58 protein-coding genes and 1 riboswitch (1 of these 59 cut by a window edge) are annotated in these 53,855 nt (G+C 71.0%); of the genes, 29 read left to right on the plus strand and 29 right to left on the minus strand.

Translation table 11 applies throughout. The features are described from left to right. Window positions 1-684: 684 nt before the first annotated feature. Window positions 685-1,446: an SGNH/GDSL hydrolase family protein gene (locus tag ACZ3I4_RS35640; RefSeq protein WP_465386608.1), complete on the plus strand. Its 762-nt coding sequence runs from the start codon at window positions 685-687 to the stop codon at window positions 1,444-1,446. 150 nt (window positions 1,447-1,596) lie between these two features. Here the strand turns inward: ACZ3I4_RS35640 and ACZ3I4_RS35645 are convergent, their stop codons facing one another. Next, a complete protein-coding gene (locus tag ACZ3I4_RS35645; protein ID WP_465386490.1) occupies window positions 1,597-2,130 on the minus strand; it encodes a GNAT family N-acetyltransferase in 534 nt (177 codons plus the stop codon). Between the two features lie 26 nt (window positions 2,131-2,156). On the opposite strand from ACZ3I4_RS35645, the gene ACZ3I4_RS35650 reads away from it, so the two are divergent. Next, the gene (locus ACZ3I4_RS35650) at window positions 2,157-3,671 is read left to right on the plus strand and encodes a family 20 glycosylhydrolase (RefSeq protein WP_465386491.1); all 1,515 of its coding nucleotides are present in this window, start codon (window positions 2,157-2,159) and stop codon (window positions 3,669-3,671) included. A 7-nt stretch (window positions 3,672-3,678) separates the two neighbouring features. Here the strand turns inward: ACZ3I4_RS35650 and ACZ3I4_RS35655 are convergent, their stop codons facing one another. Continuing rightward, window positions 3,679-4,779, minus strand: coding sequence for a cytochrome P450 (locus ACZ3I4_RS35655; protein ID WP_465386492.1), 1,101 nt, complete (start codon window positions 4,777-4,779; stop codon window positions 3,679-3,681). A 260-nt stretch (window positions 4,780-5,039) separates the two neighbouring features. Here ACZ3I4_RS35655 and ACZ3I4_RS35660 point away from each other — a divergent pair, with 260 nt between their 5' ends. Continuing rightward, on the plus strand, window positions 5,040-6,914 hold the full coding sequence (locus ACZ3I4_RS35660; protein ID WP_465386493.1) for a peptidase: 1,875 nt from the start codon (window positions 5,040-5,042) through the stop codon (window positions 6,912-6,914). A 180-nt stretch (window positions 6,915-7,094) separates the two neighbouring features. Beyond that, window positions 7,095-7,580, plus strand: a complete 486-nt coding sequence (locus ACZ3I4_RS35665) for a hypothetical protein (protein ID WP_465386494.1) — start codon at window positions 7,095-7,097, stop codon at window positions 7,578-7,580. Here ACZ3I4_RS35665 and ACZ3I4_RS35670 read toward each other — a convergent pair. From ACZ3I4_RS35670 to ACZ3I4_RS35680, 3 genes are read right to left on the minus strand one after another with little or no spacing between them, the layout of a single operon-like run. Further along, window positions 7,565-8,542 (minus strand): helix-turn-helix transcriptional regulator, encoded by a 978-nt coding sequence (locus ACZ3I4_RS35670; protein WP_465386495.1) that lies wholly within the window; start codon window positions 8,540-8,542, stop codon window positions 7,565-7,567. The two genes, ACZ3I4_RS35665 and ACZ3I4_RS35670, sit on opposite strands and share 16 nt — an antisense overlap. Before the next feature lie 59 nt (window positions 8,543-8,601). Further along, entirely contained in the window at window positions 8,602-9,468 is an 867-nt protein-coding gene (locus ACZ3I4_RS35675; RefSeq protein WP_465386496.1) for a hypothetical protein, read from the minus strand. An 11-nt stretch (window positions 9,469-9,479) separates the two neighbouring features. Beyond that, the gene (locus tag ACZ3I4_RS35680) at window positions 9,480-10,148 is read right to left on the minus strand and encodes a hypothetical protein (RefSeq protein ID WP_465386497.1); all 669 of its coding nucleotides are present in this window, start codon (window positions 10,146-10,148) and stop codon (window positions 9,480-9,482) included. 255 nt (window positions 10,149-10,403) lie between these two features. Here ACZ3I4_RS35680 and ACZ3I4_RS35685 point away from each other — a divergent pair, with 255 nt between their 5' ends. From ACZ3I4_RS35685 to ACZ3I4_RS35710, 6 genes are all read left to right on the plus strand, one after another. Beyond that, window positions 10,404-13,448, plus strand: coding sequence for a nitrate- and nitrite sensing domain-containing protein (locus ACZ3I4_RS35685; RefSeq protein ID WP_465386498.1), 3,045 nt, complete (start codon window positions 10,404-10,406; stop codon window positions 13,446-13,448). Next, entirely contained in the window at window positions 13,449-13,868 is a 420-nt protein-coding gene (locus tag ACZ3I4_RS35690) for a roadblock/LC7 domain-containing protein (RefSeq protein WP_465386499.1), read from the plus strand. After that, entirely contained in the window at window positions 13,858-14,244 is a 387-nt protein-coding gene (locus tag ACZ3I4_RS35695; RefSeq protein ID WP_465386500.1) for a DUF742 domain-containing protein, read from the plus strand. The genes ACZ3I4_RS35690 and ACZ3I4_RS35695 overlap by 11 nt, the downstream gene beginning before the upstream one ends. After that, window positions 14,225-14,824, plus strand: coding sequence for a GTP-binding protein (locus ACZ3I4_RS35700; RefSeq protein WP_465386501.1), 600 nt, complete (start codon window positions 14,225-14,227; stop codon window positions 14,822-14,824). Before ACZ3I4_RS35695 ends, ACZ3I4_RS35700 begins: the two co-directional genes overlap by 20 nt. A 27-nt stretch (window positions 14,825-14,851) precedes the next feature. Beyond that, the gene (locus ACZ3I4_RS35705; RefSeq protein WP_465386502.1) at window positions 14,852-15,904 is read left to right on the plus strand and encodes a lactonase family protein; all 1,053 of its coding nucleotides are present in this window, start codon (window positions 14,852-14,854) and stop codon (window positions 15,902-15,904) included. A gap of 239 nt (window positions 15,905-16,143) precedes the next feature. Continuing rightward, entirely contained in the window at window positions 16,144-17,853 is a 1,710-nt protein-coding gene (locus ACZ3I4_RS35710) for a substrate-binding domain-containing protein (RefSeq protein ID WP_465386503.1), read from the plus strand. A 49-nt stretch (window positions 17,854-17,902) separates the two neighbouring features. On the opposite strand, the gene ACZ3I4_RS35715 is transcribed toward ACZ3I4_RS35710, so the two are convergent. Beyond that, window positions 17,903-19,036, minus strand: coding sequence for a PP2C family protein-serine/threonine phosphatase (locus ACZ3I4_RS35715; RefSeq protein ID WP_465386504.1), 1,134 nt, complete (start codon window positions 19,034-19,036; stop codon window positions 17,903-17,905). Between the two features lie 50 nt (window positions 19,037-19,086). Here ACZ3I4_RS35715 and ACZ3I4_RS35720 point away from each other — a divergent pair, with 50 nt between their 5' ends. Then, entirely contained in the window at window positions 19,087-19,566 is a 480-nt protein-coding gene (locus tag ACZ3I4_RS35720; protein ID WP_465386505.1) for a MarR family winged helix-turn-helix transcriptional regulator, read from the plus strand. Here the strand turns inward: ACZ3I4_RS35720 and ACZ3I4_RS35725 are convergent. Continuing rightward, entirely contained in the window at window positions 19,554-20,669 is a 1,116-nt protein-coding gene (locus tag ACZ3I4_RS35725) for an ROK family protein (RefSeq protein ID WP_465386609.1), read from the minus strand. The genes ACZ3I4_RS35720 and ACZ3I4_RS35725 overlap by 13 nt on opposite strands. A gap of 88 nt (window positions 20,670-20,757) precedes the next feature. Between ACZ3I4_RS35725 and xylA the strand changes: the two genes are divergently transcribed. From xylA to ACZ3I4_RS35740, 3 genes are read left to right on the plus strand one after another with little or no spacing between them, the layout of a single operon-like run. Further along, a complete protein-coding gene (xylA, locus tag ACZ3I4_RS35730) occupies window positions 20,758-21,945 on the plus strand; it encodes a xylose isomerase (RefSeq protein ID WP_465386506.1) in 1,188 nt (395 codons plus the stop codon). Window positions 21,946-21,966: 21 nt separating this feature from the next. After that, the gene (gene xylB, locus ACZ3I4_RS35735; protein ID WP_465386507.1) at window positions 21,967-23,367 is read left to right on the plus strand and encodes a xylulokinase; all 1,401 of its coding nucleotides are present in this window, start codon (window positions 21,967-21,969) and stop codon (window positions 23,365-23,367) included. A 9-nt stretch (window positions 23,368-23,376) separates the two neighbouring features. Next, window positions 23,377-24,843, plus strand: a complete 1,467-nt coding sequence (locus ACZ3I4_RS35740; RefSeq protein ID WP_465386508.1) for an MFS transporter — start codon at window positions 23,377-23,379, stop codon at window positions 24,841-24,843. Here the strand turns inward: ACZ3I4_RS35740 and ACZ3I4_RS35745 are convergent. The 7 genes from ACZ3I4_RS35745 to ACZ3I4_RS35775 form a co-directional block, all read right to left on the minus strand. Further along, the gene (locus ACZ3I4_RS35745) at window positions 24,751-26,376 is read right to left on the minus strand and encodes a glycoside hydrolase family 13 protein (protein ID WP_465386509.1); all 1,626 of its coding nucleotides are present in this window, start codon (window positions 26,374-26,376) and stop codon (window positions 24,751-24,753) included. The genes ACZ3I4_RS35740 and ACZ3I4_RS35745 overlap by 93 nt on opposite strands. A 27-nt stretch (window positions 26,377-26,403) precedes the next feature. Further along, window positions 26,404-27,120: an HD domain-containing protein gene (locus ACZ3I4_RS35750; RefSeq protein WP_465386510.1), complete on the minus strand. Its 717-nt coding sequence runs from the start codon at window positions 27,118-27,120 to the stop codon at window positions 26,404-26,406. A gap of 20 nt (window positions 27,121-27,140) precedes the next feature. Next, a complete protein-coding gene (locus ACZ3I4_RS35755) occupies window positions 27,141-28,022 on the minus strand; it encodes an MHYT domain-containing protein (protein ID WP_465386511.1) in 882 nt (293 codons plus the stop codon). A gap of 173 nt (window positions 28,023-28,195) precedes the next feature. Continuing rightward, window positions 28,196-28,339 carry a GPGG-motif small membrane protein gene (locus ACZ3I4_RS35760; RefSeq protein ID WP_465386512.1) on the minus strand — a complete coding sequence of 48 codons (144 nt, stop codon included), beginning with the start codon at window positions 28,337-28,339 and terminating at the stop codon, window positions 28,196-28,198. 27 nt (window positions 28,340-28,366) lie between these two features. Further along, window positions 28,367-29,125, minus strand: a complete 759-nt coding sequence (locus tag ACZ3I4_RS35765) for a metallophosphoesterase family protein (protein ID WP_465386513.1) — start codon at window positions 29,123-29,125, stop codon at window positions 28,367-28,369. Continuing rightward, window positions 29,122-29,370, minus strand: a complete 249-nt coding sequence (locus ACZ3I4_RS35770; protein WP_465386514.1) for a hypothetical protein — start codon at window positions 29,368-29,370, stop codon at window positions 29,122-29,124. Before ACZ3I4_RS35770 ends, ACZ3I4_RS35765 begins: the two co-directional genes overlap by 4 nt. A gap of 22 nt (window positions 29,371-29,392) precedes the next feature. Then, window positions 29,393-29,971 carry a nucleotidyltransferase gene (locus ACZ3I4_RS35775; protein WP_465386515.1) on the minus strand — a complete coding sequence of 193 codons (579 nt, stop codon included), beginning with the start codon at window positions 29,969-29,971 and terminating at the stop codon, window positions 29,393-29,395. A 169-nt stretch (window positions 29,972-30,140) separates the two neighbouring features. On the opposite strand from ACZ3I4_RS35775, the gene ACZ3I4_RS35780 reads away from it, so the two are divergent. Further along, on the plus strand, window positions 30,141-30,857 hold the full coding sequence (locus ACZ3I4_RS35780) for a dTMP kinase (RefSeq protein WP_465386516.1): 717 nt from the start codon (window positions 30,141-30,143) through the stop codon (window positions 30,855-30,857). 11 nt (window positions 30,858-30,868) lie between these two features. Here ACZ3I4_RS35780 and ACZ3I4_RS35785 read toward each other — a convergent pair whose 3' ends face one another. Then, window positions 30,869-31,564, minus strand: a complete 696-nt coding sequence (locus tag ACZ3I4_RS35785) for an SDR family NAD(P)-dependent oxidoreductase (protein ID WP_465386517.1) — start codon at window positions 31,562-31,564, stop codon at window positions 30,869-30,871. A 573-nt stretch (window positions 31,565-32,137) separates the two neighbouring features. On the opposite strand from ACZ3I4_RS35785, the gene ACZ3I4_RS35790 reads away from it, so the two are divergent. Beyond that, complete coding sequence (locus ACZ3I4_RS35790) at window positions 32,138-33,142, plus strand: sigma-70 family RNA polymerase sigma factor (RefSeq protein WP_465386518.1); 1,005 nt, start codon at window positions 32,138-32,140, stop codon at window positions 33,140-33,142. A gap of 80 nt (window positions 33,143-33,222) precedes the next feature. On the opposite strand, the gene ACZ3I4_RS35795 is transcribed toward ACZ3I4_RS35790, so the two are convergent. From ACZ3I4_RS35795 to ACZ3I4_RS35805, 3 genes are all read right to left on the minus strand, one after another. Next, window positions 33,223-34,140, minus strand: coding sequence for a C40 family peptidase (locus tag ACZ3I4_RS35795; protein WP_465386519.1), 918 nt, complete (start codon window positions 34,138-34,140; stop codon window positions 33,223-33,225). A gap of 57 nt (window positions 34,141-34,197) precedes the next feature. Then, a riboswitch (cyclic di-AMP (ydaO/yuaA leader) is annotated at window positions 34,198-34,327 on the minus strand. A gap of 166 nt (window positions 34,328-34,493) precedes the next feature. Further along, window positions 34,494-34,814, minus strand: coding sequence for a DUF3817 domain-containing protein (locus tag ACZ3I4_RS35800; RefSeq protein WP_465386520.1), 321 nt, complete (start codon window positions 34,812-34,814; stop codon window positions 34,494-34,496). A gap of 12 nt (window positions 34,815-34,826) precedes the next feature. Then, a complete protein-coding gene (locus ACZ3I4_RS35805) occupies window positions 34,827-35,222 on the minus strand; it encodes a hypothetical protein (protein WP_465386521.1) in 396 nt (131 codons plus the stop codon). Between the two features lie 119 nt (window positions 35,223-35,341). On the opposite strand from ACZ3I4_RS35805, the gene ACZ3I4_RS35810 reads away from it, so the two are divergent. Then, window positions 35,342-35,554: a DUF6158 family protein gene (locus tag ACZ3I4_RS35810; RefSeq protein WP_465386610.1), complete on the plus strand. Its 213-nt coding sequence runs from the start codon at window positions 35,342-35,344 to the stop codon at window positions 35,552-35,554. A gap of 11 nt (window positions 35,555-35,565) precedes the next feature. Beyond that, window positions 35,566-36,087, plus strand: coding sequence for a DUF1360 domain-containing protein (locus tag ACZ3I4_RS35815; RefSeq protein ID WP_465386522.1), 522 nt, complete (start codon window positions 35,566-35,568; stop codon window positions 36,085-36,087). A gap of 64 nt (window positions 36,088-36,151) precedes the next feature. Here the strand turns inward: ACZ3I4_RS35815 and ACZ3I4_RS35820 are convergent, their stop codons facing one another. Both ACZ3I4_RS35820 and ACZ3I4_RS35825 read right to left on the minus strand, forming a co-directional pair. Continuing rightward, complete coding sequence (locus tag ACZ3I4_RS35820; protein WP_465386523.1) at window positions 36,152-36,307, minus strand: hypothetical protein; 156 nt, start codon at window positions 36,305-36,307, stop codon at window positions 36,152-36,154. Between the two features lie 12 nt (window positions 36,308-36,319). Further along, window positions 36,320-36,520, minus strand: a complete 201-nt coding sequence (locus ACZ3I4_RS35825) for a hypothetical protein (RefSeq protein ID WP_465386524.1) — start codon at window positions 36,518-36,520, stop codon at window positions 36,320-36,322. Window positions 36,521-36,811: 291 nt separating this feature from the next. Here ACZ3I4_RS35825 and ACZ3I4_RS35830 point away from each other — a divergent pair, with 291 nt between their 5' ends. Beyond that, complete coding sequence (locus ACZ3I4_RS35830) at window positions 36,812-37,006, plus strand: hypothetical protein (RefSeq protein ID WP_465386525.1); 195 nt, start codon at window positions 36,812-36,814, stop codon at window positions 37,004-37,006. 48 nt (window positions 37,007-37,054) lie between these two features. After that, complete coding sequence (locus ACZ3I4_RS35835) at window positions 37,055-37,831, plus strand: GAF and ANTAR domain-containing protein (protein WP_465386526.1); 777 nt, start codon at window positions 37,055-37,057, stop codon at window positions 37,829-37,831. Window positions 37,832-37,981: 150 nt separating this feature from the next. Here the strand turns inward: ACZ3I4_RS35835 and ACZ3I4_RS35840 are convergent, their stop codons facing one another. From ACZ3I4_RS35840 to ACZ3I4_RS35860, 5 genes are all read right to left on the minus strand, one after another. Continuing rightward, complete coding sequence (locus ACZ3I4_RS35840) at window positions 37,982-38,299, minus strand: antibiotic biosynthesis monooxygenase family protein (protein WP_465386527.1); 318 nt, start codon at window positions 38,297-38,299, stop codon at window positions 37,982-37,984. A gap of 294 nt (window positions 38,300-38,593) precedes the next feature. Continuing rightward, window positions 38,594-40,327 (minus strand): MDR family MFS transporter, encoded by a 1,734-nt coding sequence (locus ACZ3I4_RS35845; protein WP_465386528.1) that lies wholly within the window; start codon window positions 40,325-40,327, stop codon window positions 38,594-38,596. Next, window positions 40,324-40,758 carry a MarR family winged helix-turn-helix transcriptional regulator gene (locus ACZ3I4_RS35850; RefSeq protein ID WP_465386529.1) on the minus strand — a complete coding sequence of 145 codons (435 nt, stop codon included), beginning with the start codon at window positions 40,756-40,758 and terminating at the stop codon, window positions 40,324-40,326. The genes ACZ3I4_RS35845 and ACZ3I4_RS35850 overlap by 4 nt, the downstream gene beginning before the upstream one ends. A gap of 100 nt (window positions 40,759-40,858) precedes the next feature. Beyond that, window positions 40,859-41,458: a class I SAM-dependent methyltransferase gene (locus tag ACZ3I4_RS35855; protein WP_465386530.1), complete on the minus strand. Its 600-nt coding sequence runs from the start codon at window positions 41,456-41,458 to the stop codon at window positions 40,859-40,861. A gap of 37 nt (window positions 41,459-41,495) precedes the next feature. Continuing rightward, window positions 41,496-41,972, minus strand: a complete 477-nt coding sequence (locus tag ACZ3I4_RS35860) for an AfsR/SARP family transcriptional regulator (protein ID WP_465386531.1) — start codon at window positions 41,970-41,972, stop codon at window positions 41,496-41,498. A 220-nt stretch (window positions 41,973-42,192) separates the two neighbouring features. Between ACZ3I4_RS35860 and ACZ3I4_RS35865 the strand changes: the two genes are divergently transcribed. Together ACZ3I4_RS35865 and ACZ3I4_RS35870 are read left to right on the plus strand one after the other, a co-directional pair. Further along, window positions 42,193-42,849, plus strand: a complete 657-nt coding sequence (locus tag ACZ3I4_RS35865; RefSeq protein WP_465386532.1) for a response regulator — start codon at window positions 42,193-42,195, stop codon at window positions 42,847-42,849. 305 nt (window positions 42,850-43,154) lie between these two features. Then, on the plus strand, window positions 43,155-44,561 hold the full coding sequence (locus ACZ3I4_RS35870) for a hypothetical protein (protein ID WP_465386533.1): 1,407 nt from the start codon (window positions 43,155-43,157) through the stop codon (window positions 44,559-44,561). A gap of 60 nt (window positions 44,562-44,621) precedes the next feature. Here ACZ3I4_RS35870 and serA read toward each other — a convergent pair whose 3' ends face one another. Both serA and ACZ3I4_RS35880 read right to left on the minus strand, forming a co-directional pair. Continuing rightward, the gene (gene serA / locus ACZ3I4_RS35875) at window positions 44,622-45,836 is read right to left on the minus strand and encodes a phosphoglycerate dehydrogenase (protein ID WP_465386534.1); all 1,215 of its coding nucleotides are present in this window, start codon (window positions 45,834-45,836) and stop codon (window positions 44,622-44,624) included. 219 nt (window positions 45,837-46,055) lie between these two features. Continuing rightward, on the minus strand, window positions 46,056-46,223 hold the full coding sequence (locus ACZ3I4_RS35880) for a hypothetical protein (RefSeq protein WP_465386535.1): 168 nt from the start codon (window positions 46,221-46,223) through the stop codon (window positions 46,056-46,058). Window positions 46,224-46,490: 267 nt separating this feature from the next. On the opposite strand from ACZ3I4_RS35880, the gene ACZ3I4_RS35885 reads away from it, so the two are divergent. Both ACZ3I4_RS35885 and ACZ3I4_RS35890 read left to right on the plus strand, forming a co-directional pair. Beyond that, window positions 46,491-46,685 carry a hypothetical protein gene (locus ACZ3I4_RS35885; RefSeq protein ID WP_465386536.1) on the plus strand — a complete coding sequence of 65 codons (195 nt, stop codon included), beginning with the start codon at window positions 46,491-46,493 and terminating at the stop codon, window positions 46,683-46,685. Window positions 46,686-46,727: 42 nt separating this feature from the next. Further along, entirely contained in the window at window positions 46,728-47,585 is an 858-nt protein-coding gene (locus ACZ3I4_RS35890; RefSeq protein WP_465386537.1) for a DMT family transporter, read from the plus strand. Here the strand turns inward: ACZ3I4_RS35890 and ACZ3I4_RS35895 are convergent. Then, window positions 47,580-48,683 carry a sensor histidine kinase gene (locus ACZ3I4_RS35895; protein ID WP_465386538.1) on the minus strand — a complete coding sequence of 368 codons (1,104 nt, stop codon included), beginning with the start codon at window positions 48,681-48,683 and terminating at the stop codon, window positions 47,580-47,582. The two genes, ACZ3I4_RS35890 and ACZ3I4_RS35895, sit on opposite strands and share 6 nt — an antisense overlap. After that, a complete protein-coding gene (locus ACZ3I4_RS35900; protein ID WP_465386539.1) occupies window positions 48,680-49,336 on the minus strand; it encodes a response regulator transcription factor in 657 nt (218 codons plus the stop codon). Before ACZ3I4_RS35900 ends, ACZ3I4_RS35895 begins: the two co-directional genes overlap by 4 nt. Before the next feature lie 160 nt (window positions 49,337-49,496). Between ACZ3I4_RS35900 and ACZ3I4_RS35905 the strand changes: the two genes are divergently transcribed. The 5 genes from ACZ3I4_RS35905 to ACZ3I4_RS35925 form a co-directional block, all read left to right on the plus strand. Continuing rightward, the gene (locus ACZ3I4_RS35905) at window positions 49,497-50,027 is read left to right on the plus strand and encodes a hypothetical protein (RefSeq protein WP_465386540.1); all 531 of its coding nucleotides are present in this window, start codon (window positions 49,497-49,499) and stop codon (window positions 50,025-50,027) included. Then, on the plus strand, window positions 50,024-51,079 hold the full coding sequence (locus ACZ3I4_RS35910; RefSeq protein WP_465386541.1) for a peptidoglycan-binding protein: 1,056 nt from the start codon (window positions 50,024-50,026) through the stop codon (window positions 51,077-51,079). The genes ACZ3I4_RS35905 and ACZ3I4_RS35910 overlap by 4 nt, the downstream gene beginning before the upstream one ends. A gap of 5 nt (window positions 51,080-51,084) precedes the next feature. Further along, the gene (locus ACZ3I4_RS35915; RefSeq protein WP_465386611.1) at window positions 51,085-51,735 is read left to right on the plus strand and encodes an ABC transporter ATP-binding protein; all 651 of its coding nucleotides are present in this window, start codon (window positions 51,085-51,087) and stop codon (window positions 51,733-51,735) included. A 1-nt stretch (window position 51,736) separates the two neighbouring features. Continuing rightward, complete coding sequence (locus ACZ3I4_RS35920; protein WP_465386542.1) at window positions 51,737-52,906, plus strand: ABC transporter permease; 1,170 nt, start codon at window positions 51,737-51,739, stop codon at window positions 52,904-52,906. Window positions 52,907-53,308: 402 nt separating this feature from the next. After that, window positions 53,309-53,855, plus strand: partial view of a DUF5753 domain-containing protein gene (locus ACZ3I4_RS35925; RefSeq protein ID WP_465386543.1) — the 5' portion only. It continues 38 nt past the right edge of the window; 547 of the gene's 585 nt are visible here — the first part of the coding sequence; it begins with the start codon at window positions 53,309-53,311; its stop codon lies beyond the right edge, outside the window.

Consider the following 53,855-nt stretch of genomic DNA (forward strand, 5'->3'; position numbering starts at 1 on the left):
ACACGGCAGCCCGCCTGCGGCTCACCGATCCGGCGACCGCGAGCGGCACGGCAGCCCGCCCACCGCTCACCGACCCGGCGACCGCGCGGGCCGTGGGTCGATGGGTGCACTGGCCGATGCGTGCGGGGGGTGGTTGCTGCGTGCGGGGTTGCCGCCCGGGGGTGAGTTGCTGTGTGGGCGGGCCGATGCGTGCGGCGGTGGTTGCTGCGCGCAGGCTGCTGCGTGCGGGGTTGCCGCCCGGCGGTGAGTTGCTGCGTGCGCGGGCCGCTGGGCGCGGCGGTAGTTGCTGCGCGCGGGCCGCTGCGTGCGGTGGTGAGTTGCTGGGCGCGGCGGTAGTTGCTGCGCGCGGGCCGCTGCGTGCGGTGGTGAGTTGCTGGGCGCGGCGGCGGGCCGCTGCGTGCGCGGGCCCTGCGTGCGGGGTTGCCGCCCGGCGGTGGGTTGCCGCGTGCGGCGGTGGGTTGCTGCGCGCGTGGGCTGCTGGCGCGCGGTGGGTTGCCGCGTTCGGCGGCGGGGCGCTGCGTGCGCGGATGTGTCACTGCTTCCGGGGTATGACGCTGGTCGCGAAGGCGGGTCCGGCACGAGGGTGTTCGATAGCCTCGGCCGGTGTGTCCCGGGACGGCGTGGCCGGGGCGGTGGCAGCGGAGCGGTTCGCGGGGGCGGGTCGCGGCGGGAGGTTTCGGCGTGATGCGGTACGTGGCGATCGGGGACAGTTTCACCGAGGGCGTGGGCGACGAGCTGCCCGACGGCTCGGTCCGGGGGTGGGCCGATCTCGTCGCCGCCGGGCTGGCCGCGGGCCGGGGTGAGACGGTGCAGTACGCGAACCTGGCGATCCGCGGCCGCCTGCTCGAGCCGATCGTGACCGAGCAGCTCGACGCCGCGCTGGCGCTCGATCCGCCACCCACGCTGCTGTCGCTCAACGGCGGCGGCAACGACATGTTGCGCGGCGGCGACATGCTGCGACTGGCCGAGCTGACCGACAAGGCCGTGCAGCGCTGCGTCGACGCCGGCGTGCGGGTCGTGCTGCTCAGTGGCGGGGACCCGTCCGACCGGCTGCCCCTGGGCGGAGTGATGCGCCGCCGCGGCGAGGCCCTGACCCAGGCGGTCATCGAGCTGGCCAAAAACTACGACATCACGTTCGTGGACGTCTTCCACGACCGCGAGATCCGCCGCGCCGGTTACTGGTCATCCGACCGCCTGCACCTCAACGCGGCCGGACATCGCCGGGTCGCCGGCCTGGTGCTCAACGCGCTGGGCTACGAGCAGGCGGCCCACGTGATCGACCCGGGCCCGGCCGAGAGCCGCCGGGTGCTGGCCGAGGCCCGGTATTACCGCGAGCACGTCCTGCCCTGGCTGAACCGCCGGCTGCGAGGCCAGTCCTCGGGCGACAGCCGGACGGGCAAGTTCGAGACGTGGGCCGACATCAGCCCCGAAATCAGCTCCGTCTGAGGCCCCGAAATTAGCTCCGCCTGAGGCCCCGAAATCAGTTCCGTCTGACCGAGCCCCGGGCGCGAGGTCGTGCTCGGCCCGAACCGGCGGCACTCTCACCGCTCGGGCTCGGACCGAGGCCAGGCCGCGGTCTCGCTGGACGGTGGGGTGTCAGGGCAGTGGGCGGCGGCGGATGTGGTCGTCGTGCCACTCGTGGCCGACCAGGAAGCGCTTCGTGCCGACGATCTCGAAGTTGTGCTTGGCGTAGAACTTGGCCGCCCGGATGTTCTGCTGGTTGACGCCCAGCCAGCAGAACGCGGCCCCCGTCTCGGCCGCCGCGGTCAGGGTGTCGGTCATGAGCGTGGCGGCGGCGCCCGAGCCGTGCCGCTCCGGCGTCAGGTAGAACTTGCTCAGCTCGATGCTGGTGCGTTCGTCGATCACCGCGGACACGTCCGGGTCCTTGATCGGGCCGCTGACCAGCATCGAATAGCCGACGGGCCGGTCGTCGTGCAGCACCAGCAGCAGAATGCGTCCGGGGTCGGCCAGATAGCCCGTGAAGGCGGCCACCGACAGGTGTGTGGCGATGAACGCGTCAATGTCCGCCTGGAGGGTGCCGGGCGGGCAGGCCAGGCCGAACGTCCGTTCGGCCAGATCGTGCAGCAGTTCCGTGTCGGCATCTCCGGCGCGACGGGTCGTGATCGACATGGAAAGACAGTTTATTGTTCGTCATCGTGAGCGCTCCCACGATGAGACAACTCGGTGACGTCATTCCGCTGCCGGCGTCGGTCCGGCCCGACGCGACCGCCGACTTCCGGGTCCCGTCCGACGTGGCGGTGAGTGCCGCCCCCGCGGTGGCCGCCGTCGCCGACGAACTGGCCCGGCTGTTGCGGCAGGTCACCGGCTTCGCCGTGCCCGTCAAGGAGGGTGCCGGCGTGGTCCGGCTACGCCTCGACGAGGCCGCGGACGAGGCCAAGTCACCGGAGTCGTACCGGCTCGACATCGCGGCCGACGGCGTGACCCTCAGCGCGCCCGCCGCGCCGGGCCTGTTCGCCGGGCTGCAGACGCTGCGCCAACTGCTTCCGGTGACGGGACGGCACGAGCCGGACAACGTACGGGATGAGTCCGCGGCCCAGCCGGCCGAGGTCGTGCTTCCCGGTGGGCGGATCGAGGACGAGCCCCGGTTCGCCTATCGCGGCACCATGCTCGACCTGGCCCGGCACTTCTACGGCCCGGCCGACATCCGGTCCTACATCGACACGATCGCCCAATTCAAGATCAATCACCTGCACCTGCACCTCACCGACGACCAGGGCTGGCGGCTCGAGATCGAGGGCCGGCCACGGCTCACCGAGGTCAGCGGGGGCGAGGGCACGGGCATCGACGGCCAGGGCCCGGGCTTCCTCACCGCGCGGGAATACGCGGACCTGGTGGCGTACGGGGAAACCCGGTTTGTCACGATCGTGCCGGAGATCGACCTGCCCGGTCACGTCAACGCGGCTCAGGTCGCCTATCCCGAGCTGACCTGCGACGGCGAGCCGGTGCAGCCGCGCACCGACGCCGAGGTGGGCTACTCCTCGCTGTGCGCGGGCAAGGAGGAGACGTACGCCTTCGTCGAGGACGTCATCCGGGTCGTGGCCGGTCTGACCCCGGGCCCGTTCCTGCACATCGGCGGCGACGAGGCGCTGAGCACGACGGCCGAGGACTACCGCACGTTCATGACGCGGGTGCTGCCGATGGCCGGCAAGTACGGGAAGCGGGCGATCGGCTGGCACGAGATGGCCGCCGTCGACCTGCCGCCCGGCGCGGTTCCGCAGTATTGGCGGATCGAGCCGGCCGACGACGGTGTCGCGCGGGCCGCTCGGGACGGGCACCAGGTGATCATGTCGCCGGCCGACCGTAGCTATCTCGACATGAAGTACGACGAGTCGAGCCCGCTCGGCCTGGACTGGGCCGGACTGGTCAACGTCGAGCGCTCGTACGACTGGGAGCCCGCCGACCGCCTGCCCGGCGTGGGGGAGGAGTCGCTGCTCGGCGTGGAGGCGCCGCTGTGGTCCGAGACGCTGCGCAGCCTGGCCGACGTCGAGTTCATGGCGTTCCCCCGCCTGGCCGCGATCGCCGAGATCGGCTGGACGCCCCGCGCCGACCGGGACTGGTCGTCGTTCCGCCGGCGGCTGGCCGAGTTCGGGCCCCGTTTCCAGGCGCAGGGCGTCAACTTCCACCGTTCGCCGGAGATCGACTGGAAGTAGTGACGCCCTAGGGCACGACGATCTTTATGCCGCTTCGGGGGCGGGCCGGCACGCGGCTCAGGTCGATGTCCGAGTTCTGCGGCGGCAAGTAGTAGTCGAGCCGGGCCAGCCGCTGCACCAGCGTGCCGAGCACGGCGATGGTGATCTTCTCGCCAGGGCAGCGGTGGCCCGTACGCGGATCGCCGCCGCCCTGCGGGATGAGCTCGAACTCGCCGATCGGCCGCCCGAGGAACCGTTCGGGCCGGAACTCGTACGGCTCCGGCCAGACCCGCGGATCGTGGTGCTGGCCATAGACGTCGAGCAGCACGAGCGCGCCCTTCGGAATGTCCGTGCGCTGGAACTGCAGGTCGCGGCGCGCGCGGGCGCCCAGGAACGGCGCGAACGGATAGAACCGCCGCACCTCGTGCACGAATGCCAGCGTGTAGTCGTCGTCGCCGGCGCGCAGGCGGGCCCGCGTTTCCGGCCGTCGGTCGAGCGCGTGGCCCGCGAACGCGACGAACCAGGCCACGGCGGTGGTCGGGCGGATGATGTTGATCAGTTCGACGGCGGCGCTGCGCGCGTCGAGCAGGTATCCGTTCTCGAGGTGGTGCGCGATTTTCGAAATCGGCTCGTCGGTGGGTTCGCGGCGGCGTGCGTCCTCGATCAGTTTGGACAGTTGCCGTTCGCGGCGTACCCGGGCCAGCCGGGCCCGCAGATGCCGCGGCCCCAGCGTCGCGAAGCCGTCGACCATGGCCACCAGGTCAGAGGCCAGACCGGGATCTTCCGGTACGCCGGTCCACCGCGTCACCGCGTCCGCCAGCACCCGGGTGCTCTCGTCGAACAGCGACACCGCCTTGCCGCCCCGCCACCCGTCGGCCGCCTCGTCGAAGATCTTGCCGGCCAGCGAGGCGAGCGTGTCGATGCCGTCCTGGTGCATCAGCAACGCCACGAACAGCGCCTTGCGGGCCCGGTGGGCTTCGCCGTCGAGCGTGTGCACGCCCCGGCCGAACAGCGTGTCGACCACGGGTGCGGGCAGCGCCGTGTGCCGTTCGAGGTGGCCCTGGTCGTAGAAGAAGCGGGCCGCGTCGGGCCCGCTGATCGCGACCGCGGGTTGCCCGCCGATTCGCATCGGGATCGGCCGGCCGTGACTACGGCGACGAAGATCCGGAAGCCAAGCGTACCCTTTTGTCCCGAACGCGAGGGTCTGGTCGAGAAGAGCCATGGCAGTCCGTATCCCCCTCGGTGACGGCGCGAAACCGGCTCGAAAATCTTCCTTATTTTTCCCTCCGCCGGACTGTTCGTCTGCGGTTTCCGTTTCCGGGCGGCCCTAGTCTTGGGCTCGTTCGACGAATGGGGGGCAAGGTGCGACCAGCCGTACGGTCCGCGACGATGCTGGCCGGTTTTCTGGCGCTGGCCTGGCTGCAGGTCGGAGTGGTCCTGCTGATCGTGCTGCTGGTGCTCGAGCCGCTGCCCGGCGAGCTGGCCCTGCAGGTGGCGGTGCCGCTGGTGATCGCCGTGGCCGGTCTGCTCTGGTGGGCGACCGTGCGGGCGCTGCGTCTGCGCCGCCCGGCTCCGGCCGGGGTGCCGGTGCTGCGTCAGCACGCCCCCGCGCTCTGGACGATGATCGACGACGCTTCGGCCGCGGCCGGGGTCAAGCCGCCGTCGGGCGTGACCATCGTGGCCGGGGCGAACGTCAGCGTCGTGCAGGCTCTGCGTCTGGGCGGTCTGGCCGGCGGTCCTCGTCACCTCTATCTGGGTCTTCCGCTGTTGCAGGCGTGGGACGAGTCCCGCGTACGCGCCGTGGTCGCCCACGAGCTGGCCCACGGCTCGCCGGCGCTGGGTGGCCGGTTCGCCCCGATGGCCCGGCGCGGCCGGCTGGCCCTGGGCCGCATCGTCCCGCGCATCCCGCGCCGCAGCCCGGCCGGTCCGCTGCTGAGGGCGTGGGCCCGGTGGTACCGGGCGGTCGACACGCCGTACAGCCACGCGCAGGAGCTGGCCGCCGACCGGGTCGCGGCCACCTTCGCCGGTCCGCACGCCGCGGCCGCCGTGCTGCGCGACGGCCCGGCCCTCGAGGCCATGCAGCAGCTGTTCCACGCCGAATATCTCAGCCCCGGCTGGCAGACCGGACTCGTGCCCGACGACGTGTTCGGCGGCTTCCTGCGGGTGCTGGCCGCCCGCGTCGACGACATGGCCGTGCTCCGAGCGCGCGAGCCGGAGCCGCCCGGCGAGTGGGATCCGCACCCGCCGCTCGCCGAGCGCCTGGCCGCCCTGGCCGAGATCACCCCCGAGGGGCCCGAACCGCCGGGCCGGCCGGCCGACGAGCTGGTGCCCGACCTGCCCGGCCTGGGCCGCGCCCTGCAGGCGGTCGCGTTCCCGGTCGGCGCCCGCGCGGTGGTGAGCTGGGACGAGTTCTTCGGGGTGGCCCGTCAGGCCGAGATGGAGCGCGAGGCCGACGCGTCGCTGCGGGCGCTGTCCCGCGCCGCCGGCACGCCGGTGACCGGGGCGGCCGAGGTGCTCGACCTGGCCGCCGACGGCCGCCTGCGCAAGATCGCCGAGACGGTCTTCGACGACCGGCCGGCCGACGAGGTGTCGGGCCGCGTCACCGAGCTGATCGCGCTGCTGCTCGCGCTGTCCGCCCTGCGCAGCGGTGTGGCCCGCTGGCGGCACAGCTGGGCGGGCACGGCCGAGCTGGTCGCGATGGACGGGTCCTATCTGGAGCTGCAGGCGCCGGCCGAGGCGGCCGGCGATCCGGCCACGGTGGGACAGGCTCGCGAGTGGCTGACCTCGCTCGGCGTCGACCTGACCGCGGCGGCGCCGGCCGCGCGGCACCACTCGGCCCGGGTCCCGGTGCTCGGCGGCGTGGTCGGCGTGCAGGTCGACGGCGCCCGCACCGACCTGCTGGTTCTCGAGACGGGCCTGGTTCTCGTGCCCGCCCTGCCGCGCACCCGTCACCACGAGGCCAAGCGCCGGCTGACTCGCCTGGCCGCCGACGGCGTCCTGACCGACGGCTCTCCGGCGCCCGAGCCGGCCGGTTCCGCCGCCACGGCCACGGCCACCCTGACGAAGACCGACACCACCACCCGGTTCGTGCCGTTCGCCGATGTCGCCACGGCCTCGGCCACGCGCAACGGCCGCCGGTCATGGGAGATCAGCCTGCGGGACGGCGGGTCCTTGACCGTACGCACCACTCTGGACTCCGAGGAGCTTCCCGGCGGCTGGGCCGCGCTCGACGACGCCGTCGATTTCTTGACCCGCACCCGCTGATCGATTTCGGCCGGGTTGAACTTCCGCCTCCCGGCCAGTCGTATAACCGACCATCGAGCGAACACCCCGTTACATCACGTAACAATAACCTCGCGGAACGTTCGCTTTATCGCTCCCGATATCGGGTAGAGAACTGCCTGGGTGCGGCGGATGATCGGCAGTGAGGCGGGGAGGCCAGACATGGACCGGGGACCTTTGGCGCTCTTCGGCGCGATCGTCGCGGTCGGACTGGGCCCGGCGCTGTGGATGGGTGTCCAGCTCGGTGCGGTCCAGCAGGACAGCCCGGTCCGTCCGCCCACGGTGAGCGAGCAGGGCACGGTCGAAAAGGCGGACCAGGATCTGCTCGGCGGCACCGGGGCGGGCGAAGAAACCGGCACCAGCCCCGCCACCGAGCCGCGTGCCAACGTCGTCCCGTTGACCACCTCGCCCTCGGCCTCGCCGTCGCCCAGTGTCAGCTCCGAGCCGGAACCGTCGGCCTCCAGCACGAGCCCGGCGGCCGAGCCGACGCCGACCACCGACGACCCGGACTATCCGCCCACCGAGTCCACGACGACGGCCCCGACGAGCGAGCCGTCCGAGACCACCGAGCCGCCCGTCGACGAAGAGACGGCGCCGCCGTCGCCGCCCGGTGACGAACCGGACGACGACGACTACAGCGGCAAGTAGGTCGCGGCCAGTCCCCGGGCCGTCGCGGCGAAGCATTCGCGCAGCTCGGGCGGCTCCAGCACCTCGGCCTCGGCGCCCAGCTTGAGCAGCTCGATGTGCCCGTGCCGGACCGACTCGATCGGCACGCGCGTGACCAGCCAGCCGCCCTCGTCCGGCGGCCCGGCCTCGGCCCGCGCGACCCGGGACATCTCGGGCGGGAAGACGTACGCCATCCGGGTCAGCGCCTGGGTCGTCATCCGTACGGTGGCCGTCGCGGTGTAGACGCCCTGCTCGTACTGCTCGGTCCACTCCCGCCAGAAGCCGGCCAGGTCGAAGCCGGCGGGACGCGACACGGGCTCGTCCAGCAGCTCGGCCTCCAGGATGTTCGACACCCGGTAGGCCGTCGTCCGGGAGCCGGCCGCCGCGACCAGATACCAGCGTCCGGCCTTGAGCACGACACCGAGCGGGTGCAGCGTACGGGTGACCTCGCGCGGCGCCTTCCAGCGGCGATAACGCACTTCGAGGACGCGTCCGCTCCACACCGCGTCGGCCACGGCCGACAGATGCGGGGTCGGCTCGTCCCCGCGGAACCATCCGGGCGCGTCGAGGTGGAACCTCTCCCGCACGCGGTCGGCCCGGTCGGCCAGCTCGCCCGGCAGCGACGCCCGCAGTTTGAGCTGCGCGGCGGCCAGCACCGAGCCGAGGCCCAGTTCCGCGGCCGGACCCGGCATTCCGGCCAGGAACAGCGTGCCCGCCTCGTCCGAGGTGAGCCCGGTGAGCCGCGTCCGATAGCCGTCGAGCAGCTGATAGCCGCCGGCCGGGCCACGGTCGGCGTAGACCGGCACGCCCGCCGAGCCGAGCGACTCGACGTCGCGGTAGACCGTGCGCACCGAGACCTCGAGCTCGTCGGCGAGATCCTGCGCCGTCATCCGCCCCCGGGTCTGCAACAGCAGCAGGAGCGAGAGCAGACGGTCGGCGCGCACCCCTGCACGCTAACGCCGAAGGGGGAGCCGGTGGCTCCCCCTTCGCCTCGATGGACCGCTCAGAGCGCGGTCAGGCGGTTGATGATGTCCCGGTACGCCCGCAGTTCGACCCGCAGCTTCTCGGTGTCGTCGGCGTTGCCGCCCAGGCTGTCCCGCTGTGCCTTGAGCGCGCTGGTCAGCTTGTCGACCGCCTCCTCGACCAGGTGGGCCGCCTCGGCGGTGGCCTCCTTGGGCTCGTCGACGAAGCGCAGCTGGATCTCCCGGAACCGCTCGGTGAACGAGTCACCGTCCGCGAGCAGCTTCTCCCCGGTCTTGGCGGCCGGCTTGTCGCCGTCGGCCGTCGTGGCGGCTGCGGCGGGGGCCGCGGTGACCGGCACGGCCGCGACCGCGGTGGCCGGGGAGGCGGTGGGCTGGTGCTCCTCGCCGTCGAGCGTGCCGCCGGTGGCCGGGTCGACGGCCTTGGGGCTGTCGAAGGTGCCGTCGTCCTTGATCGCGTCGGCGTCCACGGCCTGACCCTTGCCGTCGAGCGTGTCGCCGGTGGTCGGGTCGACGGCCTTGGGGCTGTCGAACGTCCCCTCGTCCTTGATCGCGTCGTCCTGCGGCGACCGGTCGGCGGGCTCGTCGGTCAGCGGCAGGTCGACCGGCGGGTCCTGCGGACGGTCGCCGTCCGCGTCGGTGTGCGTGGCCCGATAGGAGGTGTCCTCGACGACCGACCCGTCCGGGCCGTACGTCGTGGTCTTGGTCACCTGTTCCTCGGTGCCGTTGCCGTCCCGGCGCTCACTGTCGGCGAACTCGGCGTCGGCCGCGTTCTCCCGGGGGGCGTCGCTCCACGGCGATCCGGCCCGCTGCGGGGGCACGGCCACCGGCTGGGTGCGGTCGGGATCGGTCTGGGTCTCGTTCTCTTTCTCGTTCGAGAAGAACTTCATGGCGGTGGCTCCTAGCGGCGGGTGTCGCGGGCAGGGGAGTCGGAATCGTCGGCGGCCGTACGGGGGGCCGGGGCCGTGGTGTCGTCCGAAGTGGACGTCGAAGTAGTAGTACCAGCCGGAGCCGGGGAGGTGGTGCCGATCGAGGGGACCGGGTCGGTTCCGAGCAGGTCGGCGAAGAGCGCCCGGTAGTGCACCAGCGCCTGCCGCAGATCCTCGGTGTTCGCGTCGCCCGCGCTGTTGCGCCGGCTGATCTCGTGCGCCTTGCGGTAGTGCTCCAGCGTGCGGGCGTGCTCGACGGACAGGTTGGCCAGCCGGTCGTCGTACTCGCCGGTCGGGTAGCCCCGCTCGTCGATCAGCCGGGTGACCAGGTCATCGGCGGCGGTGACGGCCTCCGACGGGTTGTCCACGAACTGGATCTGGAGCTCTTCCCAGTTCGCCGCGTACTCGCTCTGCGCCTCGGGGGACAGCGGCTTCAGCTCGAACGAGGCGTGCCTCTTCTCGCGCTCGCGAAGTTCCTTCTCGGCCTCGGTGCGGCTGCCGGAGTCGGCGACCACCCGGTCGTATTCCGGTCCGAACGTGTTCTGCAGCTGCTTGCGCCGTACCACCTGGACGCCGTACACGACCGCGGCGATCACAACCAGGATGACGACGATCAGGATGATCGTGGCTGTGGTGGACATGGGGCCTCCTCTTATCCGTCCCCGGTATTCCCATCCAGCACCTCCCGTCAATCCCCTCAGCGAGGTCCGGTTTCGATCGATCCCGTCGCCCCTGAGTAACCGCCTGGTCACAGTGTCATAAGCACGACCGGCCAAGACATGCCAATCTCACCGGTTAAAAAGGACTTAAGCCCGTTTTTAGGTACGCCGCAGTGGTGGCTCGGTCCGAAGACATTACGTATTCTCCCGAGGGCGTACGCACAAGAGCGGAGCCTGATGAAGAAGCGTTACTGGTCGATCCGTTCGAAGATCATCGTGTTGGTGGCCGTCCCGTTGACGGCCCTGCTGGCGCTGTGGCTCTTCGCGACGGCGCTCACCGCCGGACCGGCGTTCAACCTGCTGTCCGCCCGTACGGTGCTGGACAACGTCGGCAACCCCGGCATCGAGCTGGTCGGTCAGCTGCAGCGCGAGCGCCTGTTCAGCGTGGAATATCTCTCCGCCACCGGGCCGGCCGGCCAGTCCCTGCTCGACCAGCGCAGCGCCACCGACAAGGCGATCGCCAACTTCCGCCGGCTCGCCGAGGGTGACGAGGCCCGGGGCGCCACGAACGCCGCCCTGCGCGCGCGGATCGACGCCTTCGGGGTCCAGCTCGACAGCCTGACCGGCAATCGGACCCACATCGACCGTCGATCGATGGACGAGATCGGCGCGCAAAACTTCTTCAACAGCGTGATCGCTTCCGGCTTCCAGACGTTCGCGGCCACGGCCACCTTCAACGACCAGCGGATCGACGGCGAACTGCGCGCGCTCACCACGGTCGGGCAGGGCCAGGAATATCTGAGCCGGGTCGACGCGCTGGTCGGTGGCGCGACCGCGGCCGGGCGGTTCACCCCCGAGGTCCGCGGCGAGCTCATCCAGGACGTCGGCACCGCCCGCTTCCTGCTGGCCCGCGGCGTCGAGGACATGGCCGAGAGCGACCGCGCGGCCTACAACAACGTCGAGGGCGGGGTCGCCTTCGACCGGCTGAACAGCCTGCTCGACCAGCTCGTGCAGCAGAGCCGCGACGGCGCCGCCACGCCGGTGAGCAGCGCCGAGTTCCGCCCGTCGTACGTCGCCGTGGCCCAGGAGCTGCGCGAGTTCGAGGTGTCGGCCACCGACGCGCTCACCGACCGGGCCCGGCCGGTCGCCGAGCGGGTGCTGCTGCGGCTCGGCCTGGCCGGCATCCTCGGCCTCGTCGCGCTGGCCTTCTCGCTCTACCTGTCCGTGCGGGTCGGCCGCTCGCTCGTCGGCCGGCTGCGCCGCCTGCACGGCGAGGCGCGCGAGATGGCCGCCGAGCGACTGCCCGCCGTGGTCCGGCGGCTGCAGCGCGGCGAGGGGGTGGACGTCGACGTCGAGACGCCGCCGCTGGAGTACGGGCACGACGAGATCGGTCAGCTCGGCCAGGCGTTCAACGAGGTGCAACGGACGGCCCTGCAGTCCGCGGTCGAAGAGGCCAACGTCCGGCGCGGCCTCAACGAGGTGTTCCTCAACATCGCCCGGCGCAGCCAGACCCTGCTGCACCGCCAGCTCGCGCTGCTCGACCGGATGGAGCGCCGCGAGACCGAGCCGCAGGAGCTGGAAGATCTCTACCGGGTCGACCACCTCGCCACCCGCATGCGGCGGCACGCCGAAGACCTGGTGATCCTGGCCGGCGCGGCGCCCGGCCGCGGCTGGCGCAACCCGGTCCCGGTGATCGACGTCGTGCGCGGCGCGATCAGTGAGGTCGAGGACTACAAGCGCATCGACATCCGCTCGGTCGAGTCGTCCGCGGTGCTGGGCCGCGCGGTCGGCGACGTCATCCACCTGCTGGCCGAGCTGCTGGAGAACGCGGCCTCGTTCTCCCCGCCGCACACCCGGGTGCAGGTCACCGGTCAGGTGCTGCCCAACGGGTACGGGATCGAGATCGAGGACCGCGGGCTCGGCATGACCCCCGAGGCGATCGGCGAGGCCAACCGCCGCCTGGCCGAGCCGCCCGACTTCGATCCGGCCGACAGCGCCCGCCTCGGCCTGTTCGTGGTGGCCCAGCTGGCGCACCGGCACGGCATCCGGGTCTCGCTGCGCGCGTCCGCGTACGCCGGGGTGACCGCGATCGTGCTGGTGCCGGCCGACCTGATGGTCGGGACGGGCCCGGTCGCCGCGCTACCCGCGGGCGGGTCCACGGGGGAGCGCCCGCTGGTCGGCTCGGGCCGGGACGATCCGTCCCGTTCGCTGGCCGCGCTGCAGTGGCAGGGCGGCGAACAGCTGCGGCAGGTCACCGCGGCCGGCCGCCCCATCATCAACGGCACCGCGCTGCCCGGCCCCGAGGCCCCCCGGCCGGTCCGCGGCACGGTCACCGGCGGCCAGCATCGGCCGCCCGCCCAGACCGGACCGTCGCCCAGCTCGGTCGCCGCCGGGCTGAACGAGGAGGGCCTGGTCCAGCGCCGGCGCGTGCCCCGCACGGCCGAACCCGATCCGGCCGCCTTCGATCAAGCGGCCCTCGATCCCGACGCCACCGTGCCCGTGGCCGACCTCGGCCCGCTGCGGGCGGGGCTCGAGGCCCTCAACGCGGCGGCGGAGGCGCCGCCGCTCGACGTCCGGCCCGGCGGCCCCCGCATCCCGGCCCAACGAGCCGTGCCGCGCAACTCGGCGCCCGTCATGCCGGCCTCGTCGCCACCGCGCTTCCCGGCCGCGATGCCGACCGGGGCGCCGCTGTTCCCGGCGCCGCCCGCACCCTCGCCGGCAGGCGGAGCAGGCGGAGCAGGCGGAGCAGGCGGAGCAGGCGGAGCGGGCGGGGCCGGATCGGCCGCGGACGGGCCGGCGCGGACCACTGAGGACGGTTTGCCACGCCGGGTCCGGCAGGCCAGCCTGGCACCGCAGCTGCGGCGCCCGGCCGGCGAGCCACCGGCCGAGCCCGAGGCTCAGCTGCGCTCGCCCGAGCAGGTGCGCAGCATCATGAGCGCCCTGCAGTCCGGCACGACCCGCGGACGCATCGACGCCAGTCGCTATCTCAAGGACGACCGAGATCTCACTCCGCGTAATGGCCCTGCCGCAACCGGCGAGCGGAATGCCGGTGTTGAACGTCATACAAGTGCCAGATCCTCAAATGAAGATCGGTCTAATGCGGATGACACGGGCATTGACGGTCCCGCGCGCACCGCTTCCTTTGCGGATGCGGCTACCGTCAGTTTCCCGGCGATCGTGAACCTTGCGCTCGCCCGGGACGACAAAGCAAGCGGGGATGCGGCCAATGGCGGGCCATCCACCGGAAGCGACGACGTGATCAGGCCGGAAAAGGACGCATAAGTGACACAGACGACGAACCAGCGCGCCCACCTCACCTGGCTCCTCGACGATCTGGTGGAGCGGGTGCCCACGGCGCAGCAGGCGGTCGTGCTCTCCGCCGACGGTCTCCTGATGGGAGCGTCGGCCGGCATGGGACGCGAGGACGCCGAGCACCTGTCGGCGATGGCGGCCGGCTTCCAGAGTCTGGCCAAGGGCGCGAGCCGGCATTTCCAGGCCGGTCCGGTGCGGCAGACCGTGGTCGAGATGGAGGAGGCCTTCCTCTTCGTCACGGCGGCCGGTCACGGCGCGTGCCTGGCCGTGCTCGCCTCGGCCGACGCCGACCTCGGCCTGATCGCGTACGAGATGGCCATGCTCGTCACCCGGGTGGGCCAGAACATGAGCGCACCCGAGCGCTCAGCCGTGATGCCCGATGCAGGCTGACCAGCCGCGCGCGGCGCACGACTGGCTCGACCACGACGCCGGCCCGGTCGTCCGTCCTTACGCGATGACCCAGGGCCGGGTGGCTCCCGAAGGCAGCGAGTTCGACCTGGTCGCGTTCGTGGTCGCCACGGCCGGTGAGGATCCGGAGGGCGCCGGGCTGCAGCCCGAGCACCACGCGATCGTGGCCGCGTCGTGGGAGCCGATCTCGGTCGTCGAGCTGGCCTCGGCTCTCGACCTGTCGATCGGAGTCGTGCGGGTTTTGCTGGGTGATCTACGCTCGGCAGGGCTCATCTCGCTGTACGAACCCCCGGCGGCCTCTCAGCCGCACGATGTCGACGTACTCAAGGCGGTTGTCAATGGACTCCGTGCGCTCTGACCGCAACGGCGCATCGTCGCGCATCCCGGTCGCGCTCAAGATCCTGATTGCCGGTGGATTCGGCGCCGGGAAGACCACGATGGTCGGCTCGGTGAGCGAGATCCGTCCGCTGCAGACCGAGGAGGTCCTGACCGGGGTCGAGGGCGCCGACGACACCGGCGGCGTGGAGGGCAAGACCACCACGACCGTGACGATGGACTTCGGCCGCATCACGATCACCGAGGACCTTCAGCTCTACCTGTTCGGCACGCCCGGGCAGGACAGGTTCTGGTTCCTCTGGGACGAGCTGTCGCAGGGCGCGCTGGGCGCCGTGGTGCTGGCCGACACCCGCCGGCTCGCCGACTGCTTTCCCTCGATCGACTATTTCGAGCAGCGCGGCACGCCGTTCGTCGTCGCGGTCAACTGCTTCGAGTCGGAGCAGCGGTTCGGGGCCGACGCCGTGGGCCGGGCGCTCGACCTCGACCCGGGCGTGCCGGTCGTGCTCTTCGACGCGCGCGAGCCCACCGGGGCCCGCAATGTCCTGATCGAGCTGGTCGAGTACGTCGCCCGCAAGCAGTTGGCCGCGGCCGCGTCCCGCTGACGATCCCGGTGTGATGGGATCACACCCATGGGTGCGAGCGATGAGTACGTCTTCGTCGGTGGCTACACGGCGGACAAGGGCGGTGACGGCGAGGGCATCACGCTGCTGCGGCGCGATCCTTCGGACGGCTCGCTGACCCGGCTGGCGGTGGTGGCGCGCACGCCGTCCCCGTCGTTCCTGGCGCAGCATCCGACCCTTCCCGTCCTGTACGCGGTGAACGAGCTCGACCCCGACGGCACGGTCAGCGCCTTCACGGTGGCCGGCGACGGCTCGCTCACCCCGCTGGCCGCCCGGCCGACCGGCGGCAGCGACCCGGCCCATCTCGCCGTGTCGGCCGACGGGCGGCACCTGCTCGTGGCCAACTTCGGCACCGGTTCGGTCGCCGTCTTCCCGCTCGACGCCGAGGGCGCCCCGGGCGAGCGTTCCGACCTCCTCGGCCTGCAGGGCAGTGGCCCGGTCGCCGACCGCCAGGCCGGCCCGCACGCGCACATGGTCTTCCCGCTGCGCGACGAGGTGCTGATCGCCGACCTCGGCTCGGACAAGGTGTGGCGCGCCCGGCTCGACCCGGTCTCGGGCCGCCTCACGCTGGTGGGGGCGGCGGTGTCGGCCAAGCCCGGCACCGGCCCGCGTCACGTGCGCTTCTCGCCCGACGGCGCGCTGTTCGTGGTGGGCGAGCTCTCCGGCGATCTGACCTGGGGGCGCCCGGGCGCCGGTGGCGCGCTCGAGCCGGCCGGTCAGGCGGCGACCACCACGGCCGCGGGCGAGAACTATCCGTCCGAGGTTCTCGTGCGTCCCGACGGCCGTTTCGTCTACGTCGCCAACCGGGGGGCCAACACGGTGGCAACCTTTGCGTGGGACGGCGAGACCGCGGCGCTGGTGGCGGAGACGCCTGTCGGGGGTGACTGGCCAAGGCACATGATCCTGGTCGGGGATCACCTCTACGTAACCAATCAGCGATCACAGAGCGTGACGACTTTCCGGATCGACCGCGAGACCGGCGTCCCGGCGGTTCAGGGCGAGCCCGCGGCCGAGCCCACACCGACATGCCTGCTGCGCTGGACGCCCGTCCAGGGCCGGTAACGCCCACAACGGGATAGATGGTGATCATCACGGTGGCGGGGACAATTCCGGCACAGGCCGCCACTGATCGAGATGACGCCACCACGCGCAGTCACGCATGATGCCAAGAATTCCAATCCGAGTAACTTTCGCCCGAACGTATATGGCATTCAGGTACGCAGGTGCGCACTATGGAGCGCGTGTCAGGCCGCCATCGTAGAAACTTCAATCTCAGAGGAGCGGGCATCGTCGGAGCTGCGATGGCAATAGTCGTCGTAGTGGCGGGGTCCTACTTCGGATATCAGCAGCTCTCGGATGATGGGTGCTCCGGTTCCATCCGGTTGACCGTCGCCGCGACGCCCGAGATCGCTCCCGCGATCGATCAGGTCGCTCAACGCTGGGTGCAGGACGGCGCCAACGTCGACGGCACCTGCGTCGCCGTCGCCGTCGAGGACGTCATCTCGGCCAACATGGCCGCGGCGGTGGCCGGCGAGCACAAGGTGCAGCTGGCCGGTGTCGGCACCGCGCCGCAGGCGGTCAAGGTGCCGGATCTCTGGATCCCCGACTCCTCGACCTGGATCCTGCGTCTCAAGTCCGAGGCGCCCGGCTTCGTGCCCTCCGACAGCAAGCCGATCGCGCAGAGCCCGGTCGTCGTGGCCATGCCCGAGCCCGTCGCCAAGACGATCGGCTGGCCCAACGGCAAGCTGGACTGGAACCGGCTGCTGCGGGAGATGCTGACCAACACGAGGCTGAACACCGGCATCACCAACCCGCAGCGCGATGCCGCCGGGCTGTCCGGCCTGCTCGCGCTGGGCCAGGCGGCCGGCACCGGCGACGCGGGCCAGGCCACCAAGGTCAAGGCGCTCGGGGCGCTCGCGACCGGCGCCTCCAACCTGCGCGACGAACTGATCGAGACGTTCCCGCGCTCGGCCGACCCGACCGACATCGGCCAGAGCCTCAGCGCGGCGCCGATCTCCGAGCAGAACGTCGTCGCCTTCAACGCCGCCAAGCCGCCGGTGCCGCTGGTCGGGCTCTATCTCGAGCCGAGCCCGATGCCGCTCGACTATCCGTTCGCGGTCATGCCCGAGACCGACCTGCCCAAGCAGCAGGCCGCCGCGGGCCTGCGGGCGCAGCTCTCCAGCACCACGTTCAAGAACGCCCTCGGCGCGGCCGGCCTGCGCTCGCCGGACGGCTCGTTCGGGTCGGGCTTCGCCCGTCCGCTCGGCGCTCCCGACGCGTCCCCGGCCGTCAACAACTCGGTCGGCGGCAACGGCGAGAACGGCGGCACCGCCGCGGCCGGCCTCGACGCCAGCGCGCTCAGCCAGGTGATCGGCAGCTGGACGGCCATCACGCAGCCGGGCCGGGTGCTCGCGGTCTTCGACGTCTCCGGTTCGATGAACACCAAGGTGCCGACGGCGAACAACCAGACCCGGGCCGCGGTGACGCGCAAGGCGGCAGCGGCCGGTCTGCAGATGTTCGGCCAGAAATGGGCCGTCGGCGTGTGGCTGTTCTCGACCGAGATGGTCGGCAAGCGGCCCTGGAAGCAGATCGTGCCGATCACCCCGCTCGCGTCGGGCCGCCCCGTGCTTCAGGATTCGATCAGCCAGATCGTGCCCAAGGAGGACGGCGACACCGGTCTCTACGACACCGTTCTCGCCGCCTACAAGGAGGTGAAGCGGACCTGGGAGCCCGGCAAGGTCAACTCCGTCATCCTCTTCACCGACGGCAAGGACGAAGGCAGCAGCATCAACATCGACCAGCTCAAGGCCGAGCTCAAGCGGCTCGACGATCCGAAGACGCCGGTGCGTCTGGTCATCATCGGCATCGGTGACCAGGTCGACGAGTCCGAGCTCAAGGAGGCCGTGAAGGAGACCCCTGCGGGTGGCGTCTTCATCGCCAAGGACCCGGCCAGGATGAGCCAGATCTTCGTCGAGGCCATCGGCCGCCGCACCGGCGCCACCGGCAGCTGAGTCCCGCACGCACGCGATCAGGGCCGTCACCGCGAGGTGGCGGCCCTGATCAGTTCGCCGGTCCGGTCCAATCGAGGCACACGGCGACGGCGTCGTCCTCCAGCTCGGCATCGCCCACGAACGCCCGCAGGTCACCCAGCAGCGAGCGCACGGCCTGCAACGGCACCAGCGGCCCGGTACGCCGGATGAACCGCGCCAGCGCCGCGTCCCCGTACCGTCCGGTCGCCGCCACCGCGTCGTAGACCCCGTCGCTGACCAGCATGAGCCGGTCGCCGGGCCGGAGCCGGAAGCGCTGCACGCGATAGTCCGTCTCCTCGAACATGCCGAGCGGGAACTCCTTGTCGAGCTTCTGCTCGTGCACCTGGCCGCCGCGCAGCACCAGCAGGCGGGGCGAACCCGCGTCGACGGCCTGCATCTCGCCGGTGACCAGGTCGAGTTCGAGCAGCAGGGCGGACACGTGCGTGGCGCCCCGGTGCTCGGCGAAGATCGCCTGATCGGCCAGCGCGGCCTGGTCTTCCAGCGGGATCCCGGCCCGGCGGGCGTTGCGCAGGGCGTTGGTCGCGAGCGAGGTCAGCAGCGCGGCCGACACGCCCTCGCCCATGCCGTTGAGCACGCTGAGCGACAGCCGGTCGTTCTGGTCGGCCCAGTCGAAGCTGTCACCGCGTACGTCGTAGGAGGGCTCGAGCTGCCCCGCCAGGCCGAACGACGCCCGGGTGCGGCTGCGCGCGGGCAGCAGGTCCCACTGCATCTCGGCGGCCAGCGTGAGCCTCTGCGTACGGGCGACGGCCTGATACCGGTCGGTGCCGGCGCCGGCGGACTGCAGCTCGTGGGCCAGCACGACGGCGATCTCGGCCAGTTCCGCCGTCTCGGCCGGGTCGTCCGGGACGGGCGCGCAGGCGAGAACCCCGATCCGCTCGCCGCGGGCCGACACCGGCAGGAAGATCACATTGTTCTCCCGCACCGCGGACTGGTGGTCGAAGCAGCGCCACGCCGGGTCCCCCGGACGGGTGCGACCGTCCTCGCCGAACACCGGCACGAGGGTGGCCAGACGGTAGTCCACCAGGTACAACTCGGTGTGGGAGACCGAGTACTCCTTGGCCAGTCCCTCGGCCAGGCGGTCCGGAACGGCGTCGGCGGCCGCGTCGGTGAGAACGCGCCGGACAGTCAGTAGCCTGTCGATCAATGAAGTCCTCCTCGAACAGACCGGCCCGTACGAGTAGTCTCTGCTGCACCATGGCCGTTCACCATGGGCCGGACGGGCCTGACCCCACGCATGTCGCGGCGATCGACGACGCCGCGAAAGCCTTGCTGCTCGCCTGGGACGTGGCCCGCGAGCAGGTGACCCCGCGCATGTCCTCGGTGCAGCTCAACGCCTTGCTCGCCGTCGAGCGGTCCGAGGGCCTCAACCTCGGTGGGCTCGCCGCCGAGCTGGGCATGCTGCTCTCCTCGGCCAGCCGGCTCTGCGACCGCCTAGTGGCCTCGGGCATGGTCGAGCGGGTGCCCGGCCGGGCCGACCGGCGCGAGATCGCCCTCTATCTCACTCCCGCGTCCCGCAACCTGCTGGCCGAGCTGCGTCTCATCCGCCGTCGCGCGCTCACGGGCGTACTGGAAAAGATGTCGGCCGGGGGTCGGGCCGCTCTGCTGCGGGGGCTCACCGAGTTCGCCGCGGCGGCCGAGGAAAACGGTGACTCCGCCTCGGCTCAGACAGCCTGAGCCCGCGCGAGCCAGCTCGCCGGGTCCTCCTGCACGCCCCGGATCACCGCGTCCGCGGCGCCGCGCATGGCCGCGTCGGCGCCCAGGGCGGCGGGCCGCAGCGTCACCGGGGCCAGGCCGGCCGTCAGCACCCGGCGGCGTAACTCCGTCTCGATGCCGTCGCGCAGCCGGTCGAACTCCGGCGCGTAGCCACCACCGAGCACGATCACCCCGACGTCGAGCAGGTTGACGACCGCGGCGAGCGCGATGCCGAGCGCGGAGGCGGCCAGGTCGGGATCGGTGGCGACGGCTTCCTGACCGGCGTACTGCTCGAGGCAGCCGTTCGCCCCGCAACGGCAGGGCCGTCCGCCGGGATAGACCGTGACGTGGCCGATCTCGCCGCTCCAGCCGCGGCCGCCGCGATAGAGGGCGCCGTCGAGCACGATGCCGGCGCCGATGCCGATCTCGCCGGAGACGTAGACGAAGCTGGGCCCGGCGCCGTCGGCCCGCAGTTCGCCCAGCGCGGCCAGGTTGGCCTCGTTGTCGACGGTGATCGGCAGGTCGGCCAGGGCCGGCAGCAGCGCCGGCACGTCCACGTCCGACCAGCCCAGGTTGGGCGCCACCCGCACCAGCCCGCCCGGCGCGACCAGGCCGGGCACGGCCAGCGCGGCCCCGGCCAGCCGCAGCCCGTCGGCCTCGGCCGCGGCCCGCGCCTGCAGGGCCAGCACACTCAGCTCGGCCAGGGCCGCGCCGGGCGCAAGCACCCGCTGGTCGCCGCGGGCGACGAGCCGGTGCCGCACGACGCCGGCCAGGTCGATCACACAGGCGGCCTGGTAGTCGACGTTGATCTCGAGTCCGAGCCCGGCCGGGCCGTCGGGGGAGAGCGCCAGCCCGGCGGCGGGGCGGCCGGCCCCCGTACGCGGAGCCGGGTCCATCTCGGTGAGCAGCCCGCCCGCGATCAGGTCGTCGACGAGCGCCGAGACCGTGGCCCGGGTCAGCCCGGTCGACCCCGATATCGCCGCTCGGGACGGGCGATTCGTGCTGTTTGCCACTGTCTGCAACACGAGCGCGAGATTGTGGGCTCGCACGCTCGATTGCCGGACGGGGGCCCGGGAAGAACTCATCAGGCGGCCGCTCACGTCTTGACAATGCCACATCGCCGCCAAATAATTCAACCAATAAACAAATCGAAGCTGTTTCGTGGAGGTAACCGTGACGGTCCAACCGACCCGTGAAGACAAGTTCTCCTTCGGCCTGTGGACGATCGGGTGGCCGGCCCAGGACGCGTTCGGTTCGGCCACGCGTCCGGCGCTCGACCCGATCGAGGCGGTGCACAAGCTGGCCGAGATCGGCGCGTACGGCCTGACGTTCCACGACGACGACCTGGTCCCGTTCGGTTCCGACGCGCAGACCCGCGACGGCATCCTCGCCGGCTTCAAGAAGGCGCTCGAGGAAACCGGCCTCGTCGTCCCGATGGTCACCACCAACACCTTCAGCCACCCGGTGTTCAAGGACGGCGCGTTCACCAGCAACGACCGCTCGGTCCGGCGTTACGCGCTGCGCAAGGTGCTGCGCCAGGTCGACCTGGCCGCCGAGCTGGGCGCCCAGACCTTCGTGCTGTGGGGCGGCCGCGAGGGTGCCGAGTACGACGCGGCCAAGGACATCAACGCCGCGCTCGACCGCTACCGCGAGGGCCTCAACCTGGTCGCGCAGTACTCCGAGGACAAGGGCTACGGGCTGCGCTTCGCCATCGAGCCCAAGCCGAACGAGCCCCGCGGCGACATCCTGCTGCCGACCCTGGGCCACGCCATCGCCTTCACCTACGAGCTGGAGCGGCCCGAGCTGTTCGGCATCAACCCCGAGGTCGGCCACGAGCAGATGTCCAACCTCAACTTCACCCAGGGCATCGCCCAGGCGCTGTGGCAGAAGAAGCTCTTCCACATCGACCTCAACGGCCAGCACAGCGTGAAGTTCGACCAGGACCTGGTCTTCGGCCACGGCGACCTGCTCAACGCGTTCTCCCTGGTCGACCTGCTCGAGAACGGCCCGATCGGCGGCGGCCCCAAGTACGACGGCCCCCGTCACTTCGACTACAAGCCGTCCCGCACCGAGAACATCGACGGCGTCTGGGAGTCGGCCAAGGCCAACATGCGGATGTACCTGCTGCTCAAGGAGCGCGCGCAGGAGTTCCGGGCCGACCCGGTGGTGCAGGAGGCGCTGCGCGCCAGCAAGGTGCTCGAGCTCGAGACCCCCACGCTCAACCCCGGCGAGACCTACCAGGACCTGCTCAACGACAAGAGCGCCTGGGAGGACTACGACGTCGACGCGGCCGGTGCTCAGGGCTACGGTTTCGTCAAGCTGCACCAGCTCATGATCGACCACGTTCTGCGCGCCAACTAAGCGCCGAGCCAAAGGGACAAAATGACTCTCGTAGCCGGGATCGACAGCTCCACCCAGTCCTGCAAGGTGGTCATCCGCGACGCGGAGACCGGCAAGCTGGTCCGGCAGGGCCGCGCCGCGCATCCGGACGGCACCGAGGTGCATCCGGACGCGTGGTGGGCCGCGCTGCAACAGGCGATCGACGAGGCCGGCGGCCTCGACGACGTGGCCGCCGCCTCGGTGGCCGGCCAGCAGCACGGCATGGTGGTGCTCGACGAGAACGGCGAAGTGGTCCGCCCGGCGCTGCTGTGGAACGACACCCGCAGCGCCGGCGCGGCCGCCGACCTGATCCAGGAACTCGGCGGCGGCGACAAGTGGGCCGACGCGGTCGGCATCGTGCCGGTCGCCAGCTTCACCCTGACCAAGCTGCGCTGGCTCGCCCGCAACGAGCCGTCCAACGCCGCGCGAACGGCGGCGGTCTGCCTCCCGCACGACTGGCTGACCTGGAAGCTCTCCGGGTCGACCGACATCGCCACGATCAAGACCGACCGCAGCGACGCCAGCGGCACGCTCTACTGGTCGGCCAAGACCAACGAATACCGCCCCGACCTGCTCGAGCTCGGCTTCGGCCGGGTCATCGGGGTGCCCGAGGTGCTCGGTCCGACCGGCATCGCGGGCCGGCTGCCCAACGGCGCCCCGCTCGGCCCGGGCGCCGGTGACAACGCGGCCGCCGCCTTCGGGACGGGCGCCGGCACGGGCGACGTCATCGTCTCGATCGGCACGTCGGGTACGGTCTTCGTCTCGTCCGACGTCTCGCCCAACGACCCGACCGGCACGGTGGCCGGGTTCGCCGACACCACCGGCCGCTTCCTGCCGATCGTGGTCACGCTGAACGCGGCCCGCGTGCTCGACGCCGCCACCAAGCTGCTCGGCGTCGACCACAACCGGCTGTCCGAGCTCGCTCTGAGCGCCCCGGCCGGCGCTGACGGGCTGGTCCTGATCCCCTATCTCGAGGGCGAGCGCACGCCGAACCGGCCGAACGCCACCGGGGCGATCCACGGCCTCACGCTCAAGACCTCCGACCCGGCGCACCTGGGCCGGGCCGCGGTCGAGGGCATGCTCTGCGCGCTCGCCGACGGGCTGGACGCGCTGGTCGTCAACGGCGCCACGGCCAACCGCATCGTGCTGGTCGGCGGGGGCGCCCGCAGCGAGGCGGTCCGGCGCATCGCCCCCGAGCTCTTCGGGCTGCCGGTGCTGGTTCCGCCGCCGGGCGAATACGTCGCGGACGGCGCCGCCCGCCAGGCCGCGTGGGTCGCGCTCGGCGGCGAGGAGCCGCCGGTGTGGTCGGCCGAGCAGCCGGAGACGTACGAGGCCCAGCCGGTTCCGCTGATCCGCGAGCAGTACGCCGCCGCCCAGGACGCAGTCGTCGATAGGTCCCGCTAACCTTTCGTGGTGACCAGGGGAGGGAGCGCCCATCGCGCGTACAGCGTGGTGGTGTTCGTGGTCCTCGCCTCGCTCGACAACGTCGCGATCGGACTGGTGCCGCCGCTCTACGGCAGCATCGGTGACGCGTTCGGGGTGGGCGAGGGCCATATCGCCCTCTCCACCACGATCATGTTCCTGACCAGCGCGATCGCGGCCATCGGTTTCGCGTACGCCGGTGATCGCACCGACCGCAAGCCGGTGCTCGTCGCCGGCACGCTGATCTGGATCGCCGGCACCGTCTGGTCCGGCTTGTCCGGCAGCTACCCCAGCTTCCTGGCCGGCCAGGTGGTCGCCGCGTTCGGTCTCGGCGCCGTCGCCTCGGTCAGCTTCGCCGTGGTCAGCGACCTCATCTCGCCCCGGCGCCGCGGGCTGGTGATGAGCTTCTGGGGCCTCTCGCAGGGCGTCGGCACGCTCGGCGGCACCCTGGTGGGGGGCCTGCTCGGCCACGCCAACTGGCGCCAGCCGTTCCTGGTCACCGCGGTGGCCGGCGCCGTCGCGACCGTGGCCTACCTGTTCACCTACAACGTGCCGCGCGGCGACAGCCAGCCCGAACTGGCCGGGGTCGACTACGACGAGCGGATCCACCACGACGACCTGCCGGTGATCCTGCGCCGGCGCACCAACGTGTGGCTGATCCTGCAGGGCGGCACGGCCCAGATCGCGCTGGGCTCGCTGGTCTGGCTGCCGGTGCTGTTCCGGGCCCGCGCCGAGGACCAGGGCTACACGGCGGGCACCGCGGTGCTGGTCGGCAGCGTCTTCGCCACCCTGTTCCAGTTGGGCGGCGCGCTCAGCATCCTGGGCGGCCTGGCCGGCGACCGTTTGCAGCGGCGCACGCCGCGGGGCCGGGCCCTGGTCGCCGCGGTCGGAGTGCTGGCCGCCGTGCCGTTCTACGTCGTGCTGTTCTTCGTGCCGATGCGGATCGACGTGCCCGACGGCGGCGGTTCGGGCGAGGTGATCAAGGCGGTGCTGTCCGACGTCTTCACCCAGCCGACCGTCGGGCTGTGCCTGATCACCGCCGTCTTCGCGCTGATGCTCACCTCGGCCAACTCGCCGAACTGGTTCGCGCTGATCGCCGACGTCAACCCGCCCGAGCATCGCGGCACCGTCTACAGCCTCGGCAACCTGGTCAACGGCTTCGGCCGGGCCGGTGGCAACGCCATGGTGGCGGTGGCCTTCCGCGGGCTGGCCGGGGCCTTCCCGCCGCCGCTCAACTACGCGGTCGGCCTGGCCGCCTTCCAATTGTTCTGGATCCCCACCGGGGTCATGTTCTGGCTGGCCAGCAGGACGGTCGCGCGCGACATGGCCGACACGCACGCCGCCCTGCTGGTCCGGGCGGCCGGACTAGATGTGCGCCCAGACGGTGACGTCGGCGGGAACCCGCCCGTCTCCGTCGAGGGGTTCGCTGCTCAGCAGGACCCGGGCGCCGGACGGTAGCTCCACGGCGCCGGCGGAAAAGTTGGTCAGCACCAGCAGGTCGCCGTTGCGGAAGGCCAGCGTGCCGTCCGGGGCGTCCTGCCAGGCCACGGCGCCCCGGCCCAGCCCGTGCTCGCGCCGCAGACCCAGCGCCGAGTGGTAGAGCTCCCATGTCGAGCCGGCCACACCCTGCTGGCGGTCGAGCGCGAACTCGGCCCACGAAGCCGGCTGCGGCAGCCAGGACGCGTCGGCCGGGCCGAACCCGTACGAGGGAGCGTCGGCCTCCCACGGCAGCGGCACCCGGCAGCCGTCGCGCCCGCGCTCGGCGTGCCCCGAGCGCTCCCAGGCCGGGTCCTCGCGGAACTCGTCGGGCATCGTGGTGTGCTCGGGCAGCCCCAGCTCCTCACCCTGATAGAGGTAGGCCGAGCCGGGCAGCGCGAGCATGAGCAGCGTGGCCGCGCGGGCCCGCCGCAGTCCCAGCGCGGTGTCGGGCTGCGGGTCGTCGGCCCCGATGCCGGGCATGCGCGGGGTGCCGGGCGGGAAGCCCAGCCGGCTGGCGTGCCGCACGACGTCGTGGTTCGAGAGCACCCAGGTGGTGGGCGCGCCGACCGCGTCGTTGGCCTGGAGCGACTCGTCGATCACCGCGCGCAGAGCCGGCGGCGTCCACGGGGCGTCGAGGTACGGGAAGTTGAACGCCTGGTGCATCTCGTCGGGGCGCACGTACCGGGCCAGCCGGGCGGCCGGAGCGACCCACGCCTCGGCCACCAGGATGCGGCCGCCGGGATACTGGTCGAGCACCCGCCGCCACGACTGGTAGATCTCGTGGACGCCCTCCTGGTCCCACATCGGCGGGGGCGGGCCGGCCGGGTCGAGACCGCCCAGGATCGTGCTGGTGTTCGTCCAGTCGGCCAGGTTCTCCTCCTTGACCAGACCGTGCGCGACGTCCACCCGGAAGCCGTCGACCCCGCGGTCGAGCCAGAACCGCAGCACGTCGAGGAACTCCTCCCGCACCTCCGGGTTGCCCCAGTTGAGGTCGGGCTGGCTCACGTCGAACAGGTGCAGATACCACTGGCCGTCGGGCACCCGCTCCCACGCGTCGCCCCCGAAGACGCTCTTCCACGAGTTCGGTGGTTGCGACCCGTCCGGTCCCCGGCCGTCGCGGAAGATGTACCGCTCGCGCTCCGGGCTGCCCGGCGCGGCGGCGAGCGCGGCCCGGAACCAGGCGTGTTCGCTGGAGGTGTGGTTTGGGACCAGATCAACGATGATCTTCAGGCCCAGGTTGTGGGCCTCGCCGATCAGCTTGTCGGCGTCGCCCAGGTCACCGAAGCGCGGGTCGACCCCGCGGTAGTCGGCCACGTCGTAGCCGGCGTCGTGCTGCGGCGACGGATAGAACGGGGACAGCCAGACGGCGTCGATGCCGAGGTCCCTGAGGTGCGGCAGACGGCTGGTGATGCCGGGCAGGTCGCCCATCCCGTCACCGTCGCTGTCGGCGAAGGAACGGGGATAGACCTGGTAGATGACGGCGTCGCGCCACCATTCGTCACTGTCGAGCATGCCCACCAGGCTAATGAACGAGCCCGGCTAGTCATCGAGAAGTGCGGCGAACCTCTCCTCGGCCAGGTCGAGCTGATCCATGATGTGGTCCTTGGCCGCGATCGACAGCGGGGTGTCCGGCCGGCCCACCAACTCGCGCAGCTTGGGCACTAGCGGGCGGTATTTCGTGGCGGCCCGGACCGCCTTGTCGAGGGTGGTGTGCACCACACCCACGCCGTTGTCGGTGAAGTCCGAGACCTTGATCACCCGGGCCCACGGGTCTCGTTCCAGGCTGGCCGCCACGTGCGCCCGGTACTGCTCGTGGCGGTCCTGCCCGGGGTCGTACTCCGGATTGGTGACCGAACTGACGAGCTCGGCCACCCGCGGACCGAACCGGCGGGCCAGCTCGGCGATCGCCGCCCCGGTCAGCTCGTCGAAGGTGCCCGAGGCCAGTCCGGAGAGCTCGTCCGGGTGATCCTCCACCGCGTCGTGCAGCAGGGCCGCGGTCAGCACATCGACATCCCGTACGCCGTAGTACCGGATGATCCGGATGGCCACCCGCAGCAGGTGGTTGAGATAGGGCTCGCGGACCCGGCGGTCGCCCGCGTGCAGGCGGGCCGCCAGGTCGAGCGCCTCGGTGAGCTGCACGCGCTCGGGCTCGGGGAACGTCTCGAGCTCGAGCACGAACCGCTCGCGGAGGCCGGCCTCGCCGTACACCTCGGTGATCGCGTGCAGCGGCATCGACAGCAGCATCCGTGGCGCCATGCCGAGAACGTACCGGAGCGTCAGCCGTTGGTGGGTGTGCGGATCGGAACCGGGCGAGGCGAGGGCCGGCGTACGGCCGCCGTCGCCGCCGTCGCCTGCTTGAGCGACCACGGGTTGGCGCCCGGTTCGGCGTGCGCCCCGCGCTTGGGGGTGCCCGCGCCGTCGGTGAACTCCTCCTCGGTCATGGCCTGCAGAGCGCTCAGCGCCACCCCGACGATCGTCGCGGCGGTGATCAGGGTGATCGGCACGATCATGGTGAGCGGCCGGAGCCCGGTCACCTCGGTCGGCATGCCCGGGTGGAGGTGCACCGACATGGCCGCCATCCCGGTGTAGTGCATGCCGCACACCGCGATCGCCATGATCGCGGCCGCCCCGCTGATCGGGGCCCAGCCGTGCACCGAGACGGTGAACCAGAGCGCGACCGTGGACGCGACGATCGCGATGATCGCCGACGCCGCCACCAGCGTGAGGTCGTAGCGCATCTGGCCGGAGACGTGCATGCCCCGCATGCCGGTGTAGTGCATGGCCAGCACGCCGCCGCCGGTCAGCACGCCGGCCGCGAGCACCTTGGGCAGGCTGCGCCGTCCATGACCGACGATCAGCAGCCCGGCCCCGACCGCGAAGACGGCGAACGCGAGGCTGCCGACGGTCATCGGCACGTCGAAGCGGACCGGGCTGGCCGGCACCTCGAAGCCGAGCATCGCGGCGAAGTGCATGAGCCAGATCGCGCCGCCCCCGATGGCGAACGCCCCGATCAGCAGCCACCGGTTGCGGCGGCTCCGGGTGCGCGCGCCCCGGGCCCGGGCGGTGCTGAGCAGCCCGAAGAACGAACCCAGGAAGGCCAGCAAGAAGGCGGCGATCGGATTGAAGACGCCGTACGTGAAGTGATGGACTTCGGCCACCGGCACTCCTCGCGGAAAAGATCGACAGGTTTCCGCGAGTGATTCAGTCAGCGAAACGGAGCGGTCCATCGCACGACGAGTGCGGCGTAGCGGACAAACGGAACCGGGCCACCCGTTCGGGGTGGCCCGGTTCTCGATTGTGGGGGGGATGGAGCGGGATACGAGGGGGCCGATCAGGTGAAGATGCTGACGCCACCGGGGCCGACGAGGAGGCCGATGATGATCAGCACGATGCCCCAGAGGAGCTGCCGCCGGAAGAGCGCGAGGATACCGGCGACCACCAGGATGACTGCGAGAATCCAAAGGATTAGGTCCATGCAGATCGGATACCCGATGCGTGAAAATCAGAAACCTGATTCGCGGGTGCCGATCAATGTGGCGTCGACCTCTTCGGACAACAGCTGGTAGACGTTGTACGCCTGCTTGATCACTGGGTGCGCGACGTTGCGGACCGGGACCCCTCCGGGCGTCCGGCCGCGCTCCGAGCCGTGGTGGGCGTGCCCGTGCAGGGCGAGCGCCGTCGGGGCCGAGTCGATGGCCCGTCCGAGCTGGTAGCAGCCGAGGAACGCGTAGATCTCCAGCGGCTCGCCGACCAGCGTCTCGGGCACCGGGGCGTAGTGGGTGAGCGCCACCAGGGCGTCGCACTCGACCGACTGCAGCGCCTTCTCCAGCGCCGTCGCGTACCGCTCGCTCGTGCCGACGAAGTCCTTCATCTCGCGCTCGCCGAAGTTGCTCGCGCAGGCCCCGGCGAACCCGCCGCCGAAGCCCTTGGTGCCGGCGATGCCGAGCCGCTGCCCGCGGATCTCCAGGACGGTCGCGGCGCTCTCCAGCACGGTGATCCCGGCGTCGGTGAGCACCTCGGTGACCTGCTCCTGCTGGTCGCTCTGGTGATCGTGGTTGCCCAGCACGACCACCACCGGGACGGCCAGCCCGCCGAACTCCTTGGCGAAGCAGCGCGCCTCCTCCGGGGTGCCGTGCCGGGTCAGGTCCCCGGCCACCAGCAGCGCGTCGGCCCGGTCGGGCAGTTCCTCCAGGGCGGGCCGGTAGCGGCCCACCACATCCTTGTCCACGTGGACGTCGCCCACGGCGGCGATCCGGATCATGAAATCTCCTCCACCTCGCTGGGCGCCGCGGCCCTGGTGATCCCGATGTCACACGTGATCTCCACGTCCGGGAAGTGGGCCGAGATCTGCTTGCAGATCTCGTCGCGGCGCTGCGTGCTCTCCACCTCGCCGCCGAGGACGATCAGGTGATCGCGGCGCTGCACGGTGATGCCCTGCTCGGCTATCCGATCGTGCTCGGTGAGCAGGCGCTGGATCTCGGCCTCGAGATCGGTGTCGGTGGTCATCGGCCAAACCCTCCGGTTTCGGTTAGCGGGTGAGTGCTTCCTCGTCCGGGAACGGCACGACGTCCAGCCGGTCCAGCAGGATGAGGAACGCCTCGGCGTACGGTGACTTCTCGGTCTCACGGCGGACCCGCGGCCAGTCGATCAGTTCCCGCAGCGAGCGGGCCACCGGCAGTCCGGTCGCGAAGTCGCAGTAGTGCTGGCTGTAGCTGAGCAGCTTGTGCACCATCAGCTGGGTCGCCGACAGCACCGGCATATAGATGGCCTCGACCGAGATCTGCTCGGTGTCGTTCAAGGTCTCGTCGGTCACCGGCGTCTCGACGGGCCGATAGATGAGGTCCACCATCCGGTCCTCGTCGTAGACCTTGACCAGCCAGTCCTCCGGCGGCTGCTCGGTGCGGAACCCGACCTTGGACAGCTCGGCCAGGGCCTGCTCCTTGTCCTGCTCACGAATCAGGAAGTCGACGTCGTGGTCGCTGGAGTGACCGCCGTGCGCATAGACCGCGAAACTGCCACCGAGGGCGAACGGTATTCCGGCGCTCTTCAGGGTCGATGCGACCATCTTGAGTGTGCCGGCCAGCCCCTCGTCCACCCGGTGCGGCATGGTTATTCCCCCTGTCGACGTGTGCGATTCTGTGTCGGATACGACTACCCGGGCCGCCTGCCGTTGAATCGCCACCCGTGCGGGTCACCGGACAAAACCCCATTTTGGTACGCCGGACCGGTCGCCGCCGGAGAACGGCGCGTGCGCCCCCCGGTTACCGTTGGTTGGCATGACCCACGGCAAGGTTCCGGCCCCCGGCATGATCGCCCTGGTCGGCATCGACGGCTCGGGCAAGACCACTCAGGCGCACCGGCTGGCCGACGAGCTGAGCGCCGCCGGAGTGCGCGCCGCCTACCGCCGTAACGCGGGTGGGCGCCACTGGTTCGGCCGTCTTGCCGGTGTGTTCGGCCGCAGCGACGGCGAAGCTCTGCTCGGGCGTCGCGGCATGCTGGCGGTCGAGTCGGTGCTGCGCTGGCTGGCCATTCTGCGCACGCTGCTCCGCCGCGCGGTCACCGGAGGCACGGTGGTGATGGATCGGTACGCCTTCTGTCAGTACGCGAGCCTGCGCGCCCGGGATGCGAAACCGGCCGCCGAGCGCCGGGCGCGACTGGCCTACCGGTTCTTCCGCGCCCCCGACGTCACGTTCTTTCTCGACGTCGACCCGCAGGTGGCCCACGACCGTATCGAGGCGCGCGGCTACGACAGCGAGACGATGGACTATCTGAACGCGGCCCGTGCCGCCTATTACTCCCTGCCCGAGTTCGCCGGCTTCGTGGTCATCGACGCCAACGGCACCCCGGACGAGGTCTCGGCCGCCATCCACGCCGAACTGGCCGGGGGCACCACGCCCGACCCGGGCCGCTCGGTCGTCGGCATGCTCCTGGCCGGCGGCCCGCTCGTCGCCGCCCTGGCCGTGGCCGGCTCTCAGCTCGCCGAGGCGCTGTAGAAACCCCCGGCCTAGGCCCGGCCGTAGACCGGGATCTGGGCGCCGCTCGTGGGGGCCGACGCGTCCGAGGCCAGGAACAGGATGGTGGGCGCGATCTGCTCGGGCCGCACCCACTTGGCGAAGTCGGCGTCCGGCATCGCGGCCCGGTTGGCCGGGGTGTCGATCACGCTCGGCAGCACCGTGTTGCAGCGGACGTTGCGCGACCTGTACTCCAGGGCGACCGAGCCGGCGAAGGCGAGCACGGCGGCCTTGGAGATCGCGTACGCCGAGCCACCGGGGAAGGGCGACAGCGCCGTACGGGAGGAGACGCAGACGACACTGCCGCCGCCCGCCTCGACGAGGTGGGGGAGGGCGGCCTGGGTGACCAGGTAGGTCGGGCGCAGATTGATCGCGAGCTGGGCCTCGAGCGCCGAATAGGGCGCGTCGGCGATCAAGGGGCCGCTGGCGAACCCGCCCACCAGGTTGATCACCGCACGCAGCGGGGATCCGGGGTCGCCGGCCCCCACGGCCGTGGCCACCGCGGTGGTGATCTCGGTCTCGTCGGTGAGGTCGGCCACCAAAGGCACGGCGCCCTTGGGCAGTTTGTCGACGGACCCCGCGCGTACGGGAGCGACGACCCGCCACCCGTCGGCGACAAATGCCTCGACCACAGCGGTCCCCAGACCACCCGTGCCGCCGGTGATGAGAGCCGTTCGCCCGTTCTTCATGACGCTCATCGTCTCTCGCCGGCGATCTCCGGCAGTGTGTTGTTCGTCACCTCGCCAATCGGATGGCGGGGCGGCTCCGAACCGTTGTCAAAGGGGCGTCACTCGTGCGGTTGTCACTCGTGCGGGCTAGTGAACTGCGCCGCCGCGTGCCGCATTGTGGCAGGTGGTCCCGTTCGGCGCAGGCGTCGGGATCTTTTTGATGTCGGCTTTTGTTTCAAGCCCGTCCCGAAGCTGTCGATCCAGCACGTGAACCTGGCGAGCCCGAGGAACGTACTGGGTGGTGACGGACGTCCCAAGGCCCTTGGTGATGGACGTCGCTGTGAGGGACGAGGGGCCGGTGGTGTCATGAGAGTTGCAACGGGTATGCCTCTGTCTGTACGACCCCGTGTGGTCGCGCAGCCGAATGCCGGAGCACTGGAGCCCTGTACAGCAAGTACGCACGCGGCTCACAGCAATCCCCCAGACATTCGTGACACTTTCGACCCACCAGCCGGAATCAGTGCGGGCAGCCATTTGTTGTGTAGATGCCAGTAACCGCAATGTGCGAACTGCGGACGTTACGGGGAGGAACTGATGGATACAGGGATCACCCGTAACGGGGTAAGTAGTGAAGGCAATGAGGGGACCGTGGGCAACGTGGAGAAGAACACCGTGATGCGGACCGATCAGGTCGCCGAAGAGCGTGACCTGGTCGGCGTCTACCTGCACGAAATCTCCCGGACTCCGCTGCTGGACGCCGCACGGGAGGTCGAGCTCTCCAAGGCAATCGAGGCCGGCCTCTATGCCGAGCACCTGCTCGACAGCGGCGAGGTCCGGCGCGGGGTGAGCCGGGAGGAACTGGAGCGGCTCGTCTCCGAGGGTCAGAAGGCCAAGGATCTGTTCATCCGGGCCAACCTGCGACTGGTCGTGTCGATCGCCCGGCGCTACGTGCGCTCCGGCATGCCGATGCTCGACCTGATCCAGGAGGGCAACACCGGTCTCGTCCGAGCCGTCGAGAAGTTCGACTACGAGCGCGGTTACAAGTTCTCGACGTACGCCACCTGGTGGGTCCGTCAGGCCATCAGCCGGGCCATCGCCCAGCAGGAGCGCACCGTGCGCCTGCCCGTGCACCTGGTCGAGGACGTCAACCGGATGCGCAACGTCACCCGTCAGCTCGTTCGTGAGCTCGGCGGCGACCCCGAGCCCGAGCAGGTGGCGGCCGCTCTCGGCGTGACCGTCGAGCGCGTCAACGAGCTCACCCGCTGGGCCCAGGACACGGTCTCGCTCGACACCCCGGTCGGCGACGACGGCGACACCAACCTCGGCGACCTGGTCGCCGACAGCGACGCCCCCTCGCCCGAGGAGATCGTGCTGACCGCACTGGAGCGGCAGCGCATCGAGGGTCTGCTCAACCACCTGGACGACCGTTCGGCCGGCATCATGCGGGCGCGCTACGGCCTCGAGGACGGTCGCGAGCACTCGCTCACCGAGGTGGCCTCGCGCTTCTCGCTGAGCCGCGAGCGGATCCGTCAGCTCGAGATCCAGGCGCTCGGCCGGCTGCGCGAGCTGGCCCGGGCCGAGGGCCTGCAGGCCGCCTGACGGCTTCTCCTTCCCCCGGTTACTCACGACACAGAAGGCCGGTACCCCGTTCGGGTACCGGCCTTTTTCGTGCGCAGACTTCAGACGACTCGCCCGAATCCGTACGGGGTCATGATGTTGATCGTTCGTTTCTTGACCACCGTGCCGGAGTGCGGGGCATCGATGATCTGGCCGTCGCCGACGTAGATCGCCACATGCCCGAGGCTGCGGTAGAACACCAGGTCGCCCGGTTGCAGATCGTCGCGGTCGATCCGTTTCGTCTCGCTCCACTGCGACTTGGTCTGGTGGGTCAGCGACTTGCCGGCCGCCCGCCACGCCGCCGAGGTCAGACCGGAGCAGTCGAAGCTGCCCGGACCGTCCGCGCCGAACAGATACGGCTTGCCGATCTGGTTGTAGGCGAACGTGACCGCCACGCCGGCCTTGCCGGAGATCTGCGGGATCGGCCCGTCGTAGCCGCCGCTCGTCTCCTGCGCCTGACCGAAGGCGGTCTCGCGCATCTTGAACAGCTTCTTGAGATCCTTCTGGATCGAAGCCTTCTGCGTCGAGAGCGCCCGGAGCTGGGCGGTCTGCTTGGTCTGGGTCGCCTTGAGGGCGGCCTGACGCTCGGTGAAGTTCTGCGTCGCCTCGGTGAAGGTGTCGATGTCGCGCTGGTTGGCCCGGGTCAGCATGTCCAGATAGCTCATGCGGTCCATCAGGCCGTCCTGCCCGCCGGACAGCAGCGCGCTCATCGGGCCTGCACGACCCTGCTTGTAGGACGTGGTGGCCAGGTTGCCCACCTGAGCGCTCGCGGCCTTCAGGGCGGCCTGAGCGGGGGCCAGGGACGCCTGCAGCTTCTTGGCGTCGGACTGGGTCTTCTTCAGGCTGACGTTCATGGCGTTGTACTGCTCGGTGACATCCTCGAGCTTGTTGGACGCCGCCTCGATCTGCTTCTTCAGCTCCGTGGCGGACGGTGCCGCTTGCGCGGGCGTCACGAAGGAGCCGGTGATCGCGGCAGCCATCGCCGCGACGACGAGGACACGAAGCCTCGTACGGGGGTGGGGCACCGGTCAGTGGCCTTTCTTCCGCTTGGCCGCCTACCGGGTTAGCTGTCGGGTTCGGGCTGGAAGATGGCCCTACCGCTGACGCGGATTCACCCCAGAGACTCGGTTCCCCGGTTCGCGCGAGGCGATTCGGCAGCGTTGGCCGGCGCCACCAGGGGGAGTGGCTGCGGACCGAACCAACCGCATCAACCTATCGGCGAAAGATGCAAATGCAAGGGGTCACAGAGTGATTTAAGACAATGGACCGCTTTGTTGGAATGATCCCGATAGCGGTTAGTAATTCGACGGAAGCGAAGCGTCGAAGCGGGCTGTCAAACCGGACTATTCGCCAACTCGGCGGCCGGCACCCATTCCCGGCTCACCTTACGCTCGGCCCAGAACGAGAGGAACGGGATCGTGCCCGACAGCATCACCAGAAGCATCCGGCCGAAGGGCCAGTGCGCGCGGCGGGACAGATCGAACGTGGCCACCAGATAGACCATGAACAGGAAGCCGTGCGCCGGGCCGACCGCCTCGACCACGATCGGGTTGTCGCCCAGGTATTTCAGCGGCATGCCCACCACGACGAGCGCGAGCAGGACCACGCCGACGATCCACGCGATGATCCGGTAACGGGTCAGGGCACCCTTCACGTTCGTCTTTTCCTATCCGGGATAGTCGCTCGGGCGGGCGCCGGGATGGGCGTTCAGCCAGGCGAGATAGTCGTTGTAGGCGGTGAGCTCTGGATCGTCGTCATTGGTGGCGGATCGATGGGCCACGCGCACCGGCCGGCCGACCGTAACAGCCGAACCTGGGAGTTTTTTCTCCGCCGGCTTCTCGGGCGCCTCGGGCCGGCCCTTGCGGGCCAGTTGCACCTCGCGCCACCACAGGAAAACGACGAAGGCCGCGAACACCGGCCACTCGAACATGTAACCCCAGCTGATCGAATTGCCCTCCTGAGCGCGGCTGAACTGCCACCAGCCCAGCACCAGGCAGCCGGAGGCGAGAACCAGCGCCAGGACGTGCCGGGCGATCCACGCCGGGGTCCACAGGCCCTTCATGCCCAGAAGCGTACCGGCGGGTGTTTGTTGATCGTCTGCATGGGCAACTCGGTGTGACGCTGAGGCCCGTTTTCGACCGGAGGTGCACCGTGACCGACGCCCGTGGCGACGCTCCGCTGATGGAGACCGGTATAGATCCGGCCACCCTCGGCGACGACGACCTGTTCCGCGAACTCGCCAGCCTGTACCGCGCCCGCCTGGCCACGCTCCGGCACGGCCCGGACGCGGCGCTGGACAACCACTTCAAGCGGACCGCGGAACTGGAAACCGAGTACATGACCCGTTACCCGGGCCGGGAGGTCGACCGCGACCGGCTCACCCAGGACTTGTAGGGGTTCCCTTGATGCAGACGCTGCGCGCCCGGATGGCGCGCGTCGGGCAGTCGTACGCCCCCCATGATCACCGGCCGCTGGGCGGCTACTCCGTGGCCATGGGGGCCTTCGGCGCCCTCGCCGCCTCGCTAGCCGTCGCGGCCCGGGCCACCGGAAAGCCCGTCCCCGAACGCCCGTCCACCTCCGACGTCGTCCTGCTGTCGCTGGCGACCCACAAGCTGAGCCGGCTGCTGGCCAAGGACTCGGTGACCAGTCCGCTGCGCGCCCCCTTCACCCGTTACACCGAGCCGGCCGGTGCGGCCGAGCTCAACGAGGAGGTGCGCGACCACGAGAGCTCGCTCAAGCACGGGATCGGCGAGCTCATCACCTGCCCGTTCTGCCTGGCCGTGTGGGTGGCGACGGGCCTGACCGGCAGTCTCGTGCTGGCGCCCCGCCTGACCCGGCTGGCCGCGGTGACCCTGACGGCCACGGCGGTCTCCGACTTCCTGCAGCTCGGCTATGACGTGGCCAAGCGCCACGCCGAGGGCGATTAGACCCCGGTTCCCGTACGCGAGAAGGCCCGGGTTCGAACACCCGGGCCTTCTCGCGTCGTGTCCGTCAGGGCGGGCCGTCCTTGTCGAGACCGGACCAGCCCTCGGGGCTCTCGGGTTCGGCCTCGTCGTCCTGCCCGGCGGTGACGTCGGAATCGACTGTCGTGGCGTCGTGCTCGCCGGCGAAGTCCTCCTGCTCGTCCGGGTCGCCGATCGGCTCCATCGCGGTCTCCTCTCAGACTTCCAGCGCGCGCAGCGCCTCGGCCGCCTCGTCCTGGGCGTATTCGCCCTCGGGCAGCGCGTCGACCCGGGTCAGGGCCAGGGCGGGCAGGTCGGCCGCGATCGCCCGGCGCTGCAGGTCGGCGCTGCTCAGCCGTTCCTGCCCGTCGTAGGCGTCGTCCAGAAATGCGTCAAGCTCACGGATCTCGTCGGTCACGGACTCGGGCTACCCGGCCCCGGGTCGCCGAAACTTTGTGGTCGGCGTCACATTCGCTAACGGAATCGGGGTGGGGGTCCGACCGTTGATGACAGATGTCGGTGTGCCCAGTGTCCCCGGGCCTCACCCAATGCCTTCACGGAATACCGTTCGGCTGGAGCCGTGTTGAGCCACTCGCCGCGAGGCGACCTGCACACCGACATCTGCGCCGCCCCCGGTTAACGCCGAGGGCGGCGCTCTGCTTTCCGGCCGCCGTGTTTCTCGATCCTCACTACGGGTAGTCGATCTCTCATGACTGACGACCGGATCGGGCAGCGCGCGGCCGAGCTACTTCCCGAGGAGCAGGTGGCCGGAAGCGCGGACCCCCGGGCGCAGGCCGAGGCGATCCTCGCGGAATCCGACGAGCGCGAGCACGATCCCAACGGCGCGCCCGACACCTTCCTGGAGCGGCGGCGCTCGGACCAGACGGCCGAAACCACTCCGTAGAGGCACAAGACTTACGTGAGCGTCGATGGCCATGGCAGGATGCCCCGCGTGTCCGCCCCATATCGCCGGTTTTCGCCCCCGGATCGTGGTCCCGCCCGCGTCGTGACCCGGCGCCGGCGCACCCGTTCCGTGGCCCGGGCGGTGCCGGCCGGGCCGCACCCGGTGGAACTGGCCGGCCTGCTGCACGAACTCACCGCGTCCCTGCTGTCGGCCGACAACTTCGCCCAGGCGCTGGAACGCTTGGCCACCTTCGCCGCCGGCGCGGTCCCCGGCGCCGTCCGCTGCTCGATCGTGCTGATCGGCGAGGGCGGCCCCCTGACCCACGTCGGCCACGGCCCGGCCGGAGCCGCGGTCGACGACATCCAGTACACCGCGGGAACGACCGGCCCCGGCCTGGAAGCCGCCCGCACGCGCACCCTGCTCACCGTGCCCGACCTGGCCACCGACACCCGCTGGCCCGACCTGGCCGAGGCGGCCGGGCGCGAGGACGTGCACGGCGTGGCCGCCCTGCCCCTCGACCTGCCCCGCGCCGAGGTGGGCGCCCTGAGCCTCTACTTCGACGTGCCCGCCGCTCCCGGCCCCGACGACCTGCTCACCGCGATGGCCCTGGCCAACCAGTCCGAGGTCCTCCTGGACGAACTACGCCGCCGAGACGCCCTGAGCTCCGGCGCCGCGGTCGACCGCGCCGTCGGCGTCATCATCGCCCAGCGCGGTTGCGGGGTGCAGGAGGCCTACACCGTCCTGCGCGACACGGCCCAACGCCTCGGCCTGGACCGCCGCGCCGTCGCCGACCGCCTGATCGCCGTGGCCGCCCGAAACGCCTGACCCCTCCGAGCCGCCGCCCTGCAACCCCGACCGGACCGGTCGCCGTCGTGCCGTCGCGACCGCCGGACAGATGGCTGTCCACACTCAGAGCCGCTGACTCTCCAGTCGGGCTGCCGTATCGGCTTGTTCGCCCTCTCGCCCTGTGGCCGGTCAGTCGGTGGGCTTCTCGACGTGCTGGATGACCTCGAACTCGAGCAGGGACGCGCCGGTGGCGACCGGACGGGGTCGCTCGCCCTCGCCGGCGTGGGCGGCCCGGCCGCTGCCGCTGGACCAGGCCTGGAAAGCCTCCTCGGACTCCCAGCGGGTGTAGACGAAGTAACGCGTCTCGCCGCCGACCGGCCGCAACAGCTCGAAGGCCAGGAAACCGGGCGCCTTCTCGACCATGCCCTTGCGCGCGGCGAACCGCTGCTCGAACTCGTCGGCGCCGCCCTCGGGAACGTCAATCGCGTTGATCTTCACAACAGCCATGCCGCAAAGCTAATGCGTGCCGCGCGGCGATGCCGGTACGAGGGCCCCGGCCTGTGGATAACTGCACCGCCTGTGGACAACGGCGGGAGCGGGCTTGACAACGGTTAGGGTCGAGCCGATTTGCCCTTGGGTGGGCGGGGGAGGCGGTGGCACCCCGCGCAGGAGGCGGTGGCACCCCGCGCAGGAGGCGGTGGCACCCCGCGCAGGACGCGGTGGCACCCCGGTCCAGGTACAGAAACGCCTGCGCCGCCCACGAACAGATCGTGAGCGGCGCAGGCGTGTGTCGTGGCGGGGCTACTTCGGGGGTTCCTTGCTGGCCCGGACCGGCTCGGCGGATCCGTCGCCGAGCGGGCCCGCGCCCACCTCGCCGGGCACGCCCATGCTGTTTTCGGCGGCCAGCGCGTCGTCGGCCCGCTGCTGCTGGGCCGAGCGGAGGCTCAGGGGGATCTCGGGGAGGAACAGCACCACGACCAGGCCGACGATCATTACCGCCAGGGCCAGCAGGAAGACGACCTGGATCCCGTCGGAGAAGCCGACCTTGAAGGGGTGCGCGACCACGTCGGTGAGCCGGCTCAGGAACGAGGTGTCGCTGAGGTCGCCGCCGCCCTGCAGGCCCTCCAGAATCCGGCCCTGCGACGGGTCCGACTGCAGCGCCTGCTGGAACTCGGGGGTGCCCTGGGCGCTCTGGTAGGCGCTGCCGATCTTGCCGGGGAGCACGTTGAAGAGCACCGACAGGAAGATCGCGGTGCCGAGCGTGCCGCCCATCGAGCGGAAGAACGTGACCGAGCTGGTGGCTACGCCGATCTCGCGCGGGGACACCGCGTTCTGCACGGCGGTGATCATCGGCTGCATGTTGCCGCCAAGGCCGAGGCCCATCAGCACCATGATCAGCATGACGCGCCAGAGCGGGGTGTCGGCGCCGATCGTCGCGAACAGGCCGAGCGAGGCGACCATCAGCGTGCTGCCGATGATGGGGAAGATGCGGTATCGACCCGTACGGGCGATCAGCTGGCCGGAGACGATCGAGCCGGACATGATGCCGAACACGAACGGGATCATCTGCAGGCCCGCCATGGTGGCCGACGAGCCCTTCACGATCTGCAGGTACAGCGGGACGGTCATGAGGCCGCCGAACATCGCCATGCCGAGGATCGTGCTCGAGGTCGCGCCGACGGCGATGGTGCGGTTGCCGAAGAGGCGGAGAGGCAGCAGAGCTTCGTTCCCGTACGCCCGTTCGGCGAGCACGAACGCGACGAGGCCGATCGCGCCGATGATGTAGCAGAGGAACGCGCGGCCGGAGTCCCAGCCCCAGGCCCGGCCCTGCTCGGCGATGGTCAGCAGCGGAACCAGACCGACGATCAGGGCGACGGCGCCGGGCCAGTCGATGCGGTGGTCGACCCGGTGGTGCGGCAGGTGCAGCACCCGGGCCACGACGACCATGGCGGCGATGCCGATCGGGACGTTCAGGTAGAACACCCAGCGCCAGCCGTCGACCCACAGGATGTGGTCGGCGCCGGCGAAGAAGCCGCCCAGGATCGGGCCGAGCACGCTGGCGGTGCCGAAGACAGCCAGGAAGTAGCCCTGGTATTTGGCGCGCTCCCGGGGCGGCACGATGTCGCCGATGATGGCCAGCGCGAGCGACATCAGACCGCCCGCGCCGATGCCCTGGATCGCCCGGAACGCGGCCAGCTCGTACATGTTCTGCGAAAGGCCGCAGAGGAACGAGCCGACGACGAAGATGCCGATCGCGAACAGGAAGAACGGTCGCCGGCCGTAGATGTCGGAGAGCTTGCCGTAGAGCGGCGTCGAGATCGTCGACGTGATGAGGAAGGCCGTCGTGGCCCACGCCTGGATGTTGAAGCCGTTCAGGTCGTCCGCGATCGTACGGGTCGCGGTCGCCATGATCGTCTGGTCGAGGGCGGCCAGGAACATGCCCATCATCAGGCCGCCCAGGATCGTCAGGATCTGACGGTGGGTGAATTCCGTGGACGCCTTGGCCGGCGGCGCGGTGGGACTGGAGTTGCTCACGCGTTCTCCCGTGGTGTGGCGAGGTGAGCCTCGACCGAGCTGTTGAATTCTGAGAAGAGACCGGCGAAGGCGGCGATCCGGTCGGCGGGCCAGTCGTCCAGCGCCTCGCGCAGCCAGGCCTGCCGGGCCTGCTGGAGCCGCTCGACGGCGGCCAGGCCGGCCTCGGTGATCGCCAGCCGTGAGGCGCGGCCGTCGACGGGGTCGGCCTCGCGGCGGGCGAGACCGGCCTTGACCAGCTGGGCGACCTGGCGGCTGACCGTGGACGGGTCGGCCTGCTTGATCTCGGCGAGATCGGTGGCCCGGAGCGGACCCCGGAAACGGAGCGGGAACAGCAACATCAGCGCGGAGAACTCCGCCCCGAGGTCTCCGACGTTCAGCATGCTCTTGGCCCGCGCGACGACACGGGCGAACCGCATAAGTTCGTCGGCCAACTGCGGGATGGTGTTCTGAAAGTCGGATTCGTGCACGGTAACCGTTCCATCGGTCAGTCAGAGATGCATGTAACGTACAACTGGTTGGGTGATGAACGCATTAGCGCATCCGCCAAACCCCTGTGACGAGCGTCTCGGCTTCCTCCAGAGCGGCCGGTACGGGCACGGCGTACTCGGCGATCCGCTCGAAGAGCCGTTCCGGGAAATACCCCCGACCGGGGTCGCCAACCAGGACTTCGGCCCTGTTCCGGCGGGCCGCGCGAAGCCGCTGGGTCATCTCGGCGGCGACCGGCGGGCTGTAGAAGACGTCCCCGGCCAGCAGAACCTCCGGTCCCTCGATCGAGGGGCTCAGCGTTACGCCGTTGGCGGCGGCGTTGCGGCGGGCCGCTTCCTCGGACGCCGGATCGAGATCGCTCGCGGCCACCTCGGCCGCGCCGGCCTTGGCGGCGGCGATGGCGGCGATGCCGCTTCCGGTGGCCAGATCGAGCACGCGGCGGCCCGCGACCGTTTCCGGATGGTCGAGCAGGAATCGGGCGAGGGCCTGGCCGCCCGCCCAGACGAACGCCCAGAACGGGGGCGGCTCGTCGCTGCGGAACTCACCGCCGGCCGAGTCGAACAGGCCGGTCGAGTCGGCGGCCAGATGCAGAGAGATCTCCGGAGCCAGGGGCACCGTACGGAGTGTGGTCGTGGGCTGCGGCACGCGGCGATTCTGCGCCTGGCGGGGCCGCGCCCGCGCGCTAATTGACCTGGGTCACATGCTCGAGCTTGGTGCGGTACGCCGCCCGGGCCTCGGTGGCCCACGGCAGGTCCTCCTCCTCGAGCAGCGGACGGCACGCGACGAAGGAGGCGGCGGTCAGCGGCTTGACCCGGCGCTCGGCCGGTCGGCCCAGCGCGGCGGTGATCAGCTCGTCGAAGCGCGCGACGTCGATGCGGACGCGCTCGGGGTCGAGCGACCACCGGCCGTCCCGCCGGCGCACCACGGAGTCGCGCGGCGCCGTTCCGGGCTCCAGGCGATCACGCAGGACCGACATGTCGGTTTCGACGCTGTTCTTCTTTTCTCCCAGCAGGCCGGCCAGCTCCGAGGTGGACATTTCGCCCCGGAGGGCGAGCAGGGCCAGGATGCGGCGCGGGTGGTCGCCGCCGAAATCGGTTCCCGCGAGGAGGACACCCCTGGTCCGGACCTCGACGCGACCGAAAAGCTGGATGTCGAACATGGTGCCGAACTCTGCTGGTGAGACAGTTATGGCGGCAAGCCCCAATGCGGGGGGTGCTCTCACCCGAAAGATTGGTTATAGCGGCCGCTCGGCCTCATCTGATCATCGGGCGTACCGGCGGATCGGATCCGGGCCGGTGCACCACCCGCCTGTTGGTACGGCAAAGATGAGTGCGGATACTCCTTAGACTTCCACGGGTCGGATCGGGGAAAGGTGGCGCATGACTAACGGCGATGCGATCAGCGTGCTCGTCGTCGACGGCCACCAGACGTTTGCCGAGCTGCTCGGACACGCCCTGGCAGGCCAGCCCGACCTGCAATACGTGGGCCATGCGCTCACCGGTGCCGAGGCCCTGCGGCTGGCCGCCGAACTGCGTCCCAACGTGATACTCCTCGATCCCGATTTGTCCGATGCGGACGGAATCGCGATCGCCGAGCTCCTTCGCGTGCGTCAGCCGGACACTCGTGTGGTGATCCTCACTGCCAGCGATGAGTCGGCGCTGGTCGGGCGGGCCACCGCGGCCGGGGCGGCCGGTTTCCTGTCCAAGAACGGCGCGCTCGGTGACGTGCTCAACGCGTTGCGCACGGCCCACGGCGGCGGCATGACGGTCTCGACCGACATCCTGGCCCGGCTGCTGCGCAGCACCAGCCCGGTGGTCGGCCCGCGCGGTGGCGGTCTCACCGCGCGTGAGGACGAGGTGCTCCAGCTGATGGCGGCCGGTCTGGACGCGCGCGCCATCGCCCGGCGGCTCGGCATCAGCCTGCACACGTGCCGCGGCTATGTGAAGGCGGTCCTGGCCAAACTGGGCGCGCACAGCCAGCTCGAGGCGGTGGCGATCGCCACCCGGCGTGGCCTGGTACGACCCGGCCGGCAGTAACGGTAAGTAGTTCTGCTCAGTACTCATCCGGGAAGACGTGAGATCCGTACCTGTTTGCGGGATCGGTGCCGCACGGCGGCGCCGGTCAGGGATCAGGGGAAGGGCTACACGTGGACCGGACAGCAGCTGACCGAGCAGCGGCTGGCGGAACACCGTCCGATGTGGCGGTGGTCGAGCCGTCGACAACGGGATCGCCAGGCGGCGGGTCCCGCGACACCATGTACCGGCGGCCGCCGGCCCGCCCGGCGGCGGACGAACCGCCGTGGTTCGGGTCGTCCGAGCCGTCGACCGGCGAGACTCCGGCGGTGACGGCCCCCGAGTACGGTCCGGCCACCCCCGGCGGAGCCAGCCGCATCTCATTCGGGTTCACGTCGAGCCCGATCTCTCCCGTACGTCACCCGGCGTCACCGACCTCCCCGGCTGCTCCGGCCGCGTCGTCGGTGCCTGCGGTGCCCGAGGTCGCCGTTCCGGCCCCGGGACTCCCGCCGGCGGAGCCCGAGCTGCCGGTGCGCCGTGTCTCTCCGCACACCGGTGAGCAGCGCCGCCCGGTGCCCACCGGTGAGCCACGCCGGGTCACCGGCGACCCCTCGTACCCGGGCGATACCGGCGAGTTCCGCCGGGCCGTCGACCCGGCCGAGTTCCGCCGGGCCACCGACGCCGGCGAGATGCGATGGCCCGCCGATGCCGGTGAATTCCACCGGGCCCCCGACAGCGGAGAGACGCGCCGGACCGCCGACACCGGCGGTTTTCTCCGCGCGGACTCCAGCGAGTTCCGCCGCGCGATGGACGCGCGGGCCATGGACGCTCACACCATGGATCCGCGCCCCGCGGAATCGCGTGTTCCGGAGCCCCGCGGCGCCGACACCGGCGAGTTCCGGCGTTTCCTCGAGACCAGCGACCGACCGCCCGGCCCCGGCGAGCAACGGGCGGCCGTGTCCGCGCCGCCGTCGCCTCCGCGCCAGTCGCGCGCCGTCACGGTCGGCATCGTCCTGCTCAGCCTGGTCGTGCTGGTGGCCGGGGGCATCGTCGGCGTCGCCTACTTCACCGGCTCCGACGACAAGCTCGACGAGGTGCTGCAGCTCGGAGCGGGCAGTAAGGCCGGCGAGCGGGTCGTCACCGCCCCGCTCGACAACCGGAGCCAGGCCAGCTTCGAGGTGCTGGCGGCCAGCAACCGGGTCAACGTGTCGATCGGCGAGCTGGGCGACGACCTCTATCGCATCTCCACGCCGGAGGACGCCGGCATCCTGCCCGACCCGGTGATCCGCGACGACGACATCAAGCTGCAGGTCACCAAGGACGGCGACGGCGGCACCGGTGGCGAGATCAACATCGTGCTGGCGGCCAAGGTGCGCTGGGCGCTGCGCTTCTCCGGCTATGCCGAGGAGCAGGTCATCAACCTCAGCGGCGGGCAGATCAGCGGGCTCGAGATGGTCGGCGGGATGCGTACGGCCCAGATCAGCCTGGCCCGCCCGGCCGGCACCGTGCCGATCAAGGTGAACGGCGCGGTGGAGAAGCTCGTCGTGACGTCGCCGACCGGCAGTCCCGTACGGGTCAAGGTCGGCGGCGGCGCCAAGACCGTCGTGGCCGGCAGCCGGACGCTCAAGGACGTGCCGCCCGGCTCGACGCTCACCCCCAAGAACTGGGCGGTGCCGAACCGCTACGACATGGGCGCCGGGGCACCGATCACGACCCTGACCGTCGAGAACGGCTGAGACGCGTACGGGAAAGGGCGCCTCCCCAACGCGGGGAAGCGCCCTTTTCCGATGCCGGGATCAGGACAGGACGCGCAGCCGTACGGTCTGCTCCATGGCCCGCAGCCGGTCGAGCACCTCGCTGCTGAAACCGCCGCCGATGTCGGTGATCAGGTAGCCGTATTCGCCGCGGGTGCTCAGCAGCTGACCCTCCACGTTGACGTGGTGCTCGGCCAGAATGCTGTTGACCTTGGCCAGCACGCCCGGGGTGTTGATGTGCACGTGCCCGATGCGGCTCTGCCCGGCCTGCTCGGGCAGCGAGACGCCGGGGAGGTTGACGCTGAGGGTGGTGTTGCCCTCCTCGACGAAGGCGGCCAGCTTGTTGGCCACGAACCCGCCGATGTCGGACTGAGCCTCCTCGGTGGAGCCGCCGATGTGCGGCGTGAGGATGACGTTGGGCAGGCCGCGCAGCTCGGAGACGAACTCGTCGCCGCGGCCCTTGGGCTCGGTCGGGAACACGTCGACCGCCGCACCGGCCAGGTGGCCGCTCTCGAGGGCCTCGCGCAGGGCGACGTGGTCGACCACGATGCCGCGGGACAGGTTGAGGAACAGGGCGCCCTCGCGCATCCGTTTGAACTGCTCGGCCCCGAAGAAGCCGGAGTTGCCGGGACGGCCGTCGACGTGCAGGGTCACGATGTCGCTGGTCTCGAGCAGTTCCTCGATCGTGGCGCAGCGGTGGGCGTTGCTCAGCGCCAGCTTGTCGGCCGTGTCGTAGAAGGACACGTACATGCCGAGGTTTTCGGCCAGCACGGACAGCTGGGTGCCGATGTTGCCGTAGCCGATGATGCCGAGCCGCCGGCCGCGGATCTCGTGGGCGCCGTCGGCCGACTTGTCCCAGACGCCGGCGTGCATGAGCGTGTTCTTCTCGGTGAGCCGCCGGGTCATCGAGATGATCTCGGCGATGGCCAGCTCGACCACCGAGCGGGTGTTGGAGAACGGCGCGTTGAACACGGCCACGCCGTTGGCCGAGGCGGCGGTGAGGTCGATCTGGTCGGTGCCGATGCAGAACGCGCCGATCGCGACGAGGCTGTCGGCGGCGTCGAGCACCTTGGCCGTGACCTTGGTCTTGGACCGGATGCCGAGGAGCTGGACACCGGCGATGCGGGAGATCAGCTCGGACTCGTCGAGGGCGTTGCGAACGGACTCGACCTCGTAGCCCTCGGCCTCCAGCCGGGACACCGCGTCGGGATGGATGCTCTCCAACAGAAGGACTCGCACCTTGGCCTGGTCGCTCATCTTGTTCCGATCCGTTTGAGGTTTGGCCGGTCCGGGCCGCCACGCCGAAGCCCGACCACCCAGCCTAATGCCCTGCCGTGCCCACCCCGGGCCGGTGTGCTCGACCTCCCATCTGCTGCGATGGCCGTGCGCGGCCACGGTCCCGGCGGGCGTTGATACGGAGGTGACCTTCCTTCGGTTCACGCCGATGGATTCGGGGTCACCACGTGCGGCTTTCCGTCACAGCCGGCCACGAAGCCAGGGCAGCAACTGGTCGGCTTGCCACCGCTGGAACGAGCGCACGGACGGCAGCGAGGGCGGCGGCGGGAGCAGGGAGAGGTCGAGGAAGAATCCGGCGAACCCGGCCATCACGGCGACCACGTTCCGCCGGTCGAGGTCCGCGATCACCCGTTCGGGATCGCCTCCGTGCACGATGACGGCCGCGTCGATCTCGCTGTCGACCCACGGCCGTGCCGGGCGAGAAACCGCCGGTCTGCGAGACGGCCTCGACGACCGGCCCGCCGATGATGGCCTCGATCCGCCGCCGGACCGGGGCGGGCAGATCACGCCGGCCGATCCGGGTTCCCGCCGCCTGCACCATGGGGTGATCGTGGCAGCCGGGCCCGCCGCGGAGCGAGAGGATTTTCTGTCGTACCTCCGCGGCAGACTGCCGTCATGTCATGGAGATTCGCCGGCAACGAGCCGGAGTCCTGGGAAGCGCGGCTGCGCGCCGCGGTCGAGCAGTCGAACCACCGCCGCGGGGTCCGCGAGGCCGAGCGGCGCGAACACGCCCGGCGCCGCGCCCACGGCATGATCGACCGCAACGCCGCGCGCCTGGCCGAGGCCCGGCGGCGGCCTCGACCGGGCTGACCCCTTCCCGCGGGTCTGGCAGACTCGGGTGAGGGGGTGCAAATGGGATCGCTGGGGTGGGCGGTCGCGCTTTCGGTGCTTTCCGCGGCCAGTTACGCAGCCGCGGCGATCGCCCAGGAGCGCCTGGCCGAGCACGGCCAGCGCGGCCTCGCCCGGTGGGCCGTCGCCCTGCTGCTGACCGCCGGTGGCGTAGTGCTGCACGTGGTGGCGCTCAACTTCGGCACGGTCGCCGTGGTGCAGGCGCTCGGCACGCTCACGCTGCTGTTCGCGCTCCCCATCGCCGCCGTGCGCTACCGCGTCCCCATCAGCCGCGCCTCCTGGGTGGACGCTGTCCTCACCGTCGTCGGTCTCGCCCTGATCCTGTCGCTGTCGGTCGAGTCGTCCGTGCCGGTCGTGCTCGCCCAGCCCGGCGACCGCCGGCTCGCGCTGATCACCCTCGCGGTGGTGGCCGTGCTGACGGCGGCCGCCTGGCCGGCCGGTCCGCGGGTGCGCTCGGTGCTGCTGGCGGCGGCCGCGGGCACGGCGTTCGGCATCTCGTCGGTGCTGTCCAAGGCGGTGCTGACCTCGTTCACCGAGGGCGGCGCCGGCGCGGTGTCCCCGTTCGCCGGCGTCTCGGTGCTGGTCTTCGCCACCGGGGGTTACGTGCTGGGCCAGCTGTCGTACGGCCGGGCCGGTCTGGCCGCCCCGCTCGCAACGGTCAGCGTGACGAACCCGATCGTGGCCGCCACAGCCGGGGTGGTGGTCTTCGACGAGGGCTTCCGCTTCGGCCCGGCCGGCCTGGTCGTGGTCGCGTTCGCCGCCGCGGTCATGACCGCGGGCGTGATCGGCCTGGCCCGCCAGGCCGCGGCGACGTCGCTGTCGGAGGGCCGTGACGGCCGGGCCGCGGCCCCCGTCTCATAGCGCCCGGGGGAGCGTGACCGTCACGATCAGGCCGCCCTCGTCGCGGGCGTCGGCCCGGGCGTCGCCACCGTGGGCGCGTGCCACCGCCCGCACGATCGAGAGCCCCAGACCGGCGCCGGGCGAGTGCAGTCGTTCGGCGCCGTAGCGGTGGAACGGCTCGAACAGGCCGGGCACCTCGTAGCGCGGGATCACCGGGCCCGAGTTGCTGACCTCGAGCACGACCCAGCCGTCGAGGCGGGTGCCCGTACGGACCCGGACCCAGCCGTTGGCCGCGATGTTGTGCCGGACACCGTTCTCGACCAGATTCTGCACGAGGCGCTCGAGCAGCACGGAGTTGCCGGCCACCGTCGCCTCCTGCGGCTCGGTGAGCACCTTGACCGTGTCCGACACCGCCACGTGCTCGACGATGTCGGCCAGGTCGACATAGGACCGCTCGGCCACCGGACGCTCCGACTGGGCGAGCAGCAGCAACCCGTCGATCAGCCGTCCGTGCCGTTCGTTGATCGCCAGCAGGGTCGAGCCGAGCTGGCGCACCTCCTCGGACGCGGCCTCCCGGGTGAGCGCCACCTCGAGCAGGGTGCGGTTGAGCGTGAGCGGCGTACGCAGCTCGTGCGAGGCGCTCGCGATGAACCGGCGCTGCCCGTCGAACGAGTGGTCGAGGCGGGCCAGCATGACGTCGAAGGTGTCGGCCAGTTCCTTGATCTCGTCCTGCGGCCCGGTCAGCGCGATCCGCTCGTGCAGACCGCGGTCGGCGTCGGGAGCGTCGGCGATCCGGCGCGCGGTGGCCGTGATCTGCTGCAGCGGCTGGAGCATCCGCCCGGCGACCAGCCAGCCCAGCGCGATGGCGGCCGCGCTCACCACCACGAGCGCGATCGCCCCCTGGGAGATCAGCGTGGCCAGCGTGCCGTCCCGGCTGTCCTCGATGAACTGCCGCGACTCGGCCACCCCGGACGGCGGCGCCGCCACCTCGGCCCGGGCCAGGACCGTCGGCAGGCGTTGCGAGAACAACACGGCGGTCGACCCCAGCAGCACCAGGCCGGCCAGCACGAACAGGCCGCCATAGACGAGGGTCAGCCGGCCCCGCACGGTGAGTCTCATGGGATGCGATACCCCACTCCCGGTTCGGTGAGCACGACGGGCGGGTCACCGAGCTTCCGCCGCAACTTCAGGATCGTCATCCGTACGGCGTGGGTGAACGGATCGGCGTTCTCGTCCCACGCCTTCTCGAGCAGGGTCTCGGCCGACACCGCCGTGCCGTCCGCGCGCAGCAGCTCGGCCAGCACGGCGAACTCCTTGCGCGACAGCGGCACGTAACGCCCGTCGCGATACACCTCGCGCCGATGCGGATCGAGGCTGATGCCCGCGCGGCGCAGCACCGGCGGCGCGGCCGGACGGGAACGCCGGCCCAGCGCGATCACCCGGGCGCTCAGCTCACGCAGGGCGAACGGCTTCGGCAGATAGTCGTCGGCGCCGAGCGACAACCCGGTCACGCGGTCGTCGATCCCGGCCGCGGCGGTCAGCATCAGCACCCGGGTGTCGCCCTCGCGTTCGACCAGCGCCCGGCACACGTCGTCGCCGTGGACGCCGGGCAGGTCACGGTCGAGCACTACGACGTCGTAGTCGTTGACACCGGCCCGTTCCAGCGCGGAACCGCCGTCGTAGACCACGTCGACCGCGTGCGCGTCGTGCCGCAGCCCCTGGGCCACGGCCTCGGCCAGCAGCGGTTCGTCCTCGACCACCAGGATCCGCATGGGCCCATCCTCCCGCGCGGCGGCGTCACCTGGGCGTCACGTTTTTCCGTGACGGCCGGGAAACGCCGCGCTCGCTTCACTTCGACCCCAGGGCAGCGCTCCGGCTGCCGGTGAGGAGTCGATGATGCGTACGGGAAAGGTCGTCGTCGCACTGATGACAGTGCTCGTCGCCGCGGGCTGCGGCGCCCGGGCCGACGACAAGAACGGCGTGGCGACCGCGCAGAGCAGCACCGCGAGCCCGCAACCCTCGGCGTCGAGCACCGTCGAAGACGAGGACGCACCGCTCAAATTCGCGCAGTGCATGCGTGAGCAGGGCATGACCTGGTTCCCCGATCCCGACCCGGACGGCCGAACGATGATCAAGACGCCGAAGGGCATGGACCCGAAGAAGATCCAGGCGGCGCAGGAGGCGTGCCAGGAGTTCGCCCCCGACGGCAACGACGCGCACAAGCCCGATCCCGAGATGATCGAGAAGGCCCGGCAGATGGCCAAGTGCATGCGCGCGAACGGCGTGCCGGATTTCCCCGATCCTCAGTCGAACGGCTCGATCCAGCTGGACCGCGACAAGATCAGCACCGGTCCCGGCGAGCCTGCGTTCGACAAGGCCCACGAGAAGTGCGCGAAGTACATGCCGCCGGCCCGCAGCGAACGCAAAGAAACGGGCAGCGGCAGCGGCGGGACGACGGCATGAGTCGCCGGCGCACGACGGGCGTGGTCGCGGGGGTGCTGACCATCGGTGCCGTCGCCGCGGCGGTCACCGTGATCAACCTGCCCGCGGCGGAGAGCGGTGACGGCACGCCGAGCAGCAGCGGGCCCGCGGAGACGGCCGACATCACGAAGGAGACGCTGATCGACCGCGAATCGCACGACGGCACGCTCGGTCACGGGGACACCAGCACCGTCGCCGCGCGTGCTTCGGGCACGGTCACGGCCCTGCCGGCCAGCGGCGCGGTGATCACCCGGGGTAAGCCGCTCTATCGCCTCGACAACAAACCCGTTTCCCTCCTGTACGGGACTCTGCCCGCCTATCGCACCCTGCGGCCGGGGGTGGAGGGAGCCGACGTGCGGCAGTTCGAGAAGAACCTGCGCGCGCTCGGCTACAAGGGCTTCACGGTCGACGACGAGTACACGTCCGCGACCGCCGAAGCCGTCGAGGAGTGGCAGGACGACCTCGGGCGCAAAGAGACCGGACGGGTGGAGACGAGCCAGATCGCGTACGGGAAAGGACCGGTCCGGATCGACTCGCTCAGCTCGGAACCCGGCACCCTCGTGCAAGCGGGCACCGAACTGCTCAAGACGACCGGCACGACGACCGTGGCCACGGTGCAGCTCGAGGTCGACGATCAGCGGCTGGCCCGTAAGGGGGCGGCGGTCCAGGTCGAGATGCCCGACGGCAGCACCTCCACCGGCAAGATCACCGCCGTCGAGACAGTGGTCGAGCCGGGCGAGGGCAACGAGGACGACACCACGATGATCGACGTGACGATCGCGTTCGCCAAGTCGCCTCCCGGCCTGGACGAGGCGGCCGTCAGCGTCGACTTCGTCGCATCGAAACGGCCGGACGTGCTCACCGTGCCGGTCGCGGCGCTGCTCGCGCTGGCCGAGGGCGGATACGGGCTGGAGATCGTCGAGTCCGGCGCCACGCGCATCGTCGCCGTCCGGACCGGGCTGTTCGCCGACGGCCGGGTCGAGGTGTCCGGCGGCGACCTGCGGGCGGGACTCAAGGTGGGGATGCCGTCGTGAACGCGGTGATCGAACTGGACGGCGTCACGAAGGCGTACCCGGGCGGGGTGACCGCGGTCCGATCCGTCGACCTGGCCGTCGAATACGGCGAACTGGTGGCGATCGTCGGGCCGTCCGGATCGGGCAAGTCGACGATGCTGCACCTGATCGGCACGCTCGACCGGCCCACGCAGGGTTCGGTGCGCATCGACGGGCACGACGTGGCGACGCTCAGCGACCGGCAACTGTCGGCGCTGCGGGCCGGCCGGATCGGCTTCGTCTTCCAGCAGTTCCACCTCGCGCCGGGGCGGACGGCGATCGCCAACGTGGCTGACGGGCTGCTCTATTCCGGCGTACGGCGAAAGGAGCGTGAGTGGCGCGCCGAGGCCGCCCTGGTGCGGGTCGGCCTCGGCAATCGGCTCGGACATCGGCCTGACCAGCTCTCGGGCGGGGAACGCCAGCGGGTCGCGATCGCCCGGGCGGTGGCCGGAGACCCGGCCGTGCTGCTGGCCGACGAACCGACCGGCAACCTCGACTCGGTCTCCGGCGCCGGGGTGGTCCAGCTGCTGCGCGAGCTGAACGAGGCAGGCACGACCGTCCTGGTCATCACCCACGACCACGAGATCGCCGGCAGCCTGCCCCGGCAGGTGCCGATGCGCGACGGGCAGGTGATCTGACATGGCGCTCACCCCGGCCCGGTTGCGGCCGTCCGACCTGCTGCGCCTCGGCGGGTACGGATTGCAGTCGCGACCGTTGCGGGCCGTGCTCTCGGCCCTCGGCATCGCGATCGGCATCGCCGCCATGACCGCGGTCGTCGGCATCTCGTCGTCGAGCCGGGCCGACCTCGACCGCGAGCTCGCCGCCCTCGGCACCAACATGCTGACCGTGAGCCCCGGCCAGACGATGTTCGGCGAGGATGCCGTCCTGCCCGGCGAGGCCCTCTCGATGATCAAGCGGATCGGCCCGGTGCGATCGGCCACCGCGACCGGACGGCTCCCCGACACGGCGGTCTACCGCACCGACCGGATCCCGTCCGGGGAGACGGGCGGACTGGGCGTGCTGGCGGCCTCGCCCGACCTGCTGACAACCGTCGGCGGGGCACTCGCCCACGGCAGCTGGCTCAACGCGAAATACCCGACGGTGGTGCTCGGGTCGACGGCGGCGCGGCGGCTCGGAAATGTGCCGTCCGTCTACATCGGCGGACGCTGGTGGACGGTCACCGGGGTGCTCGACCCGGTGGCGCTGGCCCCCGAGCTCGACCAGTCGGTGCTGCTGGGCTGGGAGTCGGCCGCGTCCTACCTCGGCTTCGACGGACGCCCGACGACCGTCTACACGCGCTCGGCCGACGCGCTGGTAGAGGCCGTACGGGGGGTGCTGGCGCCGACTGCCAACCCGTCGAACCCCGACGAGGTCCAGGTGTCGAGGCCGTCGGACGCGCTGGCCGCGCGACGGGCCACGAACGACGCTTTCACCGCCCTGCTGCTCGGCCTGGGCGCGGTGGCCCTGCTGGTGGGCGGCATCGGAGTCGCCAACACGATGGTCATCTCGGTGCTGGAAAGGCGGGCGGAGATCGGTCTGCGGCGGTCCCTCGGGGCCACACGGGGGCAGATCCGCACTCAGTTCGTCGCCGAATCCCTGCTGCTGTCCCTGCTCGGCGGCGCGGCCGGGGTCCTGCTGGGCTACCTGGTCACGGGCCTGTACGCGGTGACCCAGGCCTGGCCGACCGTGGTCCCGCCGTGGGTCCTGCTCGGCGGCGTCGGCGCGACGCTGGTGATCGGGGCGGTGGCCGGCCTGTACCCGGCCGTGCGAGCGGCCCGGCTGTCCCCGACGGAGGCGCTGACCGGGTAACTCTCAGCCGGGGCAGGCACCGGACCCTGTCGTGCCGGCGCCGGCCGGGGTGGGGGCTGCCCGCGTGGCAGCCTCCCTCGGCTTCTACGCGGCGCTGCACTTCCTGCCGCCGTCGGCCTCGCTCGACTGGAGTTGCTGCTGATCGCCGCGTGGGCGGTGCGCGGGCAGGCGCATTCAGCGGAACCCCGACCGGGTGCCGCTGTATGGACGGTCTTCGTCGCCGCGTGGCTGAGGTGTCGCAGGACAACCCCCGAGAAGCCCCCAGGGACACGCACGATCAACTTTAAAGAGCTGTGAGACGTGTGTACTCTGCTGTCCGCTGATGGAAACCAGCGATTTGCAGATTGCCAGTCGCATCCGAGGGTACCCTCGGACTGTATGGGGGGCTTGACGATGACGAAGATGTTCGACGACCTGCACGACTCCGAGGCCTTTGCCCGGCTTCGGGATGTCGAGAAAGTCGCCCAGAGCATCTTCTACAACGCGCCCAGCTTCTTGCCGGGCGTGCTTCAACTGCCGACGGTCTCGCAAGAGACGTTCGGCGGCGTGTCCGGGCTCCCAGCCTCTGACGAGAAGAGCGCAGACCGCGTACGGCTTCGTAACGAACGGCATGCCGCATTCCTCGAGCGGCTCAATGGCGCTGACGCCCCGCAGGTCCACGTGGTGATCGACGAATCGGTGCTGCGCCGTGGATCGGCCGCGAAGCGCGAGCAGATCGAGCATCTCATCGAGCTCTCCCGCAAGCCTTCCGTGCACGTCGGCGTCGTGCCGCTCGACCACGGCGCCCACCCGGGCCTGGCCGGCACGTTCGAGGTTCACGACACGGCGGACGGCAGCCTGGCGTTCTCCGAGGGACCTTTCGGGGACATCATCTCGGACGACAGCAGCCAGATTGACCCGCTTCGGGAAAAGGTGCGCATGCTGATGGGCGCCGCTGTGTCCGGCGACG

This window comes from Actinoplanes sp. NPDC021490 (assembly GCF_055562135.1).

Coding starts and splice junctions, on each gene's coding strand:
- ACZ3I4_RS35640 (WP_465386608.1), top strand. CDS start 685: ATGCGGTACGTGGCGATCGGGGACAGTTTCACCGAGGGCGTGGGCGAC.
- ACZ3I4_RS35645 (WP_465386490.1), bottom strand. CDS start 2,130: ATGTCGATCACGACCCGTCGCGCCGGAGATGCCGACACGGAACTGCTG.
- ACZ3I4_RS35655 (WP_465386492.1), bottom strand. CDS start 4,779: ATGCGAATCGGCGGGCAACCCGCGGTCGCGATCAGCGGGCCCGACGCG.
- ACZ3I4_RS35660 (WP_465386493.1), top strand. CDS start 5,040: ATGCTGGCCGGTTTTCTGGCGCTGGCCTGGCTGCAGGTCGGAGTGGTC.
- ACZ3I4_RS35665 (WP_465386494.1), top strand. CDS start 7,095: ATGGACCGGGGACCTTTGGCGCTCTTCGGCGCGATCGTCGCGGTCGGA.
- ACZ3I4_RS35675 (WP_465386496.1), bottom strand. CDS start 9,468: ATGAAGTTCTTCTCGAACGAGAAAGAGAACGAGACCCAGACCGATCCC.
- ACZ3I4_RS35680 (WP_465386497.1), bottom strand. CDS start 10,148: ATGTCCACCACAGCCACGATCATCCTGATCGTCGTCATCCTGGTTGTG.
- ACZ3I4_RS35685 (WP_465386498.1), top strand. CDS start 10,404: ATGAAGAAGCGTTACTGGTCGATCCGTTCGAAGATCATCGTGTTGGTG.
- ACZ3I4_RS35695 (WP_465386500.1), top strand. CDS start 13,858: ATGCAGGCTGACCAGCCGCGCGCGGCGCACGACTGGCTCGACCACGAC.
- ACZ3I4_RS35700 (WP_465386501.1), top strand. CDS start 14,225: ATGGACTCCGTGCGCTCTGACCGCAACGGCGCATCGTCGCGCATCCCG.
- ACZ3I4_RS35705 (WP_465386502.1), top strand. CDS start 14,852: ATGGGTGCGAGCGATGAGTACGTCTTCGTCGGTGGCTACACGGCGGAC.
- ACZ3I4_RS35710 (WP_465386503.1), top strand. CDS start 16,144: ATGGCAATAGTCGTCGTAGTGGCGGGGTCCTACTTCGGATATCAGCAG.
- ACZ3I4_RS35720 (WP_465386505.1), top strand. CDS start 19,087: ATGGCCGTTCACCATGGGCCGGACGGGCCTGACCCCACGCATGTCGCG.
- ACZ3I4_RS35725 (WP_465386609.1), bottom strand. CDS start 20,669: ATGAGTTCTTCCCGGGCCCCCGTCCGGCAATCGAGCGTGCGAGCCCAC.
- xylB (WP_465386507.1), top strand. CDS start 21,967: ATGACTCTCGTAGCCGGGATCGACAGCTCCACCCAGTCCTGCAAGGTG.
- ACZ3I4_RS35745 (WP_465386509.1), bottom strand. CDS start 26,376: ATGCTCGACAGTGACGAATGGTGGCGCGACGCCGTCATCTACCAGGTC.
- ACZ3I4_RS35750 (WP_465386510.1), bottom strand. CDS start 27,120: ATGGCGCCACGGATGCTGCTGTCGATGCCGCTGCACGCGATCACCGAG.
- ACZ3I4_RS35760 (WP_465386512.1), bottom strand. CDS start 28,339: ATGGACCTAATCCTTTGGATTCTCGCAGTCATCCTGGTGGTCGCCGGT.
- ACZ3I4_RS35765 (WP_465386513.1), bottom strand. CDS start 29,125: ATGATCCGGATCGCCGCCGTGGGCGACGTCCACGTGGACAAGGATGTG.
- ACZ3I4_RS35770 (WP_465386514.1), bottom strand. CDS start 29,370: ATGACCACCGACACCGATCTCGAGGCCGAGATCCAGCGCCTGCTCACC.
- ACZ3I4_RS35775 (WP_465386515.1), bottom strand. CDS start 29,971: ATGCCGCACCGGGTGGACGAGGGGCTGGCCGGCACACTCAAGATGGTC.
- ACZ3I4_RS35780 (WP_465386516.1), top strand. CDS start 30,141: ATGACCCACGGCAAGGTTCCGGCCCCCGGCATGATCGCCCTGGTCGGC.
- ACZ3I4_RS35785 (WP_465386517.1), bottom strand. CDS start 31,564: ATGAAGAACGGGCGAACGGCTCTCATCACCGGCGGCACGGGTGGTCTG.
- ACZ3I4_RS35790 (WP_465386518.1), top strand. CDS start 32,138: ATGGATACAGGGATCACCCGTAACGGGGTAAGTAGTGAAGGCAATGAG.
- ACZ3I4_RS35795 (WP_465386519.1), bottom strand. CDS start 34,140: ATGGCTGCCGCGATCACCGGCTCCTTCGTGACGCCCGCGCAAGCGGCA.
- ACZ3I4_RS35805 (WP_465386521.1), bottom strand. CDS start 35,222: ATGAAGGGCCTGTGGACCCCGGCGTGGATCGCCCGGCACGTCCTGGCG.
- ACZ3I4_RS35810 (WP_465386610.1), top strand. CDS start 35,342: ATGGAGACCGGTATAGATCCGGCCACCCTCGGCGACGACGACCTGTTC.
- ACZ3I4_RS35815 (WP_465386522.1), top strand. CDS start 35,566: ATGCAGACGCTGCGCGCCCGGATGGCGCGCGTCGGGCAGTCGTACGCC.
- ACZ3I4_RS35820 (WP_465386523.1), bottom strand. CDS start 36,307: ATGGAGCCGATCGGCGACCCGGACGAGCAGGAGGACTTCGCCGGCGAG.
- ACZ3I4_RS35830 (WP_465386525.1), top strand. CDS start 36,812: ATGACTGACGACCGGATCGGGCAGCGCGCGGCCGAGCTACTTCCCGAG.
- ACZ3I4_RS35840 (WP_465386527.1), bottom strand. CDS start 38,299: ATGGCTGTTGTGAAGATCAACGCGATTGACGTTCCCGAGGGCGGCGCC.
- ACZ3I4_RS35860 (WP_465386531.1), bottom strand. CDS start 41,972: ATGTTCGACATCCAGCTTTTCGGTCGCGTCGAGGTCCGGACCAGGGGT.
- ACZ3I4_RS35865 (WP_465386532.1), top strand. CDS start 42,193: ATGACTAACGGCGATGCGATCAGCGTGCTCGTCGTCGACGGCCACCAG.
- serA (WP_465386534.1), bottom strand. CDS start 45,836: ATGAGCGACCAGGCCAAGGTGCGAGTCCTTCTGTTGGAGAGCATCCAT.
- ACZ3I4_RS35885 (WP_465386536.1), top strand. CDS start 46,491: ATGTCATGGAGATTCGCCGGCAACGAGCCGGAGTCCTGGGAAGCGCGG.
- ACZ3I4_RS35890 (WP_465386537.1), top strand. CDS start 46,728: ATGGGATCGCTGGGGTGGGCGGTCGCGCTTTCGGTGCTTTCCGCGGCC.
- ACZ3I4_RS35895 (WP_465386538.1), bottom strand. CDS start 48,683: ATGAGACTCACCGTGCGGGGCCGGCTGACCCTCGTCTATGGCGGCCTG.
- ACZ3I4_RS35900 (WP_465386539.1), bottom strand. CDS start 49,336: ATGCGGATCCTGGTGGTCGAGGACGAACCGCTGCTGGCCGAGGCCGTG.
- ACZ3I4_RS35910 (WP_465386541.1), top strand. CDS start 50,024: ATGAGTCGCCGGCGCACGACGGGCGTGGTCGCGGGGGTGCTGACCATC.
- ACZ3I4_RS35920 (WP_465386542.1), top strand. CDS start 51,737: ATGGCGCTCACCCCGGCCCGGTTGCGGCCGTCCGACCTGCTGCGCCTC.